This window comes from Amycolatopsis mediterranei (assembly GCF_026017845.1).
Taxonomy (GTDB): domain Bacteria; phylum Actinomycetota; class Actinomycetes; order Mycobacteriales; family Pseudonocardiaceae; genus Amycolatopsis; species Amycolatopsis mediterranei.
The window spans coordinates 7,908,430-7,965,348 of sequence record NZ_CP100416.1 but is presented as its reverse complement, the minus strand read 5'-3'; the positions used below and the strand labels follow the sequence as shown (position 1 = coordinate 7,965,348).

Below are 56,919 nucleotides of genomic sequence, written 5' to 3'. Positions count from 1 at the left end.
CGAACCCGACCTGGCCGAAGATTTCGCGGTGGCGGAAGGAGGCGAACGCCGGGGAGTCGCAGAGGAACCCGTAGAACGTCTGGTTGTCCAGCCGTGGGACGAGCTCGTTCCACAGCCGCTTGATCGTCTTCGCGTCGCGGTCGCGGATCGCCGTCTGCATCTCGGCGAAGGAGGCGTGCTCGGCCAGGGTCCGGTCCCAGGCCGCGGCGACTTCGCGGAAGACGGCCGGCAGGTCCTCGGGGGTACGCGCGTAGTGGCTCTGTCCCTTCAGATCCACGACGGTGCTCGGCGTCCCCGGCGCCAGCGGGTTGGGGAACGGCGTGGTCTCGAGCCCGACCTTGTCGATGTAGTGGAACAGCGCGGTCGACGCGGGCGGGAAGCGCATCGCGCCCATCTCGGCGACGACGTCGTCCGGGCAGCCCGGGAACCGCACGGTCCGCAGCCGGCCGCCGAGCTCGGCGACTTCGTACACCACCGGCCGCAGGCCCAGCTTCATCAGCTCGTACGCGGTGACGATGCCGGAGAGGCCGCCGCCGATCACCGCGACCTCGGTGCCGTGCCGCTCGGCGGGCAGCGAGCCCAGGCCGGCGGGGTGGGCGAGGTAGTCGTCGTAGGCGAACGGGAAGTCCGGGCCGAACATCGTGATCGGGCGGCCTGCCGGTTCGTCGTGGTGGATCGCGGTCGGAACGGCGGAGGTCATGCGGTGGTTCCCCGGTACAGTTCGGGCCGTCGGTCGGCCAGGTGGGTGTTCTCGAGCCGGGACGCGGCCAGCGCGTCCCGCGTGACGTCGGCGGCGATGACCTCGGGCCCGGAACCGGCGCGGGCCAGCACCTCGCCGGTCGGGGCGACGACGCAGGACCGCCCGCAGTAGGTCAGCTCCCGCTCGGTGTCGCAGCGGTTCGCGTAGGCGACGAACAGCTGGCTTTCGTAGGCGCGCGCGGGCACGAGCGTGTCGGCGACCAGCTCGTACGGGCTCATCAGCGCGGTCGGCACGACCAGCAGCTCGGTGCCGGCGAGCGCGTGCGCGCGGACCAGTTCCGGGAACTCGACGTCGTAGCAGATGAGCAGCCCGATCCGGAGGCCGCCGAGGTCGGCCTGCACCACGGCCTCGTCGCCGGGGGTGAACCAGGCGTTGTCGAGGTCGCCGAAGAGGTGCGTCTTGCGGTAGTTGGCCAGCCGGCGGCCGGTCGCGTCGACGAGCTGGACGCTGTTGTAGACGTGCTCGCCGTCGGTTTCCGGGTAGCCGTAGGCCAGCGCGGTGCCGAGCTGCCGCGCCAGCGCGGACATCCGGGCCGCCGTGGGCCCGTCGGCGGGTTCGGCGAGCTCGTGCGTGCGCACGCCGATGTGGTAGCCCGTCGTGATCATCTCCGCGGTGACGACGAGGTCGGCGTCGATCCGAGGGAGGTCGCCGAGCGGGCCCTGGTGGACGGCGACCCTCATGCCAGCCTCGACTTCCGGATCCCGTAACCGAAGTAGATCAGCAGGCCCAGTGCCATCCAGGCGCCGAAGACCAGCCAGGTGGCGCCGTCGAGGCTGAGCATCATGTACCCGCAGCAGAGCACGCCCAGGATCGGCGTCACCGGCGAAAGCGGGACGCGGAACGAGCGCGGGCGGTCGGGCTGGCGCTTGCGGAGCAGCAGGACGGCCACGTTGACCAGGCCGAACGCGAACAGCGTGCCGATGCTGGTGGCGTCGGCCAGCTTCCCCAGCGGGACGAAGGCGGCCAGGCCCGCGACGAAGGCCGAGACGACCAGGGTGTTGATCCGCGGGGAGCCGCTCTTGGCGTCCACTTTGGACAGCGCGGGCGGGACGAGGCCGTCGCGGGACATCGCGAACAGGATGCGCGTCTGTCCGTAGAGGACGGTCAGCACGACGCTGGAGATCGCCACGATCGCGCCCACGGCCAGCAGCCCGGCCCAGAACGGGTTGTCCGAGACGACGTCGAGCACGTGCGAGAGCGCGGCCTCCTGGCCGTCGAACCGCTGCCACGGCAGGGCGCCGACGGCGGCCACGGCGACCAGGCAGTACAGCACGGTGACGATGCCGAGGGAGAGCAGGATCGCGCGCGGCAGGTCGCGCTGCGGGTTCTTCGCCTCCTCGCCGGCGGTCGAGGCCGCGTCGAAGCCGATGTAGGAGAAGAACAGCTTGGCGCCGCCGGCGCTCAGCCCGGCCAGCCCGAGCGGCAGGAACGGCGTGAAGTTCTTCGCCTGCACCGCGCTGAAGGCGATCACGCAGAACAGCACCAGCGTGCCGATCTTGACCACGACCATGACCGCGTTGGCCCGCGCGCTTTCCTTCGCGCCGGACAGCAGCAGGAGCATCGCGAGGACGACGACGAGGATGGCGGGCACGTTGACCACACCGCCCGAGCCCGGCGGCCGGCTCAGCGCGTCCGGGATGGCGAAGCCGAAGGCCAGCCGCAGCAGTTCGTTGAGGTACTGGCCCCAGCCGACGGCGACCGAAGCGACCGAGACGCCGTATTCGAGCACCAGGCACCACCCACAGACCCAGGCGACCAGCTCGCCGAGCGTGGCGTAGGTGTAGGAGTAGGACGAACCGGACAGCGGGATCATCCCGGCGAGTTCGGCGTACGACAGCGCCGAGAACATCGCCGTGACGCCGGCGAGCACGAAGGAGAGCACGACCGCCGGGCCGGCCACCGGGACCGCTTCGCCGAGCACGACGAAGATGCCGCTGCCCAGCGTCGCCCCGATGCTGAGCATGGTGAGCTGCCCCAGGCCGAGCGACCGCTTCAACGTGCCATGATCACCTTCGGTGACCAGGTCGGCGACTGGTTTCCGCCGCACCGTCGCGGCTCGCAAAGTCATGCCGACGACGGTAACGGTCGTTTCCGGAGCGCAAAACAGGAGAACATTGCACGTACAGATGAATCACAGGTGATTCATTGCACATCGACGTCGGATCGTGGCGATTCGTTCCGATGGAAATTTTGCTCGAGCGTGGGTGTCGGATCCCCGGGGAGCCGTTCGTGGAGGGGGTGAGCGGCCGCCACGAGGGTGCCGCCGGGACCCACAGGGGATGAAGATGTCCGAGCCCGTCGCCCGCCGCATGTACGACCTGGTCGAGCCGATCGGCCTGGTGCCCTACTTCGCCGACGAGTCCGACGAGGCCCTGATGGCGCTGGGTCTGCGCAACGTGTGGGACGCCTACTTCGCCGGCCGGGCCGCGCCGCTGGGCCGGTCGGTGCCGGCCGAGGTGGTCCACGCCGTCTTCTACAACTTCGCCCCCGGCGAGGTGGCCCGGCACCTCCCGCGGGTGTGGGACCTGACCACCCCCGAAGCGGCGCTGGCCGCGCGCGAACGCGGGTGCGTCGCGGGAATGCGGCGGATCCTCGGCGAACTCGCCGACGACCCCGGCGTCGCCCGCGCCGGCGACCTCCTGCTGAAGGCGGCGACCAGCGCACCGGTGGAGGGCCGTGCGCTCTACGCCGCCCTGCGTGCGGTCCCGGTACCGCAGGAGCCGGTGGCCCGGCTCTGGCACGCGGCCACCCTCCTGCGCGAGCACCGCGGCGACGGTCACACCGTCGCGTTGCTGGCCGAGGGCGTCGGCGGGACGGAGGCGCACGTGCTCCACGCCCTGTCCAGCGGCATCCCCGCCCGGGAGTTCGGCCGGGTCGGCCACCTCCCGGCCGCCCAGCTGACGGCGGTCATCGACGGCCTGCGCGCCCGCGGCCTCGTCGGCACCGACGGCTGGCTCACCGAGGCCGGCCAGGCCACGAAGGACCGCGTCGAGGCACTGACCGACCGGCTCGCGGAAGCCCCCTACACCGCCCTGACCCCCGGCGAACTCACCCGTCTCGTGGCCGACCTCGAGCCGATCTCGGCCACCTTCCGCAAGACCTTCCCGATGTAACCGGGCAGCACCCGTGATGGGGAAGCCATCATTCGTGATTGAAGGGTCGACACGCGTGATTGAAGGGGCGACACGGCCGGCCGTCGTGTCGACCTCCCCATCACGCGAGATGACTCCCCAATCACGCGAGATGACTCCCCAATCACGGCGGGGCGGCGGGCAGGAGGAGGGTGAACGTGGGCGGGTCCGGGCGGCTCAGCCGGAGGCGGCCGCCTTCGGCTTCGGCGAGGCCGCGGGCCAGGCGCAGGCCGATGCCGTGGCCGCTGGCCGCGGTCGCGAACGGGTCCGTCTCGCCGAGGTCCGGGCCTTCGTCGGCGACGTCGATGGCGAGCGCGTCGCCGGCGTCGCGGGCCAGCACCGTGACCGTGCCGCGGCCGTGGGTCGCCGCGTTGTCCATGAGCACGCCGAGGACCTGCCGGACCGCCGCGGCCGCCGCGCGCGCCGGCGGCGGGTCTTCGCGGACGATGCGAATCTTCCGGCCCTGCGGCCCGAGCAGGGCTTCGCCGGCCTGCCGGAGCTCGTCGAGGAGCCGGTCGAGGTTCAGCTCGGCCCGCTGCCCCCGGCGTTCCCGGCCCAGGGCCAGGAGGTCCTCGATGGTGCGTTCGAGCCGGTCGGCGGAGGCGATGCCGGCGCGGATCGCCGCGTACGGGTCGGCGCCCGGTGTCTCCAGCGCGGCTTCGAGCTGCAGGCGCAGCCCGGTCAGCGGGGTCCGCAGCTGGTGCGACGCCTCCGCGGAGAACGCCCGCTCGCGTTCCAGCGTCTCGCCGATCCGGGCCGCCGTGGCGTCCAGCGTCTCGCCCACCTGGTCGATCTCGGGGACGCCCGCGCGCGGCGACCGGACGGTGAAATCGCCGTCGCCGAGCCGCCCGGCCGCGGCGGCCAGCTCCTCGAGGGGCCGGACGAGCCGCTTCGCGAACCGCCGGGCCAGCAGCCAGCTCGCCCCGATCGCCGCCGCCGCCAGCAGGGCCATGCCGTGCAAGGTGAGGGCGATCCGCACGGTCAGCGTGGACGACGGCATCGCGGCACGGACGACCCCGGTCACCTTCGAGCCGCTGAGCACCGGCACGGCCAGCACCAGGTCGTCCCCTTCGTTGCCGGTGACGACGTCCATCGTGGCGCTCGCCGCCTGCTGCTCGATCGAACCGGCGGCGGCCGGGCCGTGCCCGGCGAGCAGCCGCCCGTCCGGGCTGTAGACCCCGACCTCGCGGTCGGCGTCGTCCTCGTCGCCCGGCGGTGGCACCTCGGGCGGCAGCCCGGCGTCCAGCGCGTGGGACACCGCGAGCGCGACGGTGTCCGCGGCCCGTTCCAGCTCGGTGGTGGTGTCGTCGCGGTAGTACCTTGTCGCGGCGATGCCCAGCGGCAGCGCGAACAGCACGGTCGAGACCAGGGCGGCCAGCACCGTGAGCGAAATGATCCGGCGGCGCACGGCTACCCTTCGGCGGCGGTGCGCGCCGGGTCTTCCAGCCGGTAGCCGTGCCCGCGCAGGGTGACGATCCGCGGCACCTCGTCGCCGGGCTGGGATGCACAAGCCGAGAGCTTGCGGCGCACCGCCGCGATGTGCACGTCCAGCGTCTTCGTCGAGCCGTACCAGTGCGCGTCCCAGACCTCGGACATCAGCGTCTCCCGGCTGACCGCGACGCCGGGCTGCTCGGCCAGCCGGGCCAGCAGGTCGAACTCCTTGGCCCGCAGCACCACTTCACGCCCGCCCAGGGTGGCCCGGCGGCCGGCGATGTCGACGGTCAGCCCGCCGATGGTCACCGGGGGCCGCGCCCCGGCCGGCGCGCCGCGCCGCAGGTGCGCCCGCACCCGGGCGAGCAGTTCGCCCAGCCGGATCGGCTTGGTGAGGTAGTCGTCGGCCCCGGCGTCGAGGCCGACGACGACGTCCATCTCCTCCTGCCGCGCGGTGAGGATGACCAGCACCGCGCCGGGCAGCGCGGCCCGCAGGCGGCGGCAGACCTCGACGCCGTCCAGGTCGGGCAGGCCGAGGTCGAGCAGCACGAGGTCGAAATCCCCGGGTTCGGCGGCTTGCAGGGCGGTCCGCCCGTCGCGGCGCCAGCACACCTGGTGACCGTGCAGTCGCAGGGTCGATTCGAGCACGCTGCCGATCGCCGCGTCGTCTTCCACCACCAGCAGGTTCGGCATGCCGGAAGCCTAACCAACCGCACCCCGGATTCCGGACGGCTGTGGCCTATTCCGCCCGCGTCGCGAGGCCGATCTGCGATATCCGCACCGAAGCGGCGGCGAGGGCTTCGGTGAACGCAGCGACTTCGCCGGGCCCGAACCGGCTGCTGGGGCCGGTGATCGCGAGGGCCGCGAGCAGCCGGCCATCGCCGTCGTGCACCGGCGCGGCGACGCTGGACGCGCCCGGCTCCGGCTCGCCGTGGCTGACCGCGGCGCCCTCGGCACCGTCGAGGACGCGCCCGGCGGCCCCGAACCCGAGCGGCAGTTCGTCCCCGACGCGGCCGACGTGCCGGATGGCCAGCGGCCCCTCCTGCTGGGCCACGCAGACGAGCACGGCGGTGCTGCGCACGTAGAGGTTCACCGTCTCCCGGCATTCCCGGGCCAGCTCGCGCAGCACCTGGCGGACCGGCTCGGGCAGCTGCCACGCGGTGTTCGCCAGCTGCGCCCACCGCAGCATCCCGGGCCCGACGGTGATCCGCCCGTCCGGCCGCGTCCAGAGCAGGCCGCGCTGTTCGCAGGTGGCGACCAGCCGCAGCACGGTCGTCTTCGCCAGGCCGCTGGCCGTCGTGAGGTCCTTGACCGCCCAGGTCCGGCGGTGTTCGGTGAAGAGGGCGAGCAGGTCGAACGCGCGCAGCACGCTCCGGACCGATCCGTCTTCGTCCGCCTTCATGAGCGACCCCCGTCCGCCTGGTGGACCCAGCGTACCGCCAGGCGGACCGATTCAGGCCACGTGTCGCTCGAACGCCGCAACCGTCGGTGCAGTGAATGACTCATTCATGACGTCGGACGCCATGAATGAGTCATTCACTGCGTTCCCGCGTGCGGTCACACCTGGCTGACAGCGGCGGTGCGGCAGGAGCCGGCCGGGCCGGTTCAGGCCACGTGTTGCTCGAACGCCGCAATCGTCGCCGCGAGCACGTCCGCGCCCGGGCGGGCCCACAGGTCCGCGTTGAACACCTCGACCTCGATCGGCCCGGTGTAGCCCGCGGCCTCCACCGCCGCGCGCAGGTGGCGGTGGTCGATCGGGCCGTCGCCGGGCAGAGCGCGGCCCAGCAGGGGGTCCGGGAGCGGCACCAGGACGTCGCACACGTGGAACCCGGCGATCCGGCCGGCGGCCGCGGCGATCGACTGCTCGATGCGCGGGTCCCACCAGACGTGGAACTCGTCCACGACCACGCCGACCTGATCAACGGGATGCTCGAGAGCGATCGCCAGCGCCTGCTCCACAGTGGACAGCACCGACCGCTCCGCGCACTGCATCGGGTGCAGCGGCTCCAGGCCCAGCCGGACCCCGCGCTCCCCGGCGTACGGCGCCAGCGAACCCACCGCGTCGGCGACCCGCTGCCGGGACGCGGCCAGGTCGTTGCCCGCGATCCCGCCCACGACCAGCACGAGCACGTCGGCGCCGAGCGCGGCGGCTTCGTCGATCGCCTCCCGGGTCTGCGCCACACCGTCCACAGGGGACCCCTCCGGTGTCACGCCGGTGAAGAACCCGCCGCGGCACAACGACGAAACCCGCAGCCCGTGCTCCTTGAGCAGCCGCGCGGCTTCGTCGACGCCGGTCTCGGCGACCTTGTCGCGCCACAGCCCGATCCAGCCGACACCCGCCTCGGCGCAGCCCGCCACCGCCTCGGGCAGCGACCAGGACTTCGTGGTGATCTGGTTGAGGCTCAGCCGGGGGTCCATCACACGACCCCCGCGGCCTGCAGCAGCGGCCGCATCCGGGCTTCGGCCAGGTCGGGGTCGGCCAGCACGCCGGCCTCGTCGGCGAGCCGCAGCAGCGTCGCCAGGTGCGTGATCGTACGCGCGGACTCCTGGCCGGCAAGCATCCGGAAGTGGCCCTGGTGGCCGTTGAGGTGGGCCAGGAACACCACGCCGGTCTTGTAGTGCCGGGTCGGCGCGCGGAAGATCTCCCTGGCCAGCGGCACGGTGGGGTCGAGCAGGGCGCGGAACCCGGCCCGGTCGCCGTCGTCCAGCCGGCGCAGCCCCGCCGCGGCCACCGGGGCGATCGGGTCGAAGATGCCGAGCAGGGCTTCGCTGTGGCCTTCGGTGTCCCCGGCGATCAGCTCGGGGTAGTTGAAGTCGTCGCCGGTGTAGCAGGCGACGCCGTCGGGGAGGGCCCGGCGGAACTCGACCTCGATCTCGGCGTCGAGCACCGAGACCTTCACCCCGGCGATCGTGGCGGCGTGCTCGGCGCAGAGCGCGGCCAACTCGCGGGCGGCGGCACGGACGTCGTCGTGGCCCCAGTAGCCGGCCAGCGCCGGGTCGAACTGCTCGCCCAGCCAGTGCAGCAGGACCGGCCCGCCCGCCTCGGACAGCAGCTTCCCGTACGCCGCGTGGTAGTCGTCCGGGCCGGCCGCCGCCGCGGCCAGCGCGCGGCTGGCCATCACGACCGGGACCGCGCCCGCGCGGGAGACCAGCTCGAGCTGCTCGCGCCAGGCGTCCACAATGGACGCCACGGTGGCCGGTCCCGGCGGCAGCTGGTCGGTGCCGACCCCGGCGCACCAGCGCCGCCCGGCCGCGACCGCGCCGGTGCGGGACACCAGCTCCTGTGTCGTCGCCCAGTCGAGGCCCATGCCGCGCTGCGCGGTGTCCATCGCCTCCGCGACGCCCAGCCCGCACGACCAGAGGTGCTCGCGGAAGGCCAGCGTCGTGTCCCAGTCCACGGCGTTGGGCTCGTCGGCCAGCGCGTCCGCGACGACGTGCGCGGCGGCGTAGGCGATGCGCGACGTCGGCGGCGGCTGTGGTGTCTGTGGTGTCTTCGGGGGCGCGGGGGGCCGTGGCCCGGACGGCGACCAGTTCAGCAGCTCGCCGCCGGGGGCCGGGAGCACGAGCATCGAGGACCTCCGAAAGGGGTCGGAAAGCGCTTTCTCGACCCACGGTAGGGCCTGTGCCGCGCCGCGACAAGGCCCGGTGGGGTCAGCGTTTGGGGCGTCCGGTGCTTTCGCGGAGGACGACTTCGCCGGACAGCCGGACCGTCCGCGGCCGGGCACCCGCGGAGCCCTTGATCGCCATGTCCATCGCGCGTTCGCCGAGCTCTTCCAGCGGCAGCCGGACCGTGGTCAGCGCCGGGGCCAGGTCGCGGACCACCGGGATGTCGTCGAAGCCGGCCACCGAGATGTCGCCGGGCACGGACACGCCTTCCTCGCGCAACGCCGTCAGCGCGCCGATCGCCATCACGTCGGTGACGGCGAACAGGCAGGTCGGCAGCTTGCGCTTGCGGCCGGCGAGCAGCCGCTTCGTCGCCTCGTAGCCGCCGTCGCGGCTGAACGCGGCCTCGACGACGTCGTCTTCGCGCAGTTCGATGCCGTGCGCGGCGAGTTCGCCGGAGAAGCCGGCCAGCCGGTCGATCACGGTGCTCAGCCGTCGCGGCCCGGCCAGCACGGCGAACCGCTTGTGGCCGAGGCCGACCAGTTCCTTCGCCAGTGCCGCGGCGCCGCCCTTGTTGTCCGGCTGCACGGTGTCGATCTTGAGCCCGCGGTGCCTGCTGACCGCCGCGACCTGGCCGCCGCCGCGGCGGTAGGGCTCGAGCTCGGCGGCCATCGCGCGTTCCCACGCGCGGTCCTCGAACGCCGAGCCGATGAGCAGGATGGCCGCGGCCCGCTGCGCGCGCAGGGTCGAGACGTAGGCGACTTCGCGGTCCGGGTCGCGGAACGTGCCGGCGAGCATGACGAGCAGGCCGTTGTCGGTGGCCACCCGCATCACCCCGCCCGCGATGGCCGCGAAGTACGGGTCGCTGACGTCGTGGCAGATCACGCCGACCGTGCGGTGGGTGCCGCCGGCGAGGGCCTGTGCGTGCGCGTTGGGGGCGTAGGCCAGCTCGGCCGCGGCGGCGGACACCCGCTCCCGCAGGTCGGCACGGACGGACGCGGTGCCGTTGAGCACCCGCGACGCCGTCGCGAGCGAGACGTTCGCGCTGCGTGCCACGTCTTCGAGTGTCACGTGCGGCCGGGCCTTCATGGCTGGCTCCTCCAAGATCGGTCTCGAGTGTCTCCGCGTGCTCGGTCGGTGCAATCTACTGGGAGGGGGGTGTGTCCGGAGAAGCCGCTGTTCGGGGCACCTCCCCCGAACGAGTGAAAAGGCCCGGGAAGATCGCGCGTGGCGCGTGTGTTGGGAACAAGGAGAACCTTCAAGTGGTGAGCACGCCACTGCCGATCGACGCGAAAGGAACCACGCATGCTGTTCGGTGACGAGCACGTCCGCCGCTACGAGGAGACCGACGGTGAAGTCGGCCACGAGTGGAAGGAAGGGGTCCCGACGCTGGTCTTGACCACCAAGGGCCGCAAGACCGGGCAGGAGCGCAAGTTCGCCCTCATCTACCAGGAAGTCGACGGCAACCCGGTGATCGTGGCCTCCAAGGGCGGCGCGCCGAACCACCCCGGCTGGTACTTCAACCTCGTCGAGCACCCCGAGGTCGGCGTGCAGGTCAAGGCGGACAAGTTCACGGCCCGCGCGCGCACGGCCGTCGGCGAAGAGCGCGCGAAGCTGTGGGAAAAGCTCGCTGCCGTCTGGCCGGACTACAACGAGTACGCCAAGAAGACGGACCGTGAGATTCCGGTCGTGGTGCTCGAGCGGCAGTGAAATCCGCACCGAAATTCGTACTGTGATCTGCGCCGCGTTCGGCGCGGGCAAGGGCCGATCCGGCCGGTCGTGGGCTACGAATGACACCCATGACCGACCGCTGGACCGCCCTGGACTTCGAAGGTGAGCTGCTCACCCGGCGCCGGATGATCGCCTACGGCCGGCGCTTCGCCCGCGCCGGCCGTGGCGCCTGGTACAGCTTCGCGATCGAGGTGGTCTGGCAGTTCCTCGTCCAGACCACCCGCTTCCGCGTCCGAGGCGCCCGGCACATCCCGAAGACCGGTGGCGTGCTGGTGGCGTCGAACCACCTGTCGTTCGCCGACCCGACGACGCTCACCGCGTTCTGCCTCGCCGCCGGCCGCGTGCCGCGCTACCTGGCGAAGGCTTCGCTGTGGAAGCTGCCGGTGGTGGGTGCGGTGATGCGCTCCGGACGGCACATCCCGGTCTACCGCGGCGCCGCGACGGCCGCGGAGGCCTACCGCGACCTGGTGGCGTCGGTGCGGGCGGGCGAGTGCGTCGCGATCTTCCCCGAAGGCACCTTCTCGAACGACCCGGACGGCTGGCCGATGCGCGGCAAGACCGGCGTCGTGCGGGCGGCGCTGGAGACCGGGGCGCCGGTGATCCCGGTGGCCAACTGGGGGACCCACCACCTGCTGCCGTCGACGGCGAAGCTGCCGCGCGGGCTGCCGCGCAAGACCGTCGAGCTGGTCGCCGGGCCGCCGGTCGACCTGTCCGACCTCGTCGGCCGCGAACTGACCCGCGCGGTGCTGGAGGAGGCGACGGCGAGGATCATGGCCGCGATCACCGAGCTGCTGGTAGCGCTGCGCGGGGAGCGGCCGCCGGTCGCCGCCTGAGTCCCGGGTCACCCCGCCCGAACACGCCCCGGAGAGTAGTTTCGAAGCATGAGTGCACAACACTTTGATGTCGTCGTGCTGGGGGCCGGAGTGGGCGGCTACGTCGCGGCGATCCGCGCGTCCCAGCTGGGGCTGAGCGCCGCGGTGGTCGAGGAGAAGTACTGGGGTGGCGTCTGCCTGAACGTCGGGTGCATCCCGTCGAAGGCGCTGCTGCGCAACGCCGAACTGGCGCACGTGGTGACGCAGGAGGCGAAGGCGTTCGGCATCTCCTCCGACAGCCCGATCAAGGTCGACTACACGGCCGCGTACGAGCGGAGCCGGAAGGTCGCCGACGGGCGCGTCAAGGGCGTGCACTTCCTGATGAAGAAGAACAAGATCACCGAGTTCGACGGGCACGGCACCTTCCTCGACGACCACACCCTCGAGGTGAACGGCGAGCAGCTCACGTTCGGCCACTGCATCATCGCGACGGGCGCGACCACGCGGCTGCTGCCCGGGACTTCGCGCAGTTCCCGGGTGGTCACCTACGAAGAGCAGATCCTCTCGAGCGAGCTGCCGTCGAGCATCGTGATCGCCGGCGCGGGCGCGATCGGCGTCGAATTCGCCTACGTGCTGCACAACTACGGCGTCGACGTCACGATCGTCGAGTTCCTCGACCGGATGGTGCCGCTGGAAGACGCCGAGGTGTCGGCGGAGCTGGCGCGCCGCTACCGCAAGCTCGGCATCAAGGTGCTGACCTCGACCCGCGTCGAGTCGATCGACGACTCGGGTTCCTCCGTGCGGGTGACGGTGTCCTCGGAGAAGAACGGCGAGCAGGTCCTCGAGGCCGACAAGGTCATGCAGGCGATCGGCTTCCAGCCGCGCGTGGAGGGCTACGGCCTGGACAAGACGGGCGTCGCCCTGACCGACCGCGGCGCGATCGCCGTGGACGGCCGCGGCCGCACGAACGTCGAGCACATCTTCGCGATCGGCGACGTGACGGCGAAGCTGATGCTGGCGCACGCGTCGGAGTCGATGGGCGTGGTGGCGGCGGAGACGATCGCGGGCGCGGAGACGATGGAACTCGACTTCCCGATGATCCCGCGCGCGACGTTCTGCCAGCCCCAGATCGCCAGCTTCGGCTGGACGGAGGAGCAGGCCCGCGAGAAGGGCTTCGACGTCCAGGTGGCGAAGTTCCCGTTCACGGCCAACGGCAAGGCCCAGGGGCTGGGCGACGCGGGCGGGTTCGTGAAGCTGATCAGCGACGCTCGGCACGGGGAGCTGATCGGCGGGCACCTGATCGGCCCGGACGTGACGGAGCTGCTGCCGGAGCTGACGCTGGCTCAGCAGTGGGACCTGACGGTGTACGAGGTGGCCCGGAACGTGCACGCTCACCCGACGCTGGGTGAAGCGGTGAAGGAAGCGGTCCACGGCCTCGCCGGTCACATGATCAACATGTAGGGACGTCGAAACGGAGTTCCGGCCGGTCCCAGCGGATCTTCGGCGGTTTCGCCGGGATCGTGCCGGTGCGCCGCGCGCCCATCCGGACGTAGAACGCCAAAGCGGGCGGGTGCGACACGACGCGCACGCTGTCCAGTCCGCGCTCGCGGGCCCCGGCGAGCATGTGCTCGATCAAGCGGGCGCCGATGCCGAGGCCCTGCGCTTGGTCGGCGACGAAGAGCAGGTCGAGTTCGGCGTCGAGGAGCGCGTAGAAGCCGAGGATTTCGCCGCTCCGTGTGGCGGTGTAGGTCGGATTGGTCTCGATGTAGTGCGGGGCGATCGTGTAACCGTCCAAAATGGACGCGTACTCGCCTCGGTAGGCCGAGGAAGCGTGCATCAGGGCGGTGAGGGTACCGGCCTGGTCCGCCGTGGCGCGGTGGATCTCGATTTCTGCCATGCCGCGGACCGTACGGCAGGGGAGGGAAAATAGTTCTCACGTTTTCCCGAACCACCGGCCCCTGATCGTTCCAGCATGTGGACCGCAGGGCGTTCCCGACTTTGGTCGCTGGAATCCGGCCCGGCCGCTCCTTAGATTCTCCCCATTACACCCAATCGGGTGTCATTCGGCCGGGTGGCCGAGTACCACAGGGAGACATCGATGGTGAGATTCAGCCGGGTCGCCGCGCACGCGGTTCCGCTGACGGTCGGCGCGCTGCTGCTGACGACGGGGGTCTCGGCGGCGCAGCCGTCCGTGGTGGATGCGGCGGCCGCGCGCACCGAAGCGGGCATCAGCGCACTGCAGAGCATCAAGCAGAGCCTGAGCCCCGCGGAGCGCAAGCAATCGAGCCAGCTGGTCGTCGAGAAGCGGTTGCGGGCCGACCGGTCGCTGGCCGCGAAGCTGCCCGACTACCGCTCCGGCGTCGGCGTCAGCACCGCCGGCACCGTCTCGGTCGACATCGCCGCGCACGGGAAGGCCGTCGCGAACGCCGTCAAGGCGGTGGGTGGCGCGGTCCGCTCCGTCTCGCCGGACGGCGCCGTCCGCGCCGACCTGCCGCTGTCCGCCCTGGACGCGATCGCCGGCCGGGCCGATGTCGCCGAGGTGAAGCCCGCCGCCCAGGCCACCACCTGGAGCGAGCCGGGCAACCGCGACTTCCGCGCGGCTGCCCGGACCGCTGCCGCGCAGGCCGCCGCCGCGAACCAGGTGTCCGAAGGGGACAAGGCGCACGGCGCCGACGCCGCCCGCGCCACCTACGGCGTCAGCGGCTCCGGGGTGAAGGTCTGCGTGCTCTCCGACGGCGTCGACTCCCTGGCGAAGTCGCAGGCCGCCGGCGAGCTGCCCGCGGTGGACGTCCTGTCCGGCCAGCAGGGCAGCGGCGACGAGGGCACCGCGATGCTCGAGATCGTCCACGACCTCGCACCCGACGCGACCCTCGGTTTCGCGACCGCGTTCACCAGCGAAGCGAGCTTCGCCGCGAACATCCGCGCGCTGCGCAGCACCGGCAACTGCCAGATCATCGTCGACGACGTCTCCTACTTCGACGAATCGCCGTTCCAGGACACGCAGGTCGCGCAGGCGGTCAACGACGTGACCGCGGCCGGCACGCTCTACTTCTCGTCGGCCGGCAACTCGGGCAACGCCACCGACGGCACCAGCGGCTACTACGAGGGCGACTTCCGGGCCTCGTCGTCGAAGATCAGCGGCGTCACCGGTACCCCGCACGACTTCGACCCGAGCAGCACCACGCAGAACTTCGACGCGCTCTCGGCGGGCTCGCTCGGCAAGCCGGTGACGCTGTTCTGGTCCGACCCGTGGGGCAAGTCCGCCAACGACTACGACCTGTTCATCCTGAACTCCGCGGGCAGCGTCGTGGCCTCCAGCGAGAACGGGCAGTCCGGCGCGCAGAACCCCTACGAGATCGCGAACGTGCCGGCGACCGGGTCCGGCTACAAGGTCGCGGTCGTGAAGTACAGCGGCGCCGACCGCTTCCTCGCGCTGAACGTGATCCGCGGCCGGTTCGTGGCTTCGGGCGAGCTCAAGGCGTTCAGCACCAACGGCGTCACGAACGGCCACTCGGCCGCGGTCGACGCGTTCAGCGTGGCGGCGGCGCCGGCGGCGGCCGCGTTCGGCCGTCCCCTGGAGGCCGGTGACCCGGCCAACCCGGCCGGCCCGTACCCCGGCCTGTTCACCGCGTCGAGCAAGTGGGAGCGGTTCTCCTCCGACGGCAAGCGCCGGCTGTTCTACAACGCCGACGGCACGGCGATCACGCCGGGCAACGTGTCCTCGACCGGCGGAACGGTCCGGAACAAGCCGGACATCACCGCGGCCGACGGCGTCGCGACCTCGGTGACGGGCTTCCAGCCGTTCTTCGGGACGTCGGCGGCGGCGCCGCACGCGGCGGCCATCGCGGCCCTGCTGCTGTCGGGCCGGCCGACGGCGACCCCGGCCCAGATCCGCACGGCCCTGGTGTCCTCGGCGATCGACCTGGGCACGCCCGGGTTCGACACGGTGACCGGCAACGGCGTGATCATGGCCGGCCCGGCGCTCGCCGCGCTGGGCGTGGCGGCGAAGTAACGACCTTTTCGCGAAAAGGGCCCGGCACACGCCGGGCCCTTTTTCGTTAGGGTCGGCACATGGTGCAGACGGCGGTGGTCACCGGAGCGGGTTCGGGCATCGGACGGGCCGTGGCCCGCGCACTCCTGGCGGACGGCTACCGAGTCGCCTTGGCCGGCCGGCGCGCTTCCGCCCTCGAGGAAACGGCCTCGAGCTTCGAGAACGCGCTCGCCGTGCCCACCGACGTTTCCGACGAGCGGGCCGTCGAGGCGCTCTTCGCAGCCGTGCGTGCCCGGTGGGGCCGGCTCGACCTCCTCTTCAACAACGCCGGGATCTCGACGGGCGGGACCGTCGCCGACCTGTCCGTCGAGGACTGGAAGCGGACCGTCGACGTCAACCTCACCGGGATGTTCCTCTGCGCGCGCCAAGCCGTGCGGCTGATGAAGGACCAGGATCCGCGGGGCGGCCGGATCGTCAACAACGGCTCGATCTCCGCCCACGCGCCGCGGCCCGCCAGCGTCGCCTATACCGCGACGAAGCACGCCGTCACCGGGCTGACCCGGTCGATTTCGCTGGACGGCCGGGCCTGGGACGTCGCCTGCGGGCAGATCGACATCGGCAACGCCGCCACCGAGATGACCGAGCGGATGGCCGCCGGTATCCCGCAGGCCGACGGCCGGGTCGTCGCCGAGCCGACCTTCGACGTCCGGCACGTGGCCGACGCCGTGCGGTACATGGCCGGGCTGCCGCTCGAGGCCAACGTCCAGTTCCTCACCGTCACCGCGACGACCATGCCGTTCATCGGCCGCGGCTAGGGGATCACCCGGGCCTTCCGGAATTCGTCGAACAACCGGTAGAACATCTGCTCCGTCTCGACGTATTCGTGAAAACCCGCACGGCGTGATTTCGACGTGTCCGCGAACATGTCGTAGTCCCAGCCGAAGACGAAGTCGCCGAAGGCCCATGAGGCCGAAACGTCCGCATAGGACGCCGAGAGTCCGTGCTTCGCCGCCATCGTGGTCCACAGTGGACCCTTGTCCGCCATGACGTCTGCCAGCGACATCCGCAGCGGTGGCGCGGCTTCCATGCCGAAGTACGCCGCCAGCCTCGGCCAGAGTTCGCGCCAGCGGAACAGGTCGCCGTTCGCGATGTTGAACGCGCCCTCGTGCCCGGTGGCCCAGACCGTCGCCGATGCCAGCAGCCCGGCGTCGGTCATTTCCAGCAGGCTGTCGTAGGCGCCGGGCCGGCCCGGAAACCGCAGCGGCAGGCCGAGTTCTTTCGAAATCGACGCGTACACCGCGATCACCAGCGCCAGGTTCATCGGGTTGCCCAGCGCGGTGCCGCCCACCACGGACGGCCGGATCGCCGACCACGTCCACTCGCCCGCGCGCCGTTCGAGGAACTGCTGCTGGTCGACGTTGAACTCCGGCGGCAGGTGCCCGGCGTCCGTCTCGCGCGCCGGGGTCTTGAACGGGCCGAGGTGCGCGCCGTAGACCTTGTAGCCCTGCATCAGGCTGACGTGCTGCAGGCCGGGCGCCATCGCGTCGACGAGGTTCGTCAGCATCGCCAGGTTCGGCGGGACGAGCTCCGCCCAGGTCGGCCGGTCTTGGTAGGCCGCGTAGAAGAGGTGCGTGACGCCGGTCAGCGCCCCGACCTTGGCCCGGGTTTCGGCCGGGTCGAGCAGGTCGACGGCGAGGTCGCCCCGTCGGGACAGGCCGATGACGTCCCAGCCGCCGTCGGCGCGCAGGTGGTCGACGAGGTTCTTGCCGATGATGCCGTTGGCCCCGGCGACGAGAGCTGTCTTGCGTTCCATGTCTTCGAGGCTGGCCTCGGCTGTGGCATAAGTCCAAGGCTTGGTTGTCACCATGTCGATAAGCTGAGTTCATGACAAGCCTGCGGCAGCTCGAGTACCTGGTCACGGTGGTCGACACCGGGTCGTTCACCCGCGCCGCCGAGCAGCTGCACGTGACGCAGCCGGCGTTGTCGCACCAGATGCGGTCCCTCGAGCGCAGCCTCGGCGGCCCGCTGCTCGAACGGCTGCCCCGGGCGATCCGGCTCACGCCGATGGGCCGGGCGATGCTGCCGCACGCACGAGCGGCACTGGCCGACGCCGAACGCGCGCGCTGCGCGGCCCGGCTCGCGTCCGGGACGACGGCGGGTGAGCTGCAGGTCGCCACGGTGTACTCGGTGAGCCTCGGCGTGCTGCCGCCCGCGTTGCGCGTGTGGCGCCGCGACCGGCCCGAGGTCGACGTCCGGCTGATCGAGTTCCGGCACGCCGCCGAGCTGCGCGAGGCGATGGCCGCGGGCGAGGCCGACGTCGCCCTCGGCCCGCGCCCCGGTGACTGGGCAGGCCCGGTGCGGGAGCTGGGGGTGGAGGAGTTCGTCGTCGTGCTGCCGGCGGACGGCGCCACGGAAGCGGACGCCACCGGGGTCGTCGACCTGGCGACCCTCTCCGGCTGCGCGTGGGTGCACTACGCCCCGGGCAACGGCCTGGCCGAGCTGGTCGACGCGGCCTGCGCGGCGGCGGGCTTCCGCCCCCGCGCGGCCGTCCGCACCGAGCAGACGGCGGCCGCACCGATCCTGGCGGCCGCGGGCCTGGGTCCCGCGCTGGTCCCGGCGAACGTGCTGCCGGCCCGGTTCGACGGCCGCGTCCTGCGGCCGAGCACGCCGGTCCGGCGGACGCTGGTGGCCTACACGCGCGCTGCTCCGGACGCGTTGACCGGGGCGTTCATCGAGACGGTCGTGGAGCACGTCACCGTTTAGAGGCGGCCGAGCCGGGGAGTGCGGGTCATCGAGGCCTTACCCCGAGCCGCGGCTGCGAGGCATCGTCGCGAAGTCCTGCTCCCTCTGGGCCGGTGGTCGTGGGATTGCCGCATACCCGGGCCGGTAGCGGACGCCTTCAGGCACGACCGAACTGGCAATGCAGCGGGGTCGGCCCCCAGCTCACGAGACGCCGATCCCCGCCAGTACCGGGCCGGTGAACGGCGTGGCCGTGACGTCGTGGACCCGCGGTCCCCAGACCGCGTGGCCGTGGCCCGACCACAGCGGGGCCACCGGCAAATCCCGCAGCAGCTGGTTCTCCGCCAGCCGGTACAGCTCGCCCGCCTCCTCCGGGGTGGCCGCCGCGTCGGCCAGTGCGAGGTTCTGGCGGAAGACCTCCTCCGCGTAGCCCGACTCCGAAGCCAGCAGTGACAGCAGCTCGTACGGGCTCCCCGTCGCCAGCTTGACGTCCAACGTGGACGGACCGTCGAGCTGGTCCGTGCGCGGGGCGGCCTGTGCCGTCACGGAAACGTCCAGTGCCTTGTGCAACCCGACCACCAGTGTGCGCGTCCAGGCCTCCGCGCCCGGTCCGAAGTAGACAGTCGCGCCGCCGGGGAAGGCCGCCTGCTTCAGGAGGGCCTTGCCGGCCGCCGCGTCGAAGGTGCACGGGCGGCAGGTGCCCGAGCGCTCGCCCGGGGCGTCCGACGGTGGCAGCATCGCCTTGGCCGGGTCGACCTGGTGCGCCAGCGGGCCGGCCTCCAGCCCCGCGCGGTTGACACCCAGGGCGAAGCCGTGGCGGACCGTCGGGTCGGCGAAACGGGGGTTCGTCACCGGGAACGCCAGGTAGCCCGCCTCGGGCAGGGCCCAGGACGCGTGGCGGTCGGCGAATTCGCCGGGCATGGCCTCGTGCCGCTCGCCGGGGACCTCGGTCGCGAGGTCGAGCGTGCCCGCCTTGACCGCGTCGTACTGGGCCGCCGGCTCGCCGACCCGCAGCTCGATCTCCGCGGCCTTCCCGGCGCCGACACGCTTGAGGGTGCCGCCCGAACCCGGCCGCCAGCCGCCGTCGAGCCGGTACGGGCCGTTGCCGACCGGGGCCTTCGCGAACCCGTCCCAGTCCCGGGAGGCGAGCACCGACGCCGGCAGCGGCACCAGGCCCGGCGCGGCGAGCAGCGCGGGCACCTGGCCGGACGGCCGGTCGAGGGTCAGCGCGATCGTGTCCGGGGCCGTCGCCGTGATTTCGCGGGCCCGCAGGAGCTTCGTCAGCACCGGGGACGACACCCAGTGCGCGGCAGCGACCGCCCGCCAGGTGTCCGCATAGGACTGCGCGGTGACCGGGGTGCCGTCGTGGAACGTCGACGGCCGCAGCTTGACCGTCCAGTGCACCCGGTCGGTGCTCTCGATCGACGCCGCCGCGCGCGGGGTGACCTTCCCGGACGCCGCGTCGTAGTCGGCGAGCGGAGTCCACAGCGCGCTCGTCACCAGCCGGCCCGCCTGGTCGGCGAGGTCGGCGGGCAGCAGCGTCGCGGGCTCCCGGATGCCGACGGACAGGACACCCGGCCGGCCCGGACCGGGGTCGGAACAGCCCGTGACGATGAGGGCCACGGTGGTGAGCAGGACGAGCAAACGCATGAGCCAGTCCTACCAGTGAGGCTTGTTCAGCCGTCGGCCGCCGCATGACTTTGCGCTGATCAGCAGTGTGCGCGTGGGGCGCGGCGGCCTGACCAGAACAAGCCTCAGTCGGTTGGCAACGAAAGACGGTTGTGTCCGGTTGATCTCCGTCGTACCGTTCGGTGGGTCACGCTCGGAGCGTTCTGGGAGGTTTGCCGTGCGCACCTGGTTGCGGTCGTGCTTCGCCGCCGTCACCGTCAGCGCCACGCTGGTCGCGACCGGGCTCCCGGCCGCCGCCTGTGGCGAGGACGACAAACCCGCGGTGCCGGCCGCCCGCACGCTGGGCGACCCGGGCGCGATCAAGAACGTCAAGGCCGTCGGCAGCGTGCCCGACGCCGCCGGCGCCATCTCGATCAACTTCCTCGACTACGGCCGCCGCGACGTCATGGTCGTGTCCGGCGAGTTCGGGCTCAAGGTGTACGACCTGACGAAGAACCCGGCCGCCCCGAAGCTGGTCGGGCAGGTCAGCCTGCCCGGGCTGTGGGAGACCGAGGACACCGAGGTCGACCAGAACCGCAAGCTGGTGTTCCTCTCCCGCGACCCGCGGGCCTACGGCGGCACCACGCACACCGGCGAGTCCGGCATCTACGTCGTCGACGTCTCGAAGCCCGAGGCCCCGGCGATCCTCAGCTACGTGCAGGTGCCGGCCGGCCACACCACCAGCTGCGTCGACGGCTGCCGCTACCTGTGGACCGGCGGCCCGGCGAAGGCCGACAACCAGCCGGCCGACTGGGGCGGGCGGCCGATCTGGGTCACCGACGTCCGCGACCCGAAGCACCCGAAGGTGAACCCGGAGCCGATCGAGCTGGCCCGCAACGACGGCAAGACCGACTACGTGCACGACGTGCAGGTCGACGCCGACGGCGTGGCCTGGGTGTCCGGGCGCGGCGGCGTCCGCGGCTACTGGACGAACGGCGTGCACCGCGACCCGCTGACGAACAAGGTCCGCCGCGCGACCGCGCACGAGCCGATCCCGTACGCCGGCGGCGGCATCGCCGAGACCGCGGCGCCGTCGCGGTTCATGCACAACAGCTTCCACCCGGCCGGCCACCGCATCGGCGACGGCGCGTGGCGCGGCCAGGACCTGATCTACGCGACGGAGGAGAACTTCGTCGACGGCTGCGCGGGCGACGGCGTCCTGACGATTTCGTCCTTGAAGGGCTCCTACAACGGCGAAGGCTGGCGTTCGACGCCGGAGAAGCCGTTCCGGCTGGAGAGCGTCGGCACCTGGGGCGTCAACGGCCAGGAGGGCAGCGACCCGGCCTCCGACGACTGCTCGGCGCACTACTTCGACGTCCGCGGCAAGATCCTGGTGCAGTCGTTCTACGCGCAGGGCACGCGGTTCCTCGACGTCAGCGACCCGACCAACCCGCGCCAGATCGCCTACTACCGCCCGGCCGACGCGAGCGCGTGGGCGCCGTACTGGCACGGGAAGTACGTGTACGTGGCCGACAACGCCCGCGGCGTCGACGTCCTGCAGCTCACGAAGTAGCGGCCCCGCCCGGCTCCCGCGGAGGGAGTCACGGGCCGCGGCGGTCGTCCCGCACGAGCTTCGGCGGCGGTACCAGCGGCCACCGGGCCGGGTGGGGCAGCTCGGTCAGGGAAAGCTTGCGGTAGAGCGTTTCCCTCACGATCTCGGCCGACACTCCCTGCCGGGCGGCCAGCCGGTCGTGGACGGCCCGCCACTGGGCGGGTTGCGCCTCCCGCGCGGCGGTCAGCTGACCGACCAGCGGGGCCTGGGGATCCAGCAGCGGACTGTGCCGGGCCAGTTCGGCCACGATCGAGTCCGGGTCCACCTCGCTGTCCGCGAAGTGGCTCAGCAGCACGGGGATTCCCGCGCCGGCCGCGTACGCCGAGAGTGAGCCGTGGTCCGCGACGAGGAAGTCGGCGGCAGCCAGGAGGCCTCGCCAGTCCTCGTAGGTGTCGACCACGTCGAGCCCGGCCGCGTGCGCCTCGCGGAACCTGTTCCGGACCTGCCGGGCGCCGTGCTGTGCCCAGACGGCAGGGTGGACGGTGGCGATCACCCGGTGGTTGGCCGGGAGCTCGCTCGCCAGCCGCCGGGGCAGGTCGCGGTTCATCGCCAGCAGAGAGCGGGGCCCCCAGGTCGACGACACGGCCACGAGGGTTTGCGCTTCCCGAATGCCGAGCCGTTCGCGGTAGTGCTCGCGGTGCTCCCGGCAGACCAGCAACCGATCGTAGGCCGGGTCGCCGGCCACCACCGCGTACGGCACCGCTTCGGGGCACTGGCGCGAAAGGGTGGACAGGTGGGCGGGATGGGGGAGCAGCAACGCATCGACGATCGGCTGGCCGTCGTCGTCGAGCAACGACGCCCGGTCCAGGCCGTACACCGGCCGGTCGTCCTTCAGCCCGGGCCACGCCCACGCGGGCCAGAGCTTGTTGTACCCGGCCCCGTGCGGCGCGGCGAACCTCGCGGTGGCCGGCAGGTCGCCGAGGCGGTGCAGGCTCGCCGCGACGACCAGGTCGAACTTCCGCCTGGTCGCATCCCCCCAGGAGAGGACCCGGACCTCCATGTCCCGCAGCCGGGTTTCGACGCCCTCGCCGAACTGGTCGGGCACCTGGGTGTAGACCAGTTGCACGCGCGGATCGTCCTCGAGCGGGAGAACGATGTCCTCCAGCCGGATCAGGCTGGTGATCGTGTGCACGGCCACCAGGACCGTGCGCTCGATGTCCATCGTGTTCCAGCGTTCCTCCCGAGCCTCGGTCTCCACCTCGCGGCTGACCGTCGTGGCCGCCGACGGCGGCTTGATCCAGCCGCGACCGAGCTTCGGTGCGGGGCGATGGCGCGAAGTGGCGGAGGCCTTCGGCAGGTAGCGGCCCGCGAGGCGGCGGATGCCGCCGGACGAAGAACCCGTCGTCATGAGGTGAAGTGGGGGGACGTCCATCGCATGGCACCTTTCATGACGTCCGACCATCGAATCGAAGTGTTCGGTGCTTCGACCCGGTCGTACACCCGTCCGTCTGTCAGCTACCGGCAAGCCGACGGATCCACGGCGAAGGGTCGCTTATGGCGGCCTGGTACCGCATGGCCATCGTTCCCAACTTCGGACCCGATAACTGTGAGCCTCTGACAAAAGTCTACTTTGCTTCAAATTGAAGTCAAGGTCGTGATGGTGTAAGGCTTGGTCAAGCTTCGACGGTGCGGTCGGTCATGAGGGCGAACCCGAGCGCTCCCCGCGCGCCCGCGGCCAGGCCGAGGTCCGACCCGACGATCTTCACCGGGTCCTTCGATTCGACCATGCCACGAAGGGCGTAGAGCCGTAGCCCGTCCATCATGGGCTCGAGCAGGAGTTCCGGTGCCCTCCCCAGTTCGCCGCCGAGCACGATCAGCTCGGGGTTCATCAGGTTGCACACGCGGGCGAGGGCCAGGCCGATGGTCCGGGCGGCGTCCTGGAGTACCCGCCGGCACACGGCGTCGCCGCGCTTGGCCCGCTCGATCATGCCCTCGACGCTGGTCGGCAGATCGGCGCGATAGCCGGCGTACGCCTGCCGGACCTGCTCGAGGAGCCGGGCCCCGCCGACCAGGGTCTCCAGGCACCCGCGGTTGCCGCACCGGCACGGAATGCCGTCCGGGTCCATGGTCAGGTGACCGATCTCCCCACCGTACCCGTGCCGTCCCCGGTAGATGAGCCCGCCGATGATGAACCCGGCGCCGAGACCGACGGACGCCTTGACGAACAGCATGGTCCCGGCGCCGCGGCCGGCTCCGTACAGGTGCTCGCCGTAGGCCGCGTAGTTGGCCTCGTTGTCCACGATGATGGGCACGTCGCGGAAGTGGTCGCGGAATCGTTCCGGGACGCTGCCGGTGATGTCCCAGTCGAGCGAGGCGGCGACCTGGGTGACCAAGGCGGTCCGCGGGTCGACCGCGGCCGGGATGCCCACGCCGATCGAGACGATGTGATCGATGTCGAGCCCGGTTTGCACCGTGAGCTCCTTGATCAGGTTGGCGCTCTCCCGCACCCAGCTGCTGCTGCCCTGGTCGGCGCGGAAGGCCACGGATTCGTACTCGACCGCCGAAGTGTCCACCCGGCGCGCCGCCACCGCGATCCGGTCGTGGTTGACCTCCACGCCGACGGCCACTCCGCGGACGGCGCCGAGCCGGACCCGTTTGCCGCGCTCACCCTCCTCGCTCTGCACGCGGAAGATGCCCTCTTGCTGGAGTTCCGAGACCACCGCGGAGACGGTTCCCTGCGACAGCAGAAGGCGCTTGGCCAGGCTCACCTGGGTGATCCCGGGATCCGCCATCGCCGCGCGGATGACCTTCCGGCGGTTGACGTCCTTGACCGAATCGGACGGGGTCCACAGCAGGGACCGGGCCTCCACGGTCGTGGCTCCCGTGCTCGACACTCTGCCTCCTGATGGCTGGTTGACTTCGATTTGAAGAGTACACGGCGTAGAGGAAGGTCCGGGGAGTCGGCGAAGCCGGACCCGTGAACCTGTTGACTCCGGAGTTCGGGAAGTGGCGGTTCGTCGACAGCTTGGTTCAACCCGACCGGTTCGACAAGTCGACTTCCTGTGTGGGTGACTTTTTGTCAATCGACCCGAACAACAGTACTATGTGCGGACAGTGACTGGACGAAGACGGTTCGCCATAACGTATCAGGGGGCACTCGTGAACGACGCTGACGTCGACCCGAACACCGTCCTCATCGTTCCCGAGGATGGCTACGAGCCACCGGCGGTATTCGATTTCGGTCCGGTCTTCAAGACCACCCGCGGGAATGGCAACGGAAGCGTGGACAAAAGCAGCCAGGAAGACTAGTTCCTGAACCGTGTCGGACCCAGGTGACGTGCCGTCGTGGTGAATCGATGAGCCTCGTCGGTTGCTGGACCAGGGCGACCGGACTCGCTCACGTTGTCTCGCGCACGCTGTCGGCCTCCCTCCGGGAGGCCGGTTCCCGCGAGGGCAAACTGTTCCTCATCGGACACAGCTTCGTGTCGGACTTCCAGCTGGCCCAGGCTTGCGAGGCCATGTCGCGCACGAACGACGCCGGCGCGACGGACGGCTGGCCCGGCTGCTACTCCAGCCTCCTGGTCACTCGATCCAGGGCCGTCCTCCTGGCCGATCCCGTCGGCCAGTTTCCGCTCTTCGTTGCCGAGAAGGCGGACGCCGTCTGGTTCGGCACCGATTCTTCGGACCTCGCGCGGCTGGCGGGTGGGCCATTGGACGAAATTTCCGTGGCGGCGATCATCGCCTGTCCGGAATCGGGCGAACCGGTCCGCGGGCGGTCGATGTACCGCGGTATCCGCCGGGTGCCGGCCGGGCACGTTTTGTCGATCGGCCGGGCCGGCGTCCGCGAGCGTCCCCATTCCGTTCTGCGCCCCGAACCGGAAATGACGATGGCGGAATCCGCCGAACGGCTCCGATCAGCCCTCTCCACGGCGGTACGGGCCCGCACCCTGTCGCCGTATCGGTTGACGTTCGACCTCTCGGGTGGCCTGGACTCGACGTCCTTGACGATGCTGGCGGCGGGCGAGCTGGGTGAGCTCGACTCCTTCATCTCCGTCAATCCCGCCGCCCCGGTGGCCGACGACGTCGAATTCGCAAGTCGGCACGCTCGAAGTGTCACCGGCATCCGTCACCACCTTGTGCCCGAGGGGCCCGAGCACCTGCCCTACCAGGTGTTGCGTCCCACCGGCGACTGGCCGCACGGATCGTCGCTGGCGACGGGGGCGCTGAGAGCGCGATTGGCGCGCGCTGTGGAACTCGGCTCCCACGCTCATGTCACGGGAGAGGGGGGCGACGTCGTGCTGAAAGCTCCAGGCGCCTACCTCGCGGACCTCGCGCGGCACGGTGAGCTGCCCCGCCTGTGGTCCGACTGCGTGGCGTGGGCGCGGCTGCGCGGCCGGACGCCGCTCGCCCTGGTCGGCCGCGCGGTCACGCTCAGCCGGTCGACCCGGCGCCGGGCCCTGCGCTCCCTCGCGGAGGACGTGGCAGCCGGTCGCCCGATCGGTGCGGAGTCCTGGGAGGCGGACCGGATCGCCTACTGGCGGCGTCCTTCGGCGCAATGGCTCACCCCCGCCGCCAGACGGTCTCTCGCCGCGCACATCCAGGACACCGCGGACCACCTGGCCGAGGACGACGACCTCGACGCCGGCGACGCGGTCACCCAGGAGCTGGTGCGGCAGCAGACGCTGACCCTCCGCACCGGCCAGGCGGTCGGCGCCGAGTTCGGCATCGAGGTGCACGCCCCGTTCATGGACACCGAGGTGGTCCGGGCCTGCCTCGCGCTGCCCGCGCGCCGGCGCGCCGACCCGAGGACGCCCAAGCCGTTGCTCCGCGCGGCGCTGAGCGGGCTGGTACCCCCGGCGGTGCTGGCCCGCACGACCAAGGGTGACTACACGCGTGACGTGTACCTCGGTGTCCGCCGGGCGGCGCCGGTGTTGCGGCGGATGCTCACCGAATCCGTCGCTGCCGACCACGGGATCCTCGAGCCCGGGCCGGTCCGCGAAGTCCTCGAGGCCGCAATCCAGGGCATGCCCACCCCGTGGGGCGCACTCCACCAGGTGTTCGCGGTGGAGGCGTGGTTGCGGGAGCGCGAGGAGGGGGTCCGACCGTGATCAAAGCCAGGGTGCCCGCCAGTGTGCGGGCCGTGCCGGACGACGCGGGCCGCCTCGTGCTGCTCGATTCGGCGACCGGGCGCTGGTTCGTGCTCAACCGCAGCGGAGCCGCGTTCTACGAGGAGCTGCGGAGCGCGGCCGACGTCGACAAGGCGGTCGATGCCCTCCTCGCCCGCTACCCGGCGGTGCCGGCGGACCGGATCCGCCGGGACGCCGACGAGCTGGTGTCCGCGCTGGTGGCACGCGGGCTGGTCGAACTGCCCGACGCGGAAGGCCGTCATGCCGCCGGCGTGCTGATGGCCGTGCCGGCGGACGAGGTCCCCGCGGGCCGGCGCTGGCGGCTCACCGCCCCGTTCGCGTTCCTGCTGGCGTTGCTGCTCCTGCGCCTGCCCTTCCGGACCTCGGCCGCGGTCGTTGCCAGGCTCAAGCGGACCAAACCGGAAGCGAGCGCCGCGGACGCTCTCTCCGCGCTCAGCGCCGCCCGCCGGGCGAGCCGGTGGTACCCCGGCCGGGTCGCCTGCGTGGAGATTTCGCTCACCGCGGTGCTGACGGCCGCGTTCCTCGGCCTCCGGATCGACTGGTGCTTCGGGTTCGCCGTCGACCCGTATTCGTTCCACGCCTGGATCGAGGTGGACGGCGAACCGGTGACCCATCCGGCCGACGAACCCATTCCACCGACCTACCGGCGCGTTTTCCGGGCCTGACTCCTCAGAGCCGGCTGATGCGCTCCCGCACCTGGTCCACCCCGGGGTTGCCGAGCCGGGCGTAGATCTCCTCGGTGCGCTCGTAGTGGCCTTTCGCGACCCGCGGCTCACCGGCGTGTTCGAACAGCTCACCCAAAGCCCATTCGGCATCCGCCTGGCCCAGCGGCGAGTTCACGGCCTGCATCGCGGCCGCGGCCACGCGCAGCCGCTCCAGTGCCCGCTCCCTGGCCCCGATCTGTATTTCGGTGCGAGCCAGCGCGATCCGCGCTCTCGCCGCGTTGTACGGATCGGGTACTTCCAGGCCGTCCAGCACCGCGACGGCTTCGGCCAGCGGTGGTTCGGCCTCGGCGGGGCGGCCGGCGGTGAACAGCGCGCGTCCGATGCTCACCAAGGCGAGCCCGACGCTGCGTTGCTGCCGCAGTTCCCGGTAGCCCTCGAGCGCCTGTTCGAAATGGGTCAGGGCCGGCTCGATCCGGCCCTGGTCCAGATAGGCGAAACCGAACCGTTCCATCGAGCCCGCGATCCGGTGCCGGTCACCGAGCTCCCGCCAGATCTCCGCGGCCGTCGCCATGTGGGCCAGCGCCTCGTCGTTGCGCCCCAATGCGTGGAAGAGCAGGCCCAGCCGGTCGTTCGCGCCGGCCTCCGCCTCGCGGTCGGCGTCCTCCACCGTCGCCTGGACGGCGAGCAGGTCGAACTGCAGCCAGTCGTAGTAGTGCGTGCGGTACAGGAACAGGCCCCACATCGCGTCGGCCAGCTGCCACGCGGTGGTGTTCCAGCCGTTGTCCGCCGCCGAGCGGGCGGCCGCCAGCAGGTTCACCCGTTCGCGGTCGAGCCATTCCAGAGCGTCCGCATGGCCGGCGAACGTCACGGTTTCGACGGGAACGTCCGCGAAATCGCGGCGCACGTCGGTGCGGTGCGGGGTCACGACGGCACCTGCGTCGGTGGCCGTGCGCAGGTACCAGTCGAGCATCCGGCGCAGGGCCAGCTCTCGTTGTTCCGCCGGCTCGTGCGCCAGCGCCTGCTGCCGGGCGTGCAGCCGGATCAGGTCGTGGAGCCGGTACCGGTCGGCGGCGGGGTCCGCCAGCAGGTTCGCCGTCACGATCTCGTCCACCAGCCGTTCCGCCTCGGCCGTCGGCACGGCGACCGCGGCGGCGGCGAGACCGATTTCGAAGTCGGGGCCGGGATGGAGGCCGAGCAGCCGGTACAGCCGCGCGGCGGGAGGGGACAGCGTTTCGGACGACATATCGAACACCACCTGTACGGACAGATCACCGGCAAGAGACAAGCCGGCCAGCCGACGCCCTTCGTCGACCAGCTCGGCGACCACCTTTTCCACCGACCACCGAGGATGGGACACCAGCCGGGCGCCCGCCACGCACAACGCCAGCGGGAGCCCGGCGCACAGCGACGCCAGCTGCTGCGCACACGGCCGCTCACGTTCGATCCGGCCGTCGCCGACCAGCCGCGCGAGCAGCTCCACCCCGTCTTCTTCGGGGAGCGGGGCGATCTCGATCAGCCGTCCCCCGTTCGCGACCAGCCCGCTCAGCCTCGACCGGCTGGTGACGACGGTCGTGCTCACCGCCGACGACGGCAGCAGGGCGCGGACCTGGTCGGCGGACTCGACGTCGTCGAGCACCAGCAGCAGCCGCCGGCCCGCGGTGAGGGACCGGAACAGCGCGGACTGCTCGGCGAGGCCGACCGGCACGCGGGGGGCGGCGACGCCCAGCCCGCGCAGGAAGTGCCCCAGCACCTGCTCGACCGTCACCGAGCCGGCCGGGCCGCCGAGGTGGGCGTACAGCTGGCCGTCGGGGTAGTGGTCGACGACCTGGTGGCACCACTGCATCGCGACGGTGCTCTTCCCGACGCCGGGAGGGCCGCTCAGCACCAGGAGGCGGCTTTCGACGCTGAGTTTGTCGAGCAGCCGGTGCTCCATGGCGCGCCCGACGAACGCGGGCAGATCCGGCAGCAACTGCTGCGGCGGCGTCTCACCGCCGTGCGCTTCGAACGACGGCGGCACCCGGGAGCCGGGCACGTGGATCCACCCGTGCAGCCGGGTCTTCTTCACCTGAACGGTGACCGGGTGGTAGGTCGACGGCTCGATGCCGCGGAATCCGTGCCGCACGATCGTTTCGTAGACGTGGTCGGACACCCCGACCGCCAACGGGGTGCCGGCGTGGGCGAGCGTGGTCCTGAGTTCGGCCGCGTCCAGCAGGCGGCAGACCACCACCAGCTCGTGCCCGGTCATCCCCTGCTCGTCACGGGTGATCTCGCCGGCGTGCACGGCGACCCGCACCCTGATCCGCTCGGGGGGCGGTGCCCGGAGGTTGTGGTCGATCAGGCCGGCGAGCAGCCTGGGCAGCAACGGGTCGAGCAGCAGCACGGTGGACACCTCGGGCGGCACGATGATCAGGGCGCCGTCGCCGCAGTCCTGGTACGTGCAGGAGTCCCAGTCGATTTCGGCGGTGGTGAAGGACTCACGAACCAGGCGGTACACGGCAGCGCGCACGGCCAGCCGGGCGCGGTCGTTGCGGTACCGCGCGCTGAAGTCTTCGATGTCGAACGTGAAGAGCGAGTGGTGAACGGGATCCCGGGCCATCGCGACCCCTCCCAGATCCGCTCAACCCTTTTTCGGTATACCACCCCGGCCGCCCGAACCACAATCACCGTCGCGGAACCTCACCAAGTCGAGACAGCGCAAAGATCTCCGGCCGGTCCGCCGGAGACCGCCGCGGTGGCGGCCTCCGGTCAGTCCATTCAGGACCGCAACCAGACCGCCGTGTCCGTCGGCAGCTCGGTCGAAACCGGGCCGCTGGCCAGCAGGATCTCGCCGGCCGGGAGCGGCACCGGCGCCGCCGAGAAGTTCAGCGCGAACGTGAACTCCGGCCCCAGCCGGAACGCCAGCACGTCCTCGCCGAGCGACAGCCACTCGAGCGAGCCCGGGGGCAGGTCCCGCCGCAGCCGCAATCCCGAGCGGTACAGCGACAGCATCGACGCCGGGTCCGCCGCCTCCGCCTCGGCCGTGTACGCGCTCCAGGAAGCAGGCTGCGGCAGCCAAGCGCCGCCGCTGCCGAACCCGAAGGGTGGCGCGGACCCGGACCACGGAATCGGGACCCGGCAGCCGTCGCGCCCGGGGTCCGCGCCGCGGGTGCGGGCGAAGACCGGGTCCTGGCGGAGCTCGTCGGGGATGTCCAGGACCTCCCAGAGACCCAGCTCCTCGCCCTGGTAGACGTACAGCCCGCCGGGCAGCGCCAGCGTCAGCAGCGCCGCCGCCCGGGCGCGGCGGGTGCCCAGTTCGCGGTCGACCGGCAGTTCGTGCAGCCGGTTCGCGAAGCTGAACCCGGTGTCGCCCTGCCGGCCGTAGCGGGTGACGTGCCGGGTGACGTCGTGGTTCGACAGCACCCACGCCGCCGGTGCGCCGACCTCGTCGTGCGCCTTCAGCGTGCGGGAGACGACGTCGCGGAACCGCGTGGCGTCCCACGGGCAGACCAGGAAGTCGAAGTTGAACGCCGAGTGCAGCTCGTCGCGGCGCAGGTACCGCGCGGCCCGCGACATGTCCGGCAGCCACATCTCGCCGACCAGCACGCGCTCGCCGCCGTAGCTGTCGGCGATCTTGCGCCACGACCGGTAGATCTCGTGCAGCCCTTCCTGGTCGGAGAACGGCGTCTCGTCGCCGTCGTCGACGTCGGGCAGGTGCGGGTCCTTGACCAGGCCGTCGGCGACGTCGATGCGGAAGCCGTCCACGCCGCGGTCGAACCAGAAGCGCAGCACGTCCTCGAACTCCGTGCGGATCTCCGGGTTGTCCCAGTTGAAATCCGGCTGGCGCGAGCTGTAGAGGTGCAGGTACCACTCGCCGTCCGGGACCCGCGTCCACGCGGACCCGCCGAAGCGCGACTTCCAGTTGTTCGGCGGCTCGCTGCCGTCCGGGCCGCGGCCGGGCCGGAACCAGAACCGCTGCCGCTCCGGCGAACCCGGGCCCGCTTCGAGCGCGGCCTGGAACCAGCGGTGCTCGTCGGAGCAGTGGTTGGGCACGATGTCGATGATCACCCGGATCCCCCGGGTGTGGGCCTCGGCGATCAGGTCCTCCGCCTCGGCGAGGGTGCCGAACAGCGGCTCGATGTCGCGGAAGTCGGCGACGTCGTAGCCGCCGTCGTCCATCGGCGACGGGTACCACGGTGTGAACCAGATCGCGTCGATGCCGAGGTCGGCCAGGTGGTCCAGCCGGGCGCGGACGCCGGCGAGGTCGCCGACGCCGTCGCCGTTGCCGTCCGCGAAGCTGCGGATGTAGACCTGGTAGATCGCCGCGCTCCGCCACCAGCCGGTCTTGTCGGTCACGAAAGTGCCCCTCCTGTTTGTTGGGAAGGCCTCAGCCCTTGAGACTGCCGGCGGTCAGCCCGGCGAGGATCTGCCGCTGGAAGGCCAGGAACAGCGCCACCATCGGCAGGCTGGCCAGCACCATCCCGGCGACGAGCACGTTGAGCGGCATGTCGATCGCCACCCGCTGCAGCATCACCGAGAGCGTCTGCTTCCCGGTGTCCGGGAACACCAGCAGCGGCCAGATGAAGTCCTTCCACGCGGTGACCACCGCGAGGATCGACACGACGGCCAGGATCGGCCGCGAAATCGGCAGGATGATCCGCCAGAGCGTGCGCACCGGCCCGGCCCCGTCGAGGCGAGCCGCTTCGATCAGCTCGTCCGGGATCTGGTCGAAGAACCGTTTGAGCAGGTAGATGTTGAACGCGTTCGCCGCCGCGGGCAGCCAGACCGCGGCCGGTGAGTTGATCAGGTTGAGGTGCAGCAGCGGCAGGTCCGTCACCGTCACGTAGGTGGGGACGAGCAACGCGGTGGCGGGCAGCATCAGCGTGGCCAACATGAGCCCGAGCACGACGTTGCCGAACTTCGGCCGCAGCTTCGACAGCGCGAACGCGGCCGGGACGTCGATGGCCAGCTGCGCCAGCCACGCGCCGCCGGCGACGACGAGCGTGTTGAGGAAGTACTTGCCCAGGCTGAGCTGGTCCCAGGCGTCGGCGAACGTTTCCGGGTGCCACTCGTGCGGGACGAGCGTCGCCGGCGTCTGCGCCAGCTCCTGCGGCGACTTCATCGCGCCCGTGACGACCCAGTAGAGCGGGAACATGAACGCCAGCAAGAACACCGCGAGCGTGCCCGCGAACACGACGCCGTAAACGACTTTGCCGCGCGGGCTGCGCAGCGCGCCGGGGGAGACGAGGGTCCTCATGACTGGTCCGCCTTCCGCGTCAGCCGGACGTACCACGCCGAAAACACGCCGAGCGCCACGAACAGCAGCAGGCTCATCGCGCTCGCCGACCCGAAGTCGTTGTAGACGAAGGCGTAGCGGTAGAGCAGCAGGAGCACGGTCACCGTCGAGTCGTCCGGGCCGCCGCCGGTCATCACGTACGGCTCGGTGAACACCTGCATGGTCGCGACGATCTGCAGCAGGAGCAGCACCAGCAGGACGAACCGCGTCTGCGGGAACGTCACGTGCCGCAGCCGTTTCCACAACCCGGCGCCGTCGAGCTCCGCGGCTTCGTAGAGCTCGCCGGGGATCGTGCCGAGCGCGGCCAGGTAGATCAGCGTGGTGCTGCCCATGTTGGCCCACGTCGAGACGAACACCAGCGACAGCATCGCGGTGGTGGAGGAATCGAGCCACTGCCCGCCGGGCAGGCCGGCCGCGCCGAGCGCGGAGTTGAACAGGCCGGGACCGGGGTCGTAGAACCACTTCCACATCAGCGCCGTCACCACCGGCGGCAGCATCACCGGCAGGTAGACGGCGAGCCGGAAGAACGCCTTCGCGTGGCGGAGCTCGTTCAGCAGCACGGCCGTCAAGAACGGGACGGCGAAGCCGAACACCAGCGCCAGCCCGGTGAACAGCAGCGTGTTGCGCCAGGCGACGCCGAACAGCGGGTCTTCGAACAGCCGCGTGAAGTTGCCGAAGCCGACCCACGTCGGCGCGTTGACGAAGTCGACCTGCTGGAAGCTCAGCAGGACACCGCGCACGATCGGGTACCAGGAGAACAACGCGAACACCACGAGGGCGGCGCAGAGCAGGCCGTACGCGGTGAGGTTCTCCTTGAGCTTGCGCTTGAGCCGGGTGCGCCGGCGTTCTTCTGGCGAGACGGCCGGGCGCCCGGCCCGCGACGGTTTCGCCGCGGGCCAGGCGAGCAGGCTACTTGACCTGGGCGAGGACACTGTTGACCTTCGACGCGGCCGAGGACAGCTGCTGGTCGAGGTTCGCGTTCTGGTCCGTCAGTACCGCCTGCATGACGCTGTCGAGCGCGGCGTAGATCTGCTGCGCGTCCGGCGGCTCGATGCTGCCCTTGATCTTGCTCGTAGTGTCTACATAGGACTGGAAGTTCTTCGCGGGGACGTTGGCGTACTTGGCCTTCAGCGTCAGCTGCTGCTCGCGGACCGCGCCGGTCCAGATGTCGGGGGTCGGCTCGGCGGGCAGGCCGACCGGCTGCTTGCCGTCGGCGTACTGCCGGATGTGCTTTTCAAAGCGGTCCGGGTTGAGGTACTTCCACTGGATCCACTCGAGGCCGGCCTTGATCTTCTCCGGCGACGCCTTCGGGTTGAGCATGTAACCCTCGCCGCCGAGCAGGGTGCCCTGGCCGCCGGGCATGCCCGCGATGCCGTAGTCCTCGTACTTGCCGTTGAACTGCTTGACCAGCACCGGGACGTTGTCCGGGGCGGCCATGTACATGCCGAGCTGGCCGGCGCCCATCATCCGCTGGACGTCCTGGGCTTCGAGCAGCTGCTTGGCGCCCATGGAGTTGTCGGTCCACCGCATGTCGTGCAGGTACTGCAGGGCTTGCTTGCCCTTCTCGTTGGCGAAGTCGGCGACCCACTTGTCGCCGTCCTTGCGGGCGATGTCGCCGCCCATCGAGTACAGCCAGCCGGTCATGTGCCAGCCGCCCTGGTTGTTCTTGCTGTAGTCGGCGTACCCGACGACACCGTTGCCGAGCGCGGAGATCTTCTTCGCGGCTTCGCGGACTTCGTCCCAGGTCTGCGGCGGCTTGTCCGGGTCGAGCCCGGCCTTCTGGAACAGCGGGCGGCTGTAGAGCAGGCCCATCGTGTAGTTCATCGTGGGCAGGCCGTACAGCTTGCCGCCGGCGTCCCGGAAGTTGTCCAGCAGTTCCGGCTTGAGGTCGTTGACGTGCGGGACGCTCTTCGCGGCTTCGGTGATGTCGGCGGCTTGGTGGCGGGCGATGATCTGCGCCGGATCGGTGAAGTAGACGTAGTAGACGTCTTCGAGCTGCCCGCCGGCGAGCTTCGCGGAGAACGTCTTCGGGTCCATGAACCCCTCGTGGGGCTCGATCTGGATGTTCGGGTGAGAAGCCTCGAACTCCTTGACGTCGGCGTCGAAGACGCTGCGCTCGAACGGCTGGCTGGTCGGCGGCTGACCGGTGACGGTGATCTTGACCTTGCCGCCGGCCGGCGTGCTTTCGCCGTCCCCGCAGGAGGTCAGACTCAGGGCGAGCCCGCCTGCGGCCAGCAGGCACAACGTTCGGCGGGAGACGGTCCGGGACCAGGTACTGCTCATCTCAAGCCTCTTCTCGGGTCGCGACGGCTGTCACGTGATTGCGGTCACTCTAAAGTGGGAGACGCGATGGCCGCAATAACCCGACGAGATTTTGCAACTTACGAACAGGACTCGAGCGCGTCCGGGCGCGCAAAAGAGCGCGACGGCCGGCAAGCCGTCGCGCTCTCGCGGGACTCGGGTCAGGCGGTGCGGCGGGCCGTGGACCCGCGGACCACCAGTTCCGGGGCGAACAGCAGCTCTTCGGCCGCCACCTCGCCGCCGTTGATGCGCTTGACCAGCAGTTCCACCACCGCCCGGCCCATCGCCTCGATCGGCTGGCGGGTGGTCGTCAGGGGCGGGTCGGTGCAGTTCATCAGGGCCGAGTCGTCGTAGCCGACCACCGAAACGTCGTCGGGCACCGACAGGCCCTGCCGACGGGCCGCGCGGATCGCGCCGAGGGCCAGCAGGTCGCTCGCGCAGAGCACCGCCGTGGCGCCGCGCGGGTACAGGCGCGCTGCCGCCGCGTGGCCACCCTCGATCGAAAACATCCCGTGCTCGATCAGCTCGTCCAGCACCGGCAGCCCGAGCTTTGCCGCGTAGGAGCGGAACGCCTCCAGCTTCCGCTGCGACGGAACGTGGTCGGACGGGCCGAGGACGAGGCCGATCTTCTCGTGCCCGAGCGAGCTCAGGTGCCCGACGACCTGCTCGACGGCCACCGCGTCGTCGCACGAGACCTGGGGCAGGCCGAGGTGGTCGACCGCCGCGTTGATCAGCACCGTCGGCAGCCGTCGCTCGACGAGGTGGTGGTAGTGGGAGTGGACCGCGTCCGCCTGCGCGTACAGGCCGCCGGCGAACACCACGCCCGACACCTGCTGCTGCAGGAGCAGCTCGACGTACTCCGCCTCGGACACCCCGCCCGCCGTCCGCGTGCAGAGCACCGGCGTGAACCCCTGCTGGGCGAGGGCGTTGCCCATGATCTCGGCCAGCGCGGGGAAGATCGGGTTCTGCAGCTCCGGCAGCACCAGCCCGACCAGCCGGGCCCGTTCGCCGCGCAGCTGGGTGGGCCGTTCGTAGCCCATCACGTCCAGGGCGGTGAGCACGGCGGCGCGGGTGCTCGCGGACACCCCGGACCGGCCGTTGAGCACCCGGCTGACCGTGGCTTCGCTGACCCCGACCTGGCGGGCGACTTCGGCAAGACGACGCGTCATGGCTGAAACTTTACAGCAACCGAGCGCAAAAGCACGACGTGCGGAACCAGTGCGGAACCAGTACGGACCTGGTGATCAACGGTCATCGCGCACGCACATCCCGTTCCTAGCTTGGCCCCCGTGACCGCCACCCTCGACCGCACCACCGTCACCACCCGCGGCCTCAACACGCTCTTCGCGCTCGCCCTGCTCCTCGCCGCCTACCGCGGGTTCCGCCTGCCGGGTGACTGGGCCGTGACGCTCGAAGCCGTCTCGCTGAGCGACGGCTTCCACCGCCGGTTCCTCGTCGGCACCCTGCTCCACCCGCTCGCCCTCGCGACCGGGTACGCGTACTGGGTGTTCGCGGCCGCCGCGCTGGCCGTCCTCGCCGCGGTGCTCGGGGTGCTGGCCGTCGCGTTCGCCCGCGCCCGGCACCCGGGCCGGAAGCTCCTGGTCGCCGGCTGGCTGCTGCTGCCCTCCGGTGGCTTCCTCTTCCACGAGGTGGGCTACTTCGACCAGGTCCTGTACCTGCTGCTGTTCGCCGCGCTGGGGCAGCTGCCGCGCCGGCCCGCGGTGGCCTCCGGGCTGATGACGGCCGCGGTGCTCACCCACGAGATCGCGGCCCTCACCGTCCTCCCCGTCTTCGCGGTCGTGCTGCTGCGGCGGTCCTCGGTGCGGATCACGGCGATGCTGCTCGTGCCGCCGGTCGTGGCGGAGCTCGCCGTGCTCGCGCTCCCGGCGTCGAGCGCGGGCGCGATCGCGCGGCTCGAGACCGCGATGGCCACCGCGGATTTCACCCCGCGAGCCGACGCACTGGCGTTGTTCGAACGCACCCAGAGCGAAAGCTGGCAGCTGTATTCGATCACCGAAGTCCTGCTGCTCGTGGCCCCGATCCTCGTGGTCGTGGTGGCCGGCTTCCTGGTGCAGCGGCGGGACGTGCTCGCCGCCGCGGCCGTCGCGGCTCCGGCGTTGCTCGCCTTCGCGGGCTGGGACTGGGCGCGCTGGGGGTTCCTGCTGGTCACCAACTTCGCCGTGCTGCTGTGGCTGGGGCCGCCGCGGGACCTGCGCCCGCTGCCGCTGATCGGGGCCGCGGTGCTGCTCGCCCACCTGCCGCTGCCGTACTTCGACGGGCAGCACCCGCGCGAGCTGTCCTGGCGGGCGGTCGGCGCCTTCGCCGGTCAGGCGTTCTCGACGCCCCGGGGCAACCGCACGGTGAACACGGCACCGCCGTCGTTGTGCACCGCGAGCGATCCGCCGTGCGCCAGCACGTTCTCCCGGGCGATCGCCAGGCCGAGCCCGCTGCCCTCGGTCGCCTGGCGCGCGTGGTCGCCGCGGGTGAACCGGTCGAACAGGACCGGCAGCAGGTCCTCCGGGACGCCGGGGCCGGCGTCGGCGACCCGCACGACGACGTCGTCGCCGGTCCCGTCGAGGGTGACCGTCACCGGCATGGCCCCGTGCGGGGCGGCGTTGCTCAGCAGGTTCGCCACCACGGTGTGCACCCGCCGTGGGTCGGCGACGACCGTGACGTCCCCGCTCGCCGTCACGGCGGCCTCGACGCCGGTGACCTCGGCGGCGTCGGCCACCAGGTCGGCGAGGTCGACGGGCGCCACCCTCAGGTCGGCCTTGCCGGCGTCGAACCGGGCGATTTCGAGGAGGTCCTCCACGAGCTTGGCCAGCCGGCGGGCCTGGGTGCCGAGGATGGCGGCGGCGCGGGTGCGGGTGGCGGGCTCGGCGTGGTCGAGGGTGTCGACGGTGGCGATCATCGAGGCGAGCGGGGTCCGCAGGTCGTGGGCGACATCGGCGACGAACCGCCGTTGCTGGCGGTCTTTGGCGTGCAGCTCCTCGATGGACTCGCCGAGCCGCGCGGCCATCGTGTTGAAGGAGACGGCCAGGGCGGCGACCTCATCCCGGCCCTTGACCGGGACACGTGTTTCGAGCGCGCCCGCGCCGAGTGCGTCGGCGGCCGTGGACAGCGCCTTGATCGGACGGCGGATCCGGCGGCCGATCAGGAGCGCGACACCGGCGCCGAGCACACTCACCCCGAGCGCGATGCGGACGAGCTTCCAGCGCAACGCGGTCAGGTCGTCGTCGAACCGGCTGAAGTCGACGAACTGGACGAGGTGGTAGCCCGGCTCCGACAGGTTCGCGCTGACCACGAGCACCTTCCGGCCGGTCTGCGGCACTCTCGCGTAGGCGCTTCCGAGCTGCTCGGGCAGCCGCTGGATGAACAGCTCGTCCCGCACGGTCCGCAGCACCGTGAGCTTGTCCGGCACCGGGATGAGCGAGATGTACCCGGTGGCGGCCCGGACGACTTCGACCGTCCCGCCGGGGCGCTCGGTCACCAGCGCCCAGTCCGGGATGGGGCCGAGGCGGTTGGGGATGTCGTCGAGCCACCCTGCGGTGCCCACCTTCGAAAACTCCTGGAGGATCCGGCGGTCGGCTGCCACGTTGCGCACGGCCGACCAGGCGAAGCGGCCCTGTGCCTCGTCCGCCTGCACCTGGTAGGCGGAGTACGCCATCACCGCCGTCGCCGCCGTGGTCACCCCGACGATCGCCGCCACGATCCGCGTCCGCAGGCTGACGGCCGGAAGCCTCACTTCGTCACCAGGCGGTAGCCCAGGCCGCGGACCGTCCGCAGCAGCACCGGGTTCGCCGGGTCGTCCTCGACCTTCGCCCGCAGCCGCGCGACCGCCGCGTCGACGATCCGCGAGTCGCCGACGTAGCCGTAGTCCCAGACGCGCTTGAGCAGCACCTGGCGGCTCAGCACCTGGTTCGGGTGCTCGGCGAACTCGACGAGCAGCCGGATCTCCGTCGCGGTCAGCGCGAGTTCCTCGCCGGCGCGGGTGACGCTCATCGCGGCGGCGTCGATCGCCAGCTCGCCCACCCGCAGCACGCCGGCTTCCGGCACGGCCGGCTGCGCGCGGCGGCCGATCGCCTTGATCCGCGCGTCGAGCACGCGCGGCTCGGCCGGCTTGACCACGTAGTCGTCGGCGCCGCACTCGAGCCCGGCGACGACGTCGATCGGGTCGCCGCGCGCGGTCAGCAGCACGATCGGCAGCCGGCTGCGGGCGCGGATGCGGCGGCAGACCTCGAAGCCGTCGATGCCGGGCAGCATGACGTCGAGGAGGACGAACTCGGCGTCGCCCAGCGCGGTCAGCGCGTGCTCGCCGGTGGGGGCGTGGACGACGTCGTGGCCCAGTGCGCGCAACGCCAGCGAAAGCGCTTCGGCCAGCGGTTCGTCGTCCTCGACGAGCAGCAGACGCGGCACTTCGTCCTCCCCGGGATGATTTCCCGGGCGAGCGTAATGCAGGGCACGGCGGCCCGGCGGTTCCCGTGCGGAACCGTCGAGCCGCCGTGCGGTTTCGTCACACTAGGCCGCGGCCACCTCGAATTCGGACGCCTGGCCGGCGGGCCAGCCGGTGTTGCCGGTGAACGTCAGCCGCACGAATCGCTGGGACGTCGCCGCGAAGGACGCCGACGCCGTGTTGCCGGACGCCGGGTCGAACGTGTAGCCGCGCGAGCCGACCAGCGTCGTGTACGAACCGCCGTCGGTGCTGCCGGAGATCGTCACCGTCTGGGTGCGCGCACCCCAGGCCGAGGACGGCGGCAGTTTCAGCGTCACCTTGTTGATCGACGCCGCCGCGCCCAGGTCCACCGTCAGCGTCTGCGGGAAGGCGTTGTTCGCGCTCTCCCAGTACGAGTTCGCGTCGCCGTCGTTCGCGTTCGACGGCGGGAAGCCGCCCTGCGAACCCGACGCGGTGATCGCCTTGCCCCGGGCGAGGTTGGTGCCGGGCTGCGGTGGCTGCGGCGGGCCCGAGTTCGGCGCGGGCCAGGTCGAGCAGTCGCCCCAGGTGCCGGTCCAGCCGTTGTTGCCGGAGCCGGTGAACGTCATCCGCGGGATGGACGTCGGGTAGGGGCAGTTGTACGTCCCGGTGACGCCGACGCCGGACGCGGTCAGGTTGCTGATCGACACCGTCCCCTGCGTCTGCGACTGCGCCACGAACGTGCCGACGCCCTGCACCGAAACGCCGTCGATGGTGATGCCCTGGATCGGCTTGCCCGCGCCGTTGCCGTCGATGAACTGGATGGCCTCGTACGGGCTCTGGATCGCGGTGAACCCGGTGACACGGATGGTCACGCCGGTGATGGCCTGGTCGCGCGCGTCGAACCACAGCGCGCCGACGCCGAACTGCCAGTTCGGGTCGAGTGCCCCGGCCCGCAGCGCGGTGTTGTTCGAGAGCGTCACCGTGCCGGCCAGCGGCACTGAATTGAACCGGTTCGCCACCAGGTAGCCGCCGCCGAGGGCGTTGGTGTCCTGGACGAGGTTGCCGCTCACCGTGTTGTTCGCCCCGCCGTACAGCGCGATGCCGTTGGCCAGGTTCGGCTGCACGACGGTGTTGTTCGCGATGGTGTTGCCGGAGTCCGCCTGGCCGTTGGACCACAGCGCGAGCCCGTCGTCGCCGTTGTTGCGCAGGTAGTTGTTGCGCAGCGTCGAGTTCGTGACGGCGCCGTCGAAGTTCACGCCGTCGGCCTGGGTGTCGAGGATGCGGTTGTTCTCGATGGTGAGGTTCGAGGACGCGCCGTTCATCAGCCACAGCCCGCACTTGGTGTCCTGGATCCAGAGGCCCGACACGACCGAGCCGGTGCCGAGGACGCCGTGGAACGCGTTGTCCGGGCTGCCGTCGTTGCGCTCGGTCACGTCACCGAAGACGGCGAAGTCGTACAGCTTGATGTTCCCGGACGCGCTGCCGTTGTTGAAGATGTTGTTGCCGTGCAGCACGGTGTACCACGGGCCCGCACCGCGGACGGTCGTCTGGTCGATCTGCAGCGCCGACCCGATTTCGAACCGCCCTTGCGGCACCCACAGTTCCCGGCCTTGCGCACGGGCCGCGGCCAGGCCGCTGCGGAACGCCTGCGAGTCGTCCGAGGAGTCGTTCGCGGTGGCGCCGTAGTCGGTCACCGAAAGGGAGTTGGCCGGTTGCGAACCCGCGCCACCGACCTGCTCGAAGTCGGCGAGGTCGATGGTCGCCTGGCCGACGTCACCGGAGTCCGCGGCCACGCGGACCTTCGCGCCAGCCGAAGCGTTCTGGCCGAACAACAGCCGGACGTCGTCGAAGAAGTGGTGCGTCTTGGCGCCGGGAATCCAGCCGGTGTCCACATAGGAATAGCGAGACGTCACCGAAAGCCCGGTACCGAGCTTGGTCCCGTTGACGTACACCGAAAGCCGACCGGCCGAGCCGTCCGGCAGGTTGTAGTGGACGTTGATCGAGTTCGCCGCCGCGGGCAGCGTGAACTCGACGTACTGGCCGGTCGTGATGCGCACGGCCTGCCGTCCGGATGCTTCCGAGGCGATCGAAGCCTGCGTGTAGTCGGGGCCGACGGCCGAGCCGTTCGTCGCCGAGCACTCGGCTTCGACCGTCCGGAAGGGCACGCTCGCGCCGCCGGACGCCGTCGTTGGGCAGGTCGCGGCCGCGGCGGGCGCGCCGCCGGCCAGCACGGTCAGACCGGACGCGGCGAGCGCGACGGCGAGTAGAGCCGGGATGCGGGACATCGTCATCACCTTTCTGGTCAGGAGGAATAGGCTTCGAGCTCGGACAGCTGACCAGCGGGCCAGCCGGTGTTGCCGGTGAAGGTCAGCCGCAGGGTGCGCACCGACGCCGCCGGGAAGGTCACCGTCGCCGCGTTCCCGCCAGCCGGATCGAACGTGTACGTCGCCGCCGCCTTGACGCCGTCGACCGACAGCGTCTGCGTGCGCGAGCCCCACGAAGGCGGCAGCTTGAGGACGAGCCGCGACACGCTGACCGTGCTGCCGAAGTCGACGGTCAGCGACTGCGGGAACGCGTTGTTCGTGCTCTCCCAGTAGGAGTTCGCGTCGCCGTCGACCGCGTTGCCCGGCGGGAAGCCACCCTGCGAACCCGACGCGCTGACGCTCTTGTGCAGCGCGAGGTTCCCCGACGGCTGGGTCGGCGTGGTGGTGGGCGGAGTCGTCGTGCCGCCGTTGTCGGCGCCGTAGACGGGGGTCGGCCACGAGCCGCAGTACGTCGTGCTCCAGCCCGAGTTGCCGCCCTGGTCGGCCAGGCCGCTCATCGCGTCCGGTCCCATGCAGTTGTAGACACCCGCGCGGCCGACGCCGGTCGCGACGACGTTCTTCACCGAGCCGGTCGGCTTGGCCTGGATCTGCCAGGCGAACGTACCGGCGCCGGAGATCCGGACGTTGGTGAAGTGCACGTCCGTGGTGGCGCTGTCGATGAACTGGATCGCCTCGTAGCTGTTGTCCAGCAGGTCGTTGTCGGTGACGTCGATCCGGCCGGTGAGGGCCGAGTCGCGGCCGTCGAACCACAGGGCACCGACGCCGAACTGCCAGTTCGAGTCGAGCACGCCGGTGCGGATCGCGGTGTTGCGCGCGACGGTCGTGGTGCCCGACAGCGGCACCGCGCTGAACCGGTTCGCGATGTGCAGGCCGCCGCCCTGGTCCTGGTTGTCGGCGACGACGTTGTCGGACACGGTGTTGTCGTGCCCGCCGTAGACCGCGATGTTGTTGGCGAGGATCGGCAGCAGCACGGTGTTGAAGGAGAACGTGTTGTGGTGGTCGGCAGCGTGCTCGGACCACATCGCCAGGCCGTCGTCGCCGGTGTTGCGCAGGAAGTTGTTCGTCACGGTGACGTTGCTGATGCCCTGGTGCAGGTTCAGCCCGTCGGCGGTCTGGTCGAGGATCCGGTTGCCGGCCACGGTGAGCCCGTCGAACGGCCCGTCGAGCCACAGCCCGACCTTCGTGTGCTGCAGCCACAGGTTCTGCACGACCGAGCCACCGCCCAAGGCGCCGCCGATCGCGTTCGACTGGTCGCAGTCGACCCGGGCGTCGACCTGGCCGATGATCGCGAAGTCGTAGAGCTTCACCGCGCTGCTGACCCCGGGCACGGCGGGATTTCCGGGGTACGTCGGCGTTCCGCAGCTCTCCGGTTCGCCCTTGCCGAAGATCCCGGCGCGCGGCCCGGTCAGCACCGAGTACCAGGGCCCGGCACCGCGGATGGTCACCTGGTCGACCGTGATGTGGTGCCCGAGGGTGAAGGTGCCGGCGGGAATCCAGACCTCGTTGCCCTGACTGCGGGCCGCGGCGACGGCGGAGTCGAACGCGCCGGCGTCGTCGCTCGTGTCGCCCGCGGTGGCGCCGTAATCGGTGACGGACACCGAGTTCGCCGGCCGGGTCGCGGCCGCGCCGACCTGCTCGAAGTCGGCGAGGTCGATGGTGACCGGCGTGACGTCGCCCGCGTCGGCCTGCAGCTTGATCTTCGTCCCGGCCGGGTACGACGTGCCGAGCAGCGCGCGGGTCTCGTCGTAGAAGTGGTGCGCGTGCCCGTCACCAGGGTTGTTGGTGAACGGGTACGAGCCGTAGTACCAGGCCCACTTCGACGTCAGCGGGATGTCCCGGTTGTGGGCACCGCCGACGTAGAGCGAGATCGTCCCGCTCGCGGAGTCCGGGACGCTGTAGCGGAAGTCGATCGAGTTCGCCGGTGCGGTGAGCGTGAACTCGACGTACTGGCCCGGGCCGGACAGCGTCACCGCCTTCCGGCCGGAGGCTTCGCCGGCGAGCGTGCCCGCCGCCCGGTTCGGGCCGATGACCTGACCGTTCGTGGCGGCGGTTTCCGCTTCCTGTTCCAGGAAGGGCACGGTCGCGCCGCGGCCGGCGGCGAGAGCGGCGCTTCCCGCGGGGACGGCGGCGATGGTGAGCCCGGCCGCGGCGATCACCGCCGCGGCAAGGGCGCCGAACCGGAATTCGGGCGCGTTGAACACAGAGCTGGGAGTCATGGGCGGCACTGGCCTTTCCGCAGCAGGGGGGGACCTCTGTGACCGGGATCATACGAATCCCGGACAAGAAATCGCAATAGTTGAACGAACTTACGCAAGTTTGCGACAGGAATTGACGGCTGCGCCGGATGTCCGACGCTCGCTTACACCCCGCGGAGCAACGACCGGGCAGCCGCGTTCCGCTGCTAGTTTTTGGAGATGAGCCAGCGACGTGCGGACGGGAGCGCCGGGGACGCCGACTACGGCGCCATCGGCGGGGTCTACACCGACTACCGCAAGCCGGATCCCCGGATCGGCCAGTACATCGTCGACGCGCTGGGTGATGCGCGGACCGTGCTGAACGTCGGTGCGGGCGCCGGCGCGTACGAACCGGAAGACCGGGAAGTGACCGCGGTCGAGCCGTCGGCCTCGATGCGTGCGCAGCGTCCGGCGGGCCTGCCGCCGGCGGTCGACGCCGTCGCCGAGAAGCTGCCGTTCCCGGACCGGGCGTTCGAGGGCGCGATGAGCACGTTCAGCGTGCACCAGTGGAGCGACCGGTGGGCCGGCCTGAAGGAGATGCGCCGTGTCACGCGCGGCCCGGTCGCCGTCCTGACCTGCGACCCGGACCTGCTGCGCCGCTTCTGGCTGCTCGACTACGCCCCCGAAGTGATCGAGACCGAGGCCCGGCGCTACCCGTCGGTCGACGACATCGCCGACGGTCTCGGCGGCCACACGTCGGTGGTCGGCGTGCCGATCCCGATCGACTGCACCGACGGCTTCAACGAGGCCTACTACGCCCGTCCCGAACGCCTCCTCGACCCGGGCGCGCGGCTCTCGTGCTCGGCGTGGAGCTTCGTCGACGACCGCGTGCACCACCGCTTCGCCGCGGAACTGCAGCACGACCTCGACGACGGCACGTGGGAACGCCGCTACGGCAAGCTCCGCGAGCAGCCGACGTTCGAGGGCTCGCTCGTCCTCGTCGTCTCGGACCCCACGGCGTGACCCCGCCGCCGTTCGACCCCGAACTGGCGCCGGTCATCGAGGCGTTGCGCGCGCTTCGCCCGTCGCTCTCGCGCCTGGACGAAATCCCGGGACGCCGGGAGCTCGACGCCGCGGACAACTGGACCCTCGAAGAGCTGGCCGCCGCGTACCCGGCGTACCGGGTTTCCGAGGAGCACGCGGGCGAGGTCCCCTTGCTCGTCCTGCGCCCGGCCGAAAGCGCCGGCGTCCTGTACTACGTCCACGGTGGTGGCCTGATCGCCGGCAGCCACCTCGGCCAGGACGCCCGGAACGCGCTGGCTTGGTCGGGCGAAGCGAACCTGACCGTCGTTTCGCCGGGCTACCGGCTCGCGCCCGAGCACCCGTACCCGGCGGCGCTCGAGGACTGCCACGCCGGTCTCTTGTGGACCGCCGAGCACTGCGCCGGCCCGATCGTGCTCGGCGGCGTCAGCGCCGGTGGCGGCCTGGCCGCGGCGTTGACGCTGCTGGTCCGCGACCGCCGCGGCCCCGCCCTGGCCGGCCAGCTGCTCGCCTGCCCGATGCTCGACGACCGCAACAACACGCCCTCGGCCGTCGAACTCGACGGCCGTGGCCTGTGGGACCGGACGGCGAACACCGTCGGCTGGACGGCGTACCTGGGAGACCGCCGGGGCAGCGGTGAAGTCCCGGCCTACGCGGCCCCGGCCCGCGCCGAGGACCTTTCCGGTCTGCCGCCGACGTTCCTGGACGTGGGCGCGGTCGAGACGTTCCGCGACGAGGTCATCACCTACGCGCACCGGATCTGGCAGGCGGGCGGGGACGCCGAGCTGCACGTGTGGCCGGGTGGTTTCCACGGCTTCGATTCACTGGCGCCGGAAGCGAAGATCAGCCAGGCGGCGCGCGCCGCCCGGCTGACCTGGTTGCGCCGCCTACTCGGCCAGTAGCTCCTGCAACTCGGCGACCGCCTTCGCGAGTTCACCGGCGAAGCGGTCCATCTCCGCCGAGACGTGCTTCGGCGTGCTCAGGTAGATGTTCCAGCGGTCCGGCAGCAGCACGTAGGCGATGCCGATGCACTGCGGGCTCGTCGAGCCGAAGCCGAAGTACTGGATGTTGACCGACGGCGCCGAGCTGGTGCTCAGGTAGTCGTCGCGCATCTTCAGCCAGCCCGGCGAGGAATACAGCGGCAGGTCCGTGGCTTCCCCGTGGCGTTTCGCGATCAGCTGCAGCTCCCACAGGTGCTGCTCCGGTGCGTCCCCGGCCTGGCACTCCTTCGCGCGGGCGACGTGCTTCGCCGCCGCGGCCCGGAACGCTTCGCGCTTTTCGTCCGCGGAGGCCTCGGAGGTCAGGACGTCGGCGAAGCGCACGACTTCCGGTGTCACGACCCGCATGGCCTCGGTCCGGCCGTTCTGGAACTGCCGGGTCGCGATCGACTCGTACGTCGCGCCGGTCAGGCCCTTCGCGCGGCGGTGGGCCAGCTGGTACGCCATCTGCGCGAAGGCGTCCGGGGACATCCCCAGCTCCTTCGCCCGGTTCGCCCCGAAGTCGAACGACACGGTCGCCGTCGCCGTCGCGTCCGCGTAGGCCTTGAAGGCTTCTCGGGCGGCGCGCGCGTCTTCGCGGAGGGCATCGGTCAGCGTGAACTCGAGGATCTCGTAGCCGGGGACGCCGTCCGCCGGCTCGCGCTCCTCCCGCGCACCGCTCAACAGCGCGTCGGTGAAGCCGAGGATCGTCGTGCCGTCGAGCTCGCAGTGCTCGACGTTGATCCCCGCGGTGCCGTCCTCGAACACGATCAGCGACACGGCCTTGTCGTACCAGCGGTTGTCGCCGTACAGGAGCCGGTCGCCCGCTTCGAGGGCGTCCGACGGCGTGAAGTCGTCCAGGCACAGGCAGAACAACGCGGTCTCGATGGTTTCCAACGCGGCGGCGTTGCCCGCGTCGATGAGCGCGGCCCGCGAAGCGGCCCACTCCGCGCGTGCCTTCGTCGTGAGGGGCCCGGCCGGGACGTCGGTGCCGTGGTCGTCCTTGAGGATCGCGCGCAGCCCGTCGGCCAGCTGCGCCGGCGAGCAGGGGCGGCCGTCTTCGGCGAGGACGTCCATCCGGAACGGCGTGCCCTTCGAGAACACGACGATGTGCCGCTCGGGCGACGGGAACCGCGTGCGCGCGGTGTCGAGCAGCTCGCCCGGGATCCGCGTCGCCGAGAAGAGGTACTTGTGCTGCACCATCGACTGCGGCGTGCCGCGCAGGAGCACCGGCGGCACCCGTTCGCCGTCGAGCTTCAGCTTGTAGTCCACGGCGGACGCGGTGAGCTCGGCCGCGCGCTCGACCTGGCCGAGCGGGGAATCCTGGAACAGGAAGAAGAAGTTGGCGTTGAGCGCGATGCGGTCGCGGCGGCCGAGGTAGCGGTACGGCCAGAACGTGTCGAGCCAGCTGCGCACACCCGGCGAGCGGTCGTACTCCTCGAGCCGGGCCTGCAGTTCCGGCCCGGGACCCGCCAGGAACTCCGCGACGGCCGCTTCGGTCTCCGCCAGTTCCTCCGGCGTCAGCAGCGGAGCGCACCACTCGAGGAAGCGGCGGCCGCTGTCTTCCAGGGTGGGGACGGGGACGCGGGGGAGCCGGTCCTCGTTGCCGAAGGTGCGGGTGGACCATTCCGGACTGCTCACGGTCATCCTTCTGGGTGGGGTTCGGGGGTCCGGGTGGCGGAGCCCCCGGCTCGGGGCGAAGCCCCGAATGTCACAGTTCGGGGAAATCGAGTTCGGGCAAGCCTGATGGACGGGAAACATACAGCTGCGCGTAGAGCCACCCGCCGGACTCCAGCCCGGTGGGGTCGACCCCGGCCGCGCTCAGCGTGTCCAGGATCTGCGTCTGCTCTTCGGCGGAGGCGAACTGCCGCTGCCGGAAGACCCCGCCGACGCCCGCGGTCTCGTACCCCAGTTCGGCGAGGCTCTCGGCGATCGGCTCGTAGGAGAACATCCGCAGCACGAAGTGGGCCATCCACGGGCGCGCGCCGCGGGCGACCCGGGCGAGGGTCTTCTCGGTGACGTACCCGACGCAGCCGGTGGAGATGACGAGGTCGACGTCGTCCAGGAGCTTCTGCTGGGTGCTGTCGGGGTCGTCGCGTTCGAGGTCCGCGTGGATCGCTTCGTCGAGGAAGCCGGCGGAAAGCGCGTACTCGAGGGCCGGAGCCGAGCTGTCGAGCCCGTAGAACCGCGGGTTGCCGGTGCGGATGCGCTTGCGGTCCGCTTCGACCAGCGCCGCGTGGTCCAGCGCGCGCACGGCCGGGTCGGTGTAGTGGGCGTAGAGGTCGTCCATCGTCGCTTCGCAGCGCTGCAGGGCCGCGTTGACGCCGTACGAGCAGCCGATGTCGAGCACGGTGGGGCGCTCGGCGGGGTGCGCGGCGACCAACTGCGCGAAGTACGGCTTCGCCAGCTGGGGGATGCCGTAACCGACCCGCTTGAGCGTGCCGAAGAACGGCCGCGGGTCGGGTGCGGTGTAGATGTGGTCGAACGAGATCTTGCCGGTCGAGTCGAAAGGCACGGGCCAGGCTCCTGATCTGGTCGAGCGATCCAGTCGCAGCTCCGCTGTCCGTTGAGGGCGGCGGTGGGGGCATGGATGGACTAGTCGAGCAGCTCGTCGCCGCGGGCGGTGCGCGCCGCGACGTGGGCGGGCAGGACCCGGCCGAACAGCTGCCGCGTCCGCTCGGCGCTGCCGATCACCCCCGGGCGCTCGCTGTAGGCGAAGATCGCGGAGTGGCGGGCGATCCCGCCCTTCACCGTACTGACCCGGTGCAACGCGAAGCGGCCCTTGAAGAGCTGGAGATCGCCCGGCCGGAGCGCGAGCCGCCGGACCGGCCGGGTGTCGCCGGCCAGCACCGAGCGCACGGCGGCGAAGTTCTCGTCCGCGGCGGACCGGATGCCGGGGCAGTACTCGAAGGTCCCGCCGTCGTCCGCGGCCTGCGTCAGCATGCTGACGGTGTGGGTGTTCGTGTCGAAGTGCCACGGGTGCGCGCGGCCGGGCGCGATCACGTTGAGCGTCAGCCCGGACAGCGGGTCGGCGAGTTCGTGCAGCTCCGGCAGCCCGAAGCAGTCCGCGACGAACCGCCGGAACAGCGGGCTGGTGTAGAGCCGGCTGATGATCGACGACGCCGGGATGCGGTCGCGCGCGACGAAGGCGTTGCCGCGTTCCATGATCGTCCGGCCGGGGTGGTCTTCGGGCAGCGGCTCGTCGATCGCGGTGTTGTAGGCGTTGACCTGTTCGATCTTCGTGTAGGCGTGCGGTTCGAGCGCCGCGCACTCTGCGCGCAGCACGTCACGCAGCTCGGGGCGGATGAAGTCGGCGAGCACACTGCAGCCGGCTTCGGCCAGCTCCGCGCGGGTGCGGCCGACCGTCTCCCGCCAGGCGGGACGGTCCGGATCGGTGAGCGGGTAGCGGTCGGTGTCGACCATTTCCAGTGGCGCTACGGAGGTGCTCATCGTCGAGGTCCCTTCCGGCGGGTGAAGGAACAGAGGTAGCACAGGATCCCGCCGGTCAACCGTCGGTTTGTGAGCGGTGACACACGGTCGTCAGTTGCCGATTCTGCTGGCCCACGCGCTGAGCTTGACGGTGTCGGTGGTGCCGAGGTCGGTCTCCAGGGGCTGCTTCTGCGCGGGTTCGCCCGGAACGGGAACCACCGAAATCGCGGCGCCGGTGTGCTTGTCGCCGCTGGTGACGGTCGCCGACCAGGCGAGCACCGACAGCGCCGTTTCGCCCGGCTGGAGCGTCAGGTCCTGCGGGCCCGGATCGGGCGCGAAGTAGGACGTCTCGTGCAGGACCTGGACGTCGAGCGGTGTGCCGTCACCCGCCAGGATCTTCAGGTCCGGGTAGCCGGTGACCTTGCGCGGCGCGGAATCCCGGTTGGTCAGGGTCAGGACGCTGGCGCGGTGCCCGAGCCCGGCTTCGACCTGACCGACCGAAAGGGACAGCCCGCTCGACGGCGGCGGCCCGTACGTCGGGCTCGGTGTCGTCGTGGGCACCGGCGCGGGTGGCGGCGCACTGCCACAGCCCGCCAAGAGCGCGAGGACCAGCATCGGCGCGAAGCGTGTAACCCCCATGCGGCGCAACAGTAGCGGACGCAGTGAATGACTCATTCCTGTCGTCAGACGACAGGAATGAGTCATTCACTGCGTCACCTCACGGAGTCAGCAGCGGCAGGAGCGGCTTGCGCACCTGCGTGGCGACGCCGTCCGAAGCCTCCGCCGCGGCGAGCCGCTCGGCCGACGGCCGTCCGTAGCCCGTCGTGCGCTGGACCAGCGACCGGCCCAGCGGCTCGACCATCGCGCGCATGTCGCTGATCGTCTTGTACGACCCGTGCGACGCGCCGGCCATCCGGCTGATCGTCTCCTCCATCAGCGTGCCGCCGATGTCGTTGACGCCGCCCTGCAGCACCGCCCGGCTGCCCTCGGTGCCGAGCTTCACCCAGGAGCTCTGGATGTTGTCGATCATCCCGTGCAGCAGCAGCCGAGCCAGCGCGTGCACCGCCCGGTTCTCGTTCTGCGTCGCGCCCGGGCGGGCCAGGCCGGCGAGGTAGATCGGCGAGCTCTGGTGGATGAACGGCAGGAGCACGAACTCGCTGAACCCGCGCCGCCCGTGCTTCTCCAGGCCTTCCCGCTGCAGCCGCGCGAGCAGCTTGAGGTGCGCGACCCAGTGCGCGGGCGTGTCGACGTGGCCGTACATCATCGTGGACGTCGTCGGCAGCCCGACCTCGTGCGCGGTCGTGACGACCTTGATCCACTCCGACGTCGGCAGCTTGCCCTTGGTGAGCACCCAGCGGACGTCGTCGTCGAGGATTTCCGCCGCCGTGCCCGGCAGCGAGTCGACGCCGGCCTCCTTGGCCTTGATCAGCCAGTCCTTCAGCGACAGGTTGGTCCGCGAAGCGCCGTTCACGACCTCCATCGGGCTGTAGGAGTGCAGGTGGATCTCCGGCTGGCGGCGCTTGACCTCGGCCGCGAGGTCGAAGTACGCGGTGCCCGGCAGGTCGGGGTGGATGCCGCCCTGCATGCAGATCTCGGTCGCGCCCGCGGCCCACGCCTCGTCGACGCGGTCGCCGACCTGCTCCAGCGAGAGCGTGTACGCGTCGGCGTCGGTGCGACGCTGCGCGAAGGCGCAGAAGCGGCAACCCGTGTAGCAGACGTTCGTGAAGTTGATGTTCCGCGTGACGACGAAGGTGACGTCGTCGCCGACCGTCTCACGCCGCAGGTCGTCGGCGATCCGGGTGAACGCGTCCAGTTCCTTGCCGTCGGCGTGCAGGAGCGCGAGCGCGGCGTCGTCGGACAGCCCGGCCGGGTCCTTTTCCGCACTGCGCAAGGCTTCCAGGATGTCCGTGTCGAACCGCTGCGGCCCGGTCTTGATCCGGTCGCCGATCTCCTTCCAGTCCCCGTAGACGGAGTCGAAGTCGCTGCGGCGGTCCTCGGTGCGGCCGCTGGTGTCGATCTCGGTGTGCAGGTCGGTGCGGCCGGACTCCTGCCAGCCGCCGTCCGGCTCCTGCCACGGGAGGCCGACCGGCAGGGCGCCTTCGCGCGCCATCCCGGTCTCGTAGTCGACGAGCGCGGCGACGTGCCGGGTGATCCGCGGGTCCAGCCACGGCTCGCCGGCCTTGACGTACTCCGGGTAAATGGTGAGCCGTTCCTTGAGCGCGAAGCCGGCCTTCTCGGTGCGGCGGGCGAGCTCGTCGATCTGCGGCCACGCGCGTTCCGGGTTGACGTGGTCCGGGGTCAGCGGTGAGACACCGCCCCAGTCGTCGATGCCCGCGCGGATCATCAGGTCGTACTGGTTGCCGATCAGGTTCGGCGGGGCCTGGATGCGCATCTTCGGCCCGAGCACCAGCCGCGCGACGGCGATGTTCGCGGCGAGTTCTTCGAGGTCGGCGTCCGGTGTCGCGCGCATCTTCGTGTCCGGCTTGGCCCGGAAGTTCTGCACGATGACTTCCTGGATGCCGCCGTAGGTCTTGGCGACCTTGCGGATCTCGAACAGCGCGTCGGCACGCTCCTCGAACGTCTCGCCGATGCCGATCAGGACACCGGTGGTGAACGGGACGCTGCTGCGCCCGGCGTCTTCGAGCACCCGCAGCCGGACGGCGGGCTCCTTGTCCGGCGAACCGTAGTGCGGCCCGCCCTTCTCGCTCCACAGCCGGGTCGCGGTGGTCTCCAGCATCATGCCCATCGACGGCGCGACCGGCTTGAGCCGCTGGAAGTCCTGCCAGGTCAGCACGCCGGGGTTGAGGTGCGGCAGCAGCCCGGTCTCCTCGAGGACGCGGATCGCCATCGCGCGGACGTAGGACAGCGTGTCGTCGTAGCCGTGCGCGTCCAGCCAGTCGCGGGCGGCCTTCCACCGGTCTTCGGGCCGGTCGCCGAGCGTGAAGAGGGCTTCCTTGCAGCCCATCTCGGCACCCTTGCGGGCGATGTCGAGGACCTCGTCCGGGGACAGGAACGGCGATTCGAGCCGGCCGGGCACGGTGACGAACGTGCAGTAGCCGCAGCGGTCGCGGCAGAGCCGGGTCAGCGGGATGAAGACCTTCTTGCTGTAGGTGATGACGCCGGCGCGCCCGGCCTCGGCCAGGCCCGCGTCGCGGATGCGCGAGGCGTACTCGGACAGCTGGGTGAGGTTGTCACCGCGGGCGTGCAGCAGGACGCTCGCTTCGGCTACGTCGAGTGTCTTCCCGTCACGCGCCCGGGCGAGCGCGCGGCGCATCGCGGAGGCGGTCGGGGTGGTGGCGTCGGGTTCGGGTCCCATTCCACCCACGCTAGGACCGTCCTCGCGGGACCAGCCAGTGTGCATTCCGCACCTCTCTCGAGTGCGGGGTGCGGAGAACCGTCACCGCAGGTCAGCGGGTTCGCGTGGTTGTCGATCAGCGCCCGGGCGTGTATTACCTAAAGGGTGGCATCGGTGGTCGGCAAGAAGATCGGCGGACGGACCTACTACTACCTCGCGGAGTCCGCCCGCGTGGACGGCAAGCCGCGGGTGGTGACCCAGCGTTACCTCGGCACGGCCGACGAGATCGCTCGCGCCGTCCCGGGCGGCGAACCGGCCGGGGCGTCGTACCGGACGTACGGCGACGTCGCCGCGGTGTGGGCGACGCTGTCCCGGCTGGACTTCGTCGCCCGCGTCGACGACGTCGTGCGCGCGAAGCCGTCGTTGGGGCTCACGCTCGCCGTCGCGGTGCTGCACCGCGCGACCGCTCCCGAGACGCCGATCGGGTCGTGGTGGGCGACGTCCGCGGCCGCGGACCTCGTCCGGCCCCGGCTGTCCACAGTGGATGGTCTGTGGCGGGTTCTGGAACGGCTCACCCCCGAACGCATCGCGGGCATCGAGGAAGCCGTTGCCACCGCCGTGCTGGCGGTGCTCGAGGACCACGCGGCGCTCGCCGTCGACGTCCCGCAGTTCGCCGCCTTCGCCCCCGCGGACTGCACGCTGCCGTCCGCCTGCCGGGGCGTGCTCGCCGGAGCGGGCCTGCGGGTGACCCGCGACGGCGCGATCCCCCTGGCGTCGCGGGTGTACCGGCGTGACGCCGGCACGGCGCCGACGTTCGCTGCGCTCATGGCGGAGCTGGGGCCGGCCACGCTCGTCTTCCACGCGGGCCAGGCGGCCCAGCTGGACCTGGGCTCGCGCAGCGGTTTCGTCGGGTCACTGCCGCTGACCGACCACCCGGAACTGCTGACCCAGCCCGCGTCGGCCCGCAAGCGCGTCGACCCCGAGCGGTTCGCCGGCCTCACGGCGCTCGACACGCACGCGGTCGTCGACGGCGTCCGGCGGCGGGTGATCCTGACCCACTCGGCGACGCTGCACGCGGCGCAGTCGCGCGCGTTCGCCGACGAGCTGGCCACCGCGACCCGCGAGCTCGACGGGCTCGCGGAGGCCCTGGCGGCGGGCACCCACCGCGGCGACCGGGCCCAGCTCCACGCCGAGATCGGCCGGGTGACCCGCGGCCGGCGCATCGAGCGCGTGCTCACCGCCGTCCTGAGCGGCAACCGGCCCGGCGAGATCCGGGTGGACCGCCGGATCGACACGGCCGCGCTGGCCCGGCTGGACGAGGAGTTCTTCGGCAAGCAGGTGCTGGTCACCGACCGGGACTGGCCGATCGGCGACGTCGTCACGGCCTACCGCGCGCGCACCCACCTCGAATCGACGTTCCGCTGGCTGACCGGGCCCGCCGTCACCGGCCCGACTCCGCGCTGGGAGTGGACGCGGCAGCGGATCGCCGCGCACGGCCTGGTCTCGGTCCTCGCCGCGACCGTCACCCACCTGATGCGGCGCGAGGCCGACCGGGCGGGGATGAACCTGTCGGTGCGGGAGCTGCTGGACCAGCTCGCGGGCATCGGCGAGCTGGTGCTGCGGTACCCGTCGACCGGCGGGCGGCCGCGGGCGAAACGCCTGCTGACCGAGCTCGACCCGGCGCAGCAGGCGCTCTACGACCTCTTCGGGCTGGGTCAGACGGCGACGTCGGCGTAGGTGTGCCCCAGCTTGGCGTGGTTCAGCAGGGCTGTCGCGTGGCCGCTGTTGCCGCCGGAGCGGTAGACGCCCCACTTGTGGTTGACGTGGTCGCCCCACAGCGTCGGGCCCGGGTAGCGGGTCCGGCCGTTCGAGAACGTCTGCTGCTTGCCGTTGTAGTAGAACTCGCACCAGCCGTCGGTGCCCTTCGACATCTTGTAGCCGATGGCGAAGCTGCTCCAGGTGTTCACCGGGAACGTCGTCGACCAGATGTGCCGGTTCGCGCCGCTCGGACCGGTCAGCTGGAAGTACAGCTTGCCGTCGCCGAGCGTGCGCAGCACGAACGGGCCGGACTGCGCCTGCGAGCTGCTCTCCCCGGAGATGTGGAACTGGTAGACGGCGATCCACTTGCCTGCTTTGGGGTTGACGTTCCAGTTCGCCCGCCAGCCGAGGTACTGCACCTCGCCGAGCGTGCCGCTGCCGGGCCGGTAGACACTGCCGTCCGGCAGCCGCAGGCCGCGGCTTTCGCAGCGTTCCTTCGTGCCGTCCGCGTTGTCCCAGGTCTCGTACCGGAAGCACTTGCCGTAGGTCGCGTCGTTGACCACGGTGATGCTGCCGGGTTCCTTCTCCAGCCCGTCGAAGACCGACGTGCCGCGCGCCGGGTCGCCGTCCCAGATGACGCTTTCCGGGGCCGCGGTGGCGGTGGTGCCGATGAGCGGGACGGCGGCGAGGGCGCCGAGGCCGGCGAGAACCGTGCGCCGGGACAGGGAATCCATGGGTACCTCCGAAGTTCGGACGTGCTTTCGAACGACGGCGGTGACCCGATGCTGCCTGTCCCGGCGCGGGTGGTCAAGAGTTGTCGCGGAAGATCTGCAACGGGGAAAAACTTTGCACGACCGGCATCAGCTCGATGACGTTGATGTTCACGTGCGCCGGCTGGTTCGCCGCCCAGAACACCGACTCCGCGACGTCCTCCGCGGTCAGCGGGGTCGTGCCCTCGTAAACCTTGTCGGCCTTGGCCTGGTCGCCGTCGAAGCGGACCTTCGAGAAGTCCGTGCCGCCGACCATGCCGGGCTCGACGTTCGTCACCCGGACGCCGGTGCCGTGCAGGTCGCTGCGCAGGTTGAGGCTGAACTGGTGGACGAACGCCTTGGTCGCGCCGTAGACGTTGCCACCGGGGTAGGGGTAGGTGCCGGCGATCGAGCCGATGTTGATCACGTGGCCGCGGCCGCGCTCGACCATGCCCGGGAGCAGCGCGCGCGTGACGTGCGTGAGGCCGCGGACGTTGGTCGCGATCATCTCGTCCCAGTCCTGCAGGTCGGCCTTGTGCGCGGGCTCGAGGCCCTTGGCCAGGCCGGCGTTGTTGACCAGGACGTCCACCTGCTGCCAGTCCGCGGGGAGGTTGGTCACGACCTCTTTGACGGCTTCGGGGTCGCTGACGTCGAGTTTCACCGGCAGGACGGCGTCGCCGAGCTCGCCGGCCAGCTTCTCGAGCTTGTCCTCGCTGCGGGCGACGGCGATCACGCGAGCGCCCTCGGCGACGAACCGGCGCGCGATGGCGGCACCGAAGCCGGCGCTCGCGCCGGTCACGAACACGGTCTGCTGGGTCATGGGTGAACTCCGCTGTCGTTCAGGAAGGTGCTGAGTGCCTCGTCGAACTCGGTCTCGCGCTCCAGGTTAGGCAGGTGGCCCGCGCCCTCGATCACCACCAGGGTGGAAGCCTGCGTCTTCCGGTGGATGAGCTCGGCGTCGGCGACGGGGGTGAATTCGTCCTCGCTGCCGACGACGACCAGCGTCGGGACGTCGATGTCGCTCAGTCCGGGCGTGTAGTCGGGGCGCTCGGCGCGTCCCCTGAGCGCGGCCGCGGCTCCTGCCCGCGGGGCACTGCGCATCATCGTGCGGACGTGCTTCTCGACGTCTGGCCTGGTCGCGCGGGTCTGCCTCGAGATCATCTTGGGGAGGAGCTCCTCGGCGTAGCGCTCCATGCCTTCCGCGGCGATCCGGTCGGCGGTGTCGTAGCGGGCCTGCTTGGCCTCCGGGGTGTCGAGGCCCGCGAAGGTGTCGGCCAGGACGAGGGCACTTGCCCGGCCCGGGTGGTCGCCGACCAGGTGCATGACGATCTGGCCGCCCATGGAGAGGCCGCCGAGGACGAACCGGTCCAGCTGGAGGTGGTCGGCCAGCTCGACGAGGTCCCGGGCGAAGACGTCGAGACCCGTCTTCGTGTCCTCGGTGGGGGACTCGCCGTAGCCGCGCAGGTCGGGGGTCACGACGCGGTAGCCGCTTTTCGCCAGGTGCTCGGCCTGCGGCCGCCACATCGAGCGGTCGAAGGGGTGGCCGTGGACGAGGAGGACCGGTCGGCCGCTCTTCGGGCCGAGGTCGTCGTGGGCGAGTCGCATGCGGCCGACGCTAGGCGGAGCTTTACCGCGGAGCAATACAGCGCAATGTAGTCGGAGCAATGTTCTTTCGGTGGCGCTCCCGGCCGGTTCGGGGCAGACTGAGCCTCGGACGGGGTCCGTCATGGGGTCTGACCTGCGCTGATCTTGTTAAGGGACCCCCCTGTTTCGGGCCCTTTCGGGGCATGTAAAGTTCTCCAAGTCGCCAGGGAAACCGGGTGGCCACCGGGACACGAACCAAGCTCTCGCGGATCGCGATTGAGTGGGTGTCCCACCAAAAACTGCTAGGAATGACTCGCTTCGAGTGAGGCCGCTTGGTTGCGGTTTTGGTCGGGATGTGTTGCTTGAGAACTCAACAGTGTGCTAGTGAACTAAGCCAGTAGAGCTTATGTATTGAACCTCGGATGAGGTTC

General features: G+C 71.1%; 48 protein-coding genes (1 of these 48 only partly in view). 14 read left to right on the top strand and 34 right to left on the bottom strand.

From position 1 onward, the window contains the following. The 3 genes in view from ISP_RS35665 to ISP_RS35655 are tightly spaced (each overlapping or abutting the next) and all read right to left on the bottom strand, a layout consistent with a single transcriptional unit that may run on beyond the window. Positions 1 to 700 carry the 5' portion of a flavin monoamine oxidase family protein gene (locus tag ISP_RS35665; protein WP_013228710.1) on the bottom strand. The gene continues 992 nt to the left of window position 1, outside the view, so only the first 700 of its 1,692 coding nucleotides appear in the window; it begins with the start codon at positions 698 to 700; its stop codon lies beyond the left edge, outside the window. Continuing rightward, positions 697 to 1,440, bottom strand: a complete 744-nt coding sequence (locus tag ISP_RS35660; RefSeq protein ID WP_013228709.1) for a carbon-nitrogen hydrolase family protein — start codon at positions 1,438 to 1,440, stop codon at positions 697 to 699. Before ISP_RS35660 ends, ISP_RS35665 begins: the two co-directional genes overlap by 4 nt. Next, positions 1,437 to 2,828, bottom strand: coding sequence for an amino acid permease (locus tag ISP_RS35655; RefSeq protein ID WP_013228708.1), 1,392 nt, complete (start codon positions 2,826 to 2,828; stop codon positions 1,437 to 1,439). The genes ISP_RS35660 and ISP_RS35655 overlap by 4 nt, the downstream gene beginning before the upstream one ends. A 211-nt stretch (positions 2,829 to 3,039) precedes the next feature. Between ISP_RS35655 and ISP_RS35650 the strand changes: the two genes are divergently transcribed. Beyond that, positions 3,040 to 3,873, top strand: a complete 834-nt coding sequence (locus ISP_RS35650; RefSeq protein WP_013228707.1) for an SCO6745 family protein — start codon at positions 3,040 to 3,042, stop codon at positions 3,871 to 3,873. Between the two features lie 142 nt (positions 3,874 to 4,015). On the opposite strand, the gene ISP_RS35645 is transcribed toward ISP_RS35650, so the two are convergent. From ISP_RS35645 to ISP_RS35620, 6 genes are all read right to left on the bottom strand, one after another. Next, positions 4,016 to 5,299, bottom strand: a complete 1,284-nt coding sequence (locus ISP_RS35645; protein ID WP_013228706.1) for a HAMP domain-containing sensor histidine kinase — start codon at positions 5,297 to 5,299, stop codon at positions 4,016 to 4,018. Positions 5,300 to 5,301: 2 nt separating this feature from the next. Next, positions 5,302 to 6,015 carry a response regulator transcription factor gene (locus ISP_RS35640; RefSeq protein ID WP_013228705.1) on the bottom strand — a complete coding sequence of 238 codons (714 nt, stop codon included), beginning with the start codon at positions 6,013 to 6,015 and terminating at the stop codon, positions 5,302 to 5,304. Positions 6,016 to 6,061: 46 nt separating this feature from the next. Further along, the gene (locus tag ISP_RS35635; protein ID WP_013228704.1) at positions 6,062 to 6,724 is read right to left on the bottom strand and encodes an IclR family transcriptional regulator; all 663 of its coding nucleotides are present in this window, start codon (positions 6,722 to 6,724) and stop codon (positions 6,062 to 6,064) included. Between the two features lie 203 nt (positions 6,725 to 6,927). Beyond that, complete coding sequence (locus ISP_RS35630; protein WP_013228703.1) at positions 6,928 to 7,740, bottom strand: sugar phosphate isomerase/epimerase family protein; 813 nt, start codon at positions 7,738 to 7,740, stop codon at positions 6,928 to 6,930. Beyond that, positions 7,740 to 8,891 (bottom strand): DUF993 family protein, encoded by a 1,152-nt coding sequence (locus ISP_RS35625; protein ID WP_013228702.1) that lies wholly within the window; start codon positions 8,889 to 8,891, stop codon positions 7,740 to 7,742. Before ISP_RS35625 ends, ISP_RS35630 begins: the two co-directional genes overlap by 1 nt. An 82-nt stretch (positions 8,892 to 8,973) precedes the next feature. Further along, positions 8,974 to 10,014 (bottom strand): LacI family DNA-binding transcriptional regulator, encoded by a 1,041-nt coding sequence (locus tag ISP_RS35620; protein ID WP_013228701.1) that lies wholly within the window; start codon positions 10,012 to 10,014, stop codon positions 8,974 to 8,976. Positions 10,015 to 10,230: 216 nt separating this feature from the next. Between ISP_RS35620 and ISP_RS35615 the strand changes: the two genes are divergently transcribed. The 3 genes from ISP_RS35615 to lpdA all read left to right on the top strand — a co-directional run bounded on the left by ISP_RS35615 (position 10,231) and on the right by lpdA (position 12,929). Further along, on the top strand, positions 10,231 to 10,635 hold the full coding sequence (locus ISP_RS35615; protein ID WP_013228700.1) for a nitroreductase family deazaflavin-dependent oxidoreductase: 405 nt from the start codon (positions 10,231 to 10,233) through the stop codon (positions 10,633 to 10,635). Positions 10,636 to 10,724: 89 nt separating this feature from the next. After that, the gene (locus ISP_RS35610; protein ID WP_013228699.1) at positions 10,725 to 11,489 is read left to right on the top strand and encodes a lysophospholipid acyltransferase family protein; all 765 of its coding nucleotides are present in this window, start codon (positions 10,725 to 10,727) and stop codon (positions 11,487 to 11,489) included. Positions 11,490 to 11,537: 48 nt separating this feature from the next. Beyond that, positions 11,538 to 12,929, top strand: coding sequence for a dihydrolipoyl dehydrogenase (gene lpdA, locus ISP_RS35605; RefSeq protein ID WP_034283919.1), 1,392 nt, complete (start codon positions 11,538 to 11,540; stop codon positions 12,927 to 12,929). Here lpdA and ISP_RS35600 read toward each other — a convergent pair. After that, positions 12,919 to 13,365 carry a GNAT family N-acetyltransferase gene (locus ISP_RS35600; protein WP_013228697.1) on the bottom strand — a complete coding sequence of 149 codons (447 nt, stop codon included), beginning with the start codon at positions 13,363 to 13,365 and terminating at the stop codon, positions 12,919 to 12,921. The genes lpdA and ISP_RS35600 overlap by 11 nt on opposite strands. 201 nt (positions 13,366 to 13,566) lie before the next feature. Between ISP_RS35600 and ISP_RS35595 the strand changes: the two genes are divergently transcribed. Together ISP_RS35595 and ISP_RS35590 are read left to right on the top strand one after the other, a co-directional pair. After that, positions 13,567 to 15,480, top strand: coding sequence for a S8 family peptidase (locus tag ISP_RS35595; RefSeq protein WP_013228696.1), 1,914 nt, complete (start codon positions 13,567 to 13,569; stop codon positions 15,478 to 15,480). 59 nt (positions 15,481 to 15,539) lie between these two features. Beyond that, a complete protein-coding gene (locus ISP_RS35590; RefSeq protein ID WP_013228695.1) occupies positions 15,540 to 16,274 on the top strand; it encodes an SDR family oxidoreductase in 735 nt (244 codons plus the stop codon). Here ISP_RS35590 and ISP_RS35585 read toward each other — a convergent pair. After that, positions 16,271 to 17,272, bottom strand: a complete 1,002-nt coding sequence (locus ISP_RS35585) for an SDR family oxidoreductase (RefSeq protein WP_013228694.1) — start codon at positions 17,270 to 17,272, stop codon at positions 16,271 to 16,273. The genes ISP_RS35590 and ISP_RS35585 overlap by 4 nt on opposite strands. Before the next feature lie 71 nt (positions 17,273 to 17,343). On the opposite strand from ISP_RS35585, the gene ISP_RS35580 reads away from it, so the two are divergent. Then, positions 17,344 to 18,222: a LysR family transcriptional regulator gene (locus ISP_RS35580; RefSeq protein ID WP_013228693.1), complete on the top strand. Its 879-nt coding sequence runs from the start codon at positions 17,344 to 17,346 to the stop codon at positions 18,220 to 18,222. A 180-nt stretch (positions 18,223 to 18,402) separates the two neighbouring features. On the opposite strand, the gene ISP_RS35575 is transcribed toward ISP_RS35580, so the two are convergent. Further along, complete coding sequence (locus ISP_RS35575) at positions 18,403 to 19,848, bottom strand: peptide ABC transporter substrate-binding protein (protein ID WP_013228692.1); 1,446 nt, start codon at positions 19,846 to 19,848, stop codon at positions 18,403 to 18,405. Between the two features lie 196 nt (positions 19,849 to 20,044). On the opposite strand from ISP_RS35575, the gene ISP_RS35570 reads away from it, so the two are divergent. Further along, positions 20,045 to 21,379, top strand: coding sequence for an LVIVD repeat-containing protein (locus ISP_RS35570; protein WP_013228691.1), 1,335 nt, complete (start codon positions 20,045 to 20,047; stop codon positions 21,377 to 21,379). 28 nt (positions 21,380 to 21,407) lie between these two features. On the opposite strand, the gene ISP_RS35565 is transcribed toward ISP_RS35570, so the two are convergent. Both ISP_RS35565 and ISP_RS35560 read right to left on the bottom strand, forming a co-directional pair. Continuing rightward, complete coding sequence (locus ISP_RS35565; protein WP_014467543.1) at positions 21,408 to 22,766, bottom strand: hypothetical protein; 1,359 nt, start codon at positions 22,764 to 22,766, stop codon at positions 21,408 to 21,410. A 265-nt stretch (positions 22,767 to 23,031) separates the two neighbouring features. Continuing rightward, positions 23,032 to 24,252, bottom strand: coding sequence for an ROK family transcriptional regulator (locus tag ISP_RS35560; RefSeq protein WP_013228689.1), 1,221 nt, complete (start codon positions 24,250 to 24,252; stop codon positions 23,032 to 23,034). A gap of 265 nt (positions 24,253 to 24,517) precedes the next feature. Here ISP_RS35560 and ISP_RS35555 point away from each other — a divergent pair, with 265 nt between their 5' ends. From ISP_RS35555 to ISP_RS35545, 3 genes are read left to right on the top strand one after another with little or no spacing between them, the layout of a single operon-like run. Further along, entirely contained in the window at positions 24,518 to 24,667 is a 150-nt protein-coding gene (locus ISP_RS35555; protein ID WP_014467542.1) for a hypothetical protein, read from the top strand. Between the two features lie 47 nt (positions 24,668 to 24,714). Further along, positions 24,715 to 26,466 carry a lasso peptide isopeptide bond-forming cyclase gene (locus ISP_RS35550; protein WP_013228688.1) on the top strand — a complete coding sequence of 584 codons (1,752 nt, stop codon included), beginning with the start codon at positions 24,715 to 24,717 and terminating at the stop codon, positions 26,464 to 26,466. Further along, the gene (locus ISP_RS35545; protein WP_013228687.1) at positions 26,463 to 27,170 is read left to right on the top strand and encodes a lasso peptide biosynthesis B2 protein; all 708 of its coding nucleotides are present in this window, start codon (positions 26,463 to 26,465) and stop codon (positions 27,168 to 27,170) included. Before ISP_RS35550 ends, ISP_RS35545 begins: the two co-directional genes overlap by 4 nt. Positions 27,171 to 27,174: 4 nt before the next feature. Here the strand turns inward: ISP_RS35545 and ISP_RS35540 are convergent, their stop codons facing one another. From ISP_RS35540 to ISP_RS35485, 12 genes are all read right to left on the bottom strand, one after another. Continuing rightward, a complete protein-coding gene (locus ISP_RS35540; protein WP_013228686.1) occupies positions 27,175 to 29,766 on the bottom strand; it encodes an ATP-binding protein in 2,592 nt (863 codons plus the stop codon). A 158-nt stretch (positions 29,767 to 29,924) separates the two neighbouring features. Further along, positions 29,925 to 31,502 carry a glycoside hydrolase family 13 protein gene (locus tag ISP_RS35535; RefSeq protein WP_013228685.1) on the bottom strand — a complete coding sequence of 526 codons (1,578 nt, stop codon included), beginning with the start codon at positions 31,500 to 31,502 and terminating at the stop codon, positions 29,925 to 29,927. Between the two features lie 31 nt (positions 31,503 to 31,533). Continuing rightward, entirely contained in the window at positions 31,534 to 32,403 is an 870-nt protein-coding gene (locus tag ISP_RS35530; RefSeq protein WP_013228684.1) for a carbohydrate ABC transporter permease, read from the bottom strand. Then, positions 32,400 to 33,374 (bottom strand): carbohydrate ABC transporter permease, encoded by a 975-nt coding sequence (locus tag ISP_RS35525; RefSeq protein WP_013228683.1) that lies wholly within the window; start codon positions 33,372 to 33,374, stop codon positions 32,400 to 32,402. The genes ISP_RS35530 and ISP_RS35525 overlap by 4 nt, the downstream gene beginning before the upstream one ends. After that, the gene (locus ISP_RS35520; protein ID WP_013228682.1) at positions 33,352 to 34,725 is read right to left on the bottom strand and encodes an ABC transporter substrate-binding protein; all 1,374 of its coding nucleotides are present in this window, start codon (positions 34,723 to 34,725) and stop codon (positions 33,352 to 33,354) included. The genes ISP_RS35525 and ISP_RS35520 overlap by 23 nt, the downstream gene beginning before the upstream one ends. Before the next feature lie 179 nt (positions 34,726 to 34,904). Next, the gene (locus ISP_RS35515; protein ID WP_013228681.1) at positions 34,905 to 35,912 is read right to left on the bottom strand and encodes a LacI family DNA-binding transcriptional regulator; all 1,008 of its coding nucleotides are present in this window, start codon (positions 35,910 to 35,912) and stop codon (positions 34,905 to 34,907) included. Between the two features lie 75 nt (positions 35,913 to 35,987). Next, positions 35,988 to 36,389, bottom strand: coding sequence for a hypothetical protein (locus ISP_RS35510; protein ID WP_014467541.1), 402 nt, complete (start codon positions 36,387 to 36,389; stop codon positions 35,988 to 35,990). Positions 36,390 to 36,397: 8 nt separating this feature from the next. Further along, on the bottom strand, positions 36,398 to 36,913 hold the full coding sequence (locus ISP_RS35505; protein WP_014467540.1) for a hypothetical protein: 516 nt from the start codon (positions 36,911 to 36,913) through the stop codon (positions 36,398 to 36,400). A gap of 156 nt (positions 36,914 to 37,069) precedes the next feature. Continuing rightward, positions 37,070 to 38,488, bottom strand: coding sequence for a sensor histidine kinase (locus ISP_RS35500; RefSeq protein ID WP_013228679.1), 1,419 nt, complete (start codon positions 38,486 to 38,488; stop codon positions 37,070 to 37,072). After that, positions 38,485 to 39,159: a response regulator transcription factor gene (locus ISP_RS35495; protein ID WP_013228678.1), complete on the bottom strand. Its 675-nt coding sequence runs from the start codon at positions 39,157 to 39,159 to the stop codon at positions 38,485 to 38,487. The genes ISP_RS35500 and ISP_RS35495 overlap by 4 nt, the downstream gene beginning before the upstream one ends. A gap of 102 nt (positions 39,160 to 39,261) precedes the next feature. Further along, complete coding sequence (locus tag ISP_RS35490) at positions 39,262 to 41,448, bottom strand: discoidin domain-containing protein (RefSeq protein ID WP_037374716.1); 2,187 nt, start codon at positions 41,446 to 41,448, stop codon at positions 39,262 to 39,264. An 11-nt stretch (positions 41,449 to 41,459) separates the two neighbouring features. Beyond that, on the bottom strand, positions 41,460 to 43,697 hold the full coding sequence (locus tag ISP_RS35485; protein WP_013228676.1) for a discoidin domain-containing protein: 2,238 nt from the start codon (positions 43,695 to 43,697) through the stop codon (positions 41,460 to 41,462). A 198-nt stretch (positions 43,698 to 43,895) separates the two neighbouring features. Here ISP_RS35485 and ISP_RS35480 point away from each other — a divergent pair, with 198 nt between their 5' ends. Further along, entirely contained in the window at positions 43,896 to 44,678 is a 783-nt protein-coding gene (locus ISP_RS35480; protein WP_013228675.1) for a class I SAM-dependent methyltransferase, read from the top strand. Next, positions 44,675 to 45,598, top strand: a complete 924-nt coding sequence (locus ISP_RS35475; protein WP_013228674.1) for an alpha/beta hydrolase — start codon at positions 44,675 to 44,677, stop codon at positions 45,596 to 45,598. Before ISP_RS35480 ends, ISP_RS35475 begins: the two co-directional genes overlap by 4 nt. Here the strand turns inward: ISP_RS35475 and ISP_RS35470 are convergent. The 5 genes from ISP_RS35470 to ISP_RS35450 form a co-directional block, all read right to left on the bottom strand. Continuing rightward, the gene (locus tag ISP_RS35470; protein WP_034283925.1) at positions 45,584 to 47,320 is read right to left on the bottom strand and encodes a choline/carnitine O-acyltransferase; all 1,737 of its coding nucleotides are present in this window, start codon (positions 47,318 to 47,320) and stop codon (positions 45,584 to 45,586) included. The genes ISP_RS35475 and ISP_RS35470 overlap by 15 nt on opposite strands. Before the next feature lie 64 nt (positions 47,321 to 47,384). Then, on the bottom strand, positions 47,385 to 48,188 hold the full coding sequence (locus tag ISP_RS35465) for a class I SAM-dependent methyltransferase (protein WP_037374713.1): 804 nt from the start codon (positions 48,186 to 48,188) through the stop codon (positions 47,385 to 47,387). 80 nt (positions 48,189 to 48,268) lie between these two features. Then, the gene (locus ISP_RS35460; RefSeq protein WP_013228671.1) at positions 48,269 to 49,123 is read right to left on the bottom strand and encodes a HalD/BesD family halogenase; all 855 of its coding nucleotides are present in this window, start codon (positions 49,121 to 49,123) and stop codon (positions 48,269 to 48,271) included. A gap of 90 nt (positions 49,124 to 49,213) precedes the next feature. Then, a complete protein-coding gene (locus ISP_RS35455; protein WP_230468503.1) occupies positions 49,214 to 49,741 on the bottom strand; it encodes a DUF4232 domain-containing protein in 528 nt (175 codons plus the stop codon). 79 nt (positions 49,742 to 49,820) lie between these two features. Beyond that, positions 49,821 to 52,418 carry a bifunctional FO biosynthesis protein CofGH gene (locus ISP_RS35450; protein ID WP_037374711.1) on the bottom strand — a complete coding sequence of 866 codons (2,598 nt, stop codon included), beginning with the start codon at positions 52,416 to 52,418 and terminating at the stop codon, positions 49,821 to 49,823. Positions 52,419 to 52,571: 153 nt separating this feature from the next. Here ISP_RS35450 and ISP_RS35445 point away from each other — a divergent pair, with 153 nt between their 5' ends. Next, a complete protein-coding gene (locus tag ISP_RS35445) occupies positions 52,572 to 54,134 on the top strand; it encodes an IS1634 family transposase (protein ID WP_037374709.1) in 1,563 nt (520 codons plus the stop codon). Here the strand turns inward: ISP_RS35445 and ISP_RS35440 are convergent. The 3 genes from ISP_RS35440 to ISP_RS35430 all read right to left on the bottom strand — a co-directional run bounded on the left by ISP_RS35440 (position 54,113) and on the right by ISP_RS35430 (position 56,509). Continuing rightward, on the bottom strand, positions 54,113 to 54,889 hold the full coding sequence (locus ISP_RS35440; RefSeq protein ID WP_013228667.1) for a heparin lyase I family protein: 777 nt from the start codon (positions 54,887 to 54,889) through the stop codon (positions 54,113 to 54,115). The genes ISP_RS35445 and ISP_RS35440 overlap by 22 nt on opposite strands. A 73-nt stretch (positions 54,890 to 54,962) precedes the next feature. Next, entirely contained in the window at positions 54,963 to 55,724 is a 762-nt protein-coding gene (locus ISP_RS35435; protein WP_013228666.1) for an SDR family oxidoreductase, read from the bottom strand. Continuing rightward, complete coding sequence (locus tag ISP_RS35430; protein ID WP_013228665.1) at positions 55,721 to 56,509, bottom strand: alpha/beta fold hydrolase; 789 nt, start codon at positions 56,507 to 56,509, stop codon at positions 55,721 to 55,723. The genes ISP_RS35435 and ISP_RS35430 overlap by 4 nt, the downstream gene beginning before the upstream one ends. Positions 56,510 to 56,919: the final 410 nt, after the last annotated feature.

Excerpts from the sequence above, each read along its gene's own strand:
- ISP_RS35660 (WP_013228709.1), bottom strand. The coding sequence starts at position 1,440 with ATGAGGGTCGCCGTCCACCAGGGCCCGCTCGGCGACCTCCCTCGGATC.
- ISP_RS35470 (WP_034283925.1), bottom strand. The coding sequence starts at position 47,320 with ATGACCGTGAGCAGTCCGGAATGGTCCACCCGCACCTTCGGCAACGAG.
- ISP_RS35480 (WP_013228675.1), top strand. The coding sequence starts at position 43,896 with ATGAGCCAGCGACGTGCGGACGGGAGCGCCGGGGACGCCGACTACGGC.
- lpdA (WP_034283919.1), top strand. The coding sequence starts at position 11,538 with ATGAGTGCACAACACTTTGATGTCGTCGTGCTGGGGGCCGGAGTGGGC.
- ISP_RS35595 (WP_013228696.1), top strand. The coding sequence starts at position 13,567 with ATGGTGAGATTCAGCCGGGTCGCCGCGCACGCGGTTCCGCTGACGGTC.
- ISP_RS35530 (WP_013228684.1), bottom strand. The coding sequence starts at position 32,403 with ATGAGGACCCTCGTCTCCCCCGGCGCGCTGCGCAGCCCGCGCGGCAAA.
- ISP_RS35485 (WP_013228676.1), bottom strand. The coding sequence starts at position 43,697 with ATGACTCCCAGCTCTGTGTTCAACGCGCCCGAATTCCGGTTCGGCGCC.
- ISP_RS35440 (WP_013228667.1), bottom strand. The coding sequence starts at position 54,889 with ATGGATTCCCTGTCCCGGCGCACGGTTCTCGCCGGCCTCGGCGCCCTC.
- ISP_RS35490 (WP_037374716.1), bottom strand. The coding sequence starts at position 41,448 with ATGACGATGTCCCGCATCCCGGCTCTACTCGCCGTCGCGCTCGCCGCG.
- ISP_RS35650 (WP_013228707.1), top strand. The coding sequence starts at position 3,040 with ATGAAGATGTCCGAGCCCGTCGCCCGCCGCATGTACGACCTGGTCGAG.
- ISP_RS35635 (WP_013228704.1), bottom strand. The coding sequence starts at position 6,724 with ATGAAGGCGGACGAAGACGGATCGGTCCGGAGCGTGCTGCGCGCGTTC.
- ISP_RS35430 (WP_013228665.1), bottom strand. The coding sequence starts at position 56,509 with ATGCGACTCGCCCACGACGACCTCGGCCCGAAGAGCGGCCGACCGGTC.
- ISP_RS35600 (WP_013228697.1), bottom strand. The coding sequence starts at position 13,365 with ATGGCAGAAATCGAGATCCACCGCGCCACGGCGGACCAGGCCGGTACC.
- ISP_RS35565 (WP_014467543.1), bottom strand. The coding sequence starts at position 22,766 with ATGACGACGGGTTCTTCGTCCGGCGGCATCCGCCGCCTCGCGGGCCGC.
- ISP_RS35620 (WP_013228701.1), bottom strand. The coding sequence starts at position 10,014 with ATGAAGGCCCGGCCGCACGTGACACTCGAAGACGTGGCACGCAGCGCG.
- ISP_RS35610 (WP_013228699.1), top strand. The coding sequence starts at position 10,725 with ATGACCGACCGCTGGACCGCCCTGGACTTCGAAGGTGAGCTGCTCACC.
- ISP_RS35550 (WP_013228688.1), top strand. The coding sequence starts at position 24,715 with ATGAGCCTCGTCGGTTGCTGGACCAGGGCGACCGGACTCGCTCACGTT.
- ISP_RS35615 (WP_013228700.1), top strand. The coding sequence starts at position 10,231 with ATGCTGTTCGGTGACGAGCACGTCCGCCGCTACGAGGAGACCGACGGT.
- ISP_RS35590 (WP_013228695.1), top strand. The coding sequence starts at position 15,540 with ATGGTGCAGACGGCGGTGGTCACCGGAGCGGGTTCGGGCATCGGACGG.
- ISP_RS35435 (WP_013228666.1), bottom strand. The coding sequence starts at position 55,724 with ATGACCCAGCAGACCGTGTTCGTGACCGGCGCGAGCGCCGGCTTCGGT.
- ISP_RS35540 (WP_013228686.1), bottom strand. The coding sequence starts at position 29,766 with ATGGCCCGGGATCCCGTTCACCACTCGCTCTTCACGTTCGACATCGAA.
- ISP_RS35575 (WP_013228692.1), bottom strand. The coding sequence starts at position 19,848 with ATGCGTTTGCTCGTCCTGCTCACCACCGTGGCCCTCATCGTCACGGGC.
- ISP_RS35455 (WP_230468503.1), bottom strand. The coding sequence starts at position 49,741 with ATGGGGGTTACACGCTTCGCGCCGATGCTGGTCCTCGCGCTCTTGGCG.
- ISP_RS35580 (WP_013228693.1), top strand. The coding sequence starts at position 17,344 with ATGACAAGCCTGCGGCAGCTCGAGTACCTGGTCACGGTGGTCGACACC.
- ISP_RS35625 (WP_013228702.1), bottom strand. The coding sequence starts at position 8,891 with ATGCTCGTGCTCCCGGCCCCCGGCGGCGAGCTGCTGAACTGGTCGCCG.
- ISP_RS35640 (WP_013228705.1), bottom strand. The coding sequence starts at position 6,015 with ATGCCGAACCTGCTGGTGGTGGAAGACGACGCGGCGATCGGCAGCGTG.
- ISP_RS35460 (WP_013228671.1), bottom strand. The coding sequence starts at position 49,123 with ATGAGCACCTCCGTAGCGCCACTGGAAATGGTCGACACCGACCGCTAC.
- ISP_RS35630 (WP_013228703.1), bottom strand. The coding sequence starts at position 7,740 with ATGGACCCCCGGCTGAGCCTCAACCAGATCACCACGAAGTCCTGGTCG.
- ISP_RS35515 (WP_013228681.1), bottom strand. The coding sequence starts at position 35,912 with ATGACGCGTCGTCTTGCCGAAGTCGCCCGCCAGGTCGGGGTCAGCGAA.
- ISP_RS35520 (WP_013228682.1), bottom strand. The coding sequence starts at position 34,725 with ATGAGCAGTACCTGGTCCCGGACCGTCTCCCGCCGAACGTTGTGCCTG.
- ISP_RS35655 (WP_013228708.1), bottom strand. The coding sequence starts at position 2,828 with ATGACTTTGCGAGCCGCGACGGTGCGGCGGAAACCAGTCGCCGACCTG.
- ISP_RS35585 (WP_013228694.1), bottom strand. The coding sequence starts at position 17,272 with ATGGAACGCAAGACAGCTCTCGTCGCCGGGGCCAACGGCATCATCGGC.
- ISP_RS35450 (WP_037374711.1), bottom strand. The coding sequence starts at position 52,418 with ATGGGACCCGAACCCGACGCCACCACCCCGACCGCCTCCGCGATGCGC.